35 protein-coding genes (1 of these 35 running past the window's edge) are annotated in these 57,671 nt (G+C 31.9%); 14 read left to right on the forward strand and 21 right to left on the reverse strand.

From position 1 onward, the window contains the following. The 8 genes from M3P09_RS15195 to M3P09_RS15230 form a co-directional block, all read left to right on the forward strand. A partial coding sequence (locus tag M3P09_RS15195; protein ID WP_249973789.1) for a T9SS type B sorting domain-containing protein occupies window positions 1–829 on the forward strand: 829 nt, incomplete at its 5' end. A 12-nt stretch (window positions 830–841) separates the two neighbouring features. Next, window positions 842–1,762, forward strand: a complete 921-nt coding sequence (locus M3P09_RS15200; protein WP_249973790.1) for a PorP/SprF family type IX secretion system membrane protein — start codon at window positions 842–844, stop codon at window positions 1,760–1,762. 12 nt (window positions 1,763–1,774) lie between these two features. Then, window positions 1,775–3,730, forward strand: a complete 1,956-nt coding sequence (locus M3P09_RS15205; protein WP_249973791.1) for an OmpA family protein — start codon at window positions 1,775–1,777, stop codon at window positions 3,728–3,730. A 137-nt stretch (window positions 3,731–3,867) separates the two neighbouring features. Next, entirely contained in the window at window positions 3,868–4,440 is a 573-nt protein-coding gene (locus M3P09_RS15210; RefSeq protein WP_249973792.1) for a hypothetical protein, read from the forward strand. A 117-nt stretch (window positions 4,441–4,557) separates the two neighbouring features. Further along, window positions 4,558–5,283 carry a hypothetical protein gene (locus tag M3P09_RS15215; protein WP_249973793.1) on the forward strand — a complete coding sequence of 242 codons (726 nt, stop codon included), beginning with the start codon at window positions 4,558–4,560 and terminating at the stop codon, window positions 5,281–5,283. Between the two features lie 69 nt (window positions 5,284–5,352). Then, window positions 5,353–5,673 (forward strand): hypothetical protein, encoded by a 321-nt coding sequence (locus M3P09_RS15220; protein ID WP_249973794.1) that lies wholly within the window; start codon window positions 5,353–5,355, stop codon window positions 5,671–5,673. Window positions 5,674–5,752: 79 nt separating this feature from the next. Then, window positions 5,753–6,193: a nucleoside deaminase gene (locus M3P09_RS15225; protein WP_249973795.1), complete on the forward strand. Its 441-nt coding sequence runs from the start codon at window positions 5,753–5,755 to the stop codon at window positions 6,191–6,193. Window positions 6,194–6,413: 220 nt separating this feature from the next. Further along, window positions 6,414–8,078 carry an L-lactate permease gene (locus tag M3P09_RS15230; protein WP_249973796.1) on the forward strand — a complete coding sequence of 555 codons (1,665 nt, stop codon included), beginning with the start codon at window positions 6,414–6,416 and terminating at the stop codon, window positions 8,076–8,078. Window positions 8,079–8,582: 504 nt separating this feature from the next. On the opposite strand, the gene M3P09_RS15235 is transcribed toward M3P09_RS15230, so the two are convergent. The 10 genes from M3P09_RS15235 to M3P09_RS15280 all read right to left on the reverse strand — a co-directional run bounded on the left by M3P09_RS15235 (window position 8,583) and on the right by M3P09_RS15280 (window position 28,388). Continuing rightward, window positions 8,583–9,779 carry a DUF4998 domain-containing protein gene (locus M3P09_RS15235; RefSeq protein WP_249973797.1) on the reverse strand — a complete coding sequence of 399 codons (1,197 nt, stop codon included), beginning with the start codon at window positions 9,777–9,779 and terminating at the stop codon, window positions 8,583–8,585. 30 nt (window positions 9,780–9,809) lie between these two features. Further along, a complete protein-coding gene (locus M3P09_RS15240; protein WP_249973798.1) occupies window positions 9,810–11,039 on the reverse strand; it encodes a DUF5000 domain-containing lipoprotein in 1,230 nt (409 codons plus the stop codon). Window positions 11,040–11,066: 27 nt separating this feature from the next. Next, the gene (locus M3P09_RS15245) at window positions 11,067–12,992 is read right to left on the reverse strand and encodes a RagB/SusD family nutrient uptake outer membrane protein (RefSeq protein WP_099562966.1); all 1,926 of its coding nucleotides are present in this window, start codon (window positions 12,990–12,992) and stop codon (window positions 11,067–11,069) included. A gap of 36 nt (window positions 12,993–13,028) precedes the next feature. After that, a complete protein-coding gene (locus M3P09_RS15250; RefSeq protein ID WP_249973799.1) occupies window positions 13,029–16,499 on the reverse strand; it encodes a TonB-dependent receptor in 3,471 nt (1,156 codons plus the stop codon). Window positions 16,500–16,719: 220 nt separating this feature from the next. Next, window positions 16,720–17,922: a FecR family protein gene (locus tag M3P09_RS15255; protein WP_249973800.1), complete on the reverse strand. Its 1,203-nt coding sequence runs from the start codon at window positions 17,920–17,922 to the stop codon at window positions 16,720–16,722. A gap of 98 nt (window positions 17,923–18,020) precedes the next feature. After that, window positions 18,021–18,578 carry an RNA polymerase sigma factor gene (locus M3P09_RS15260; protein ID WP_158231408.1) on the reverse strand — a complete coding sequence of 186 codons (558 nt, stop codon included), beginning with the start codon at window positions 18,576–18,578 and terminating at the stop codon, window positions 18,021–18,023. A 750-nt stretch (window positions 18,579–19,328) separates the two neighbouring features. After that, window positions 19,329–22,145 carry a M16 family metallopeptidase gene (locus M3P09_RS15265; RefSeq protein WP_249973801.1) on the reverse strand — a complete coding sequence of 939 codons (2,817 nt, stop codon included), beginning with the start codon at window positions 22,143–22,145 and terminating at the stop codon, window positions 19,329–19,331. Between the two features lie 101 nt (window positions 22,146–22,246). Next, window positions 22,247–23,593: a RagB/SusD family nutrient uptake outer membrane protein gene (locus tag M3P09_RS15270; RefSeq protein ID WP_249973802.1), complete on the reverse strand. Its 1,347-nt coding sequence runs from the start codon at window positions 23,591–23,593 to the stop codon at window positions 22,247–22,249. An 11-nt stretch (window positions 23,594–23,604) separates the two neighbouring features. Then, window positions 23,605–27,015, reverse strand: coding sequence for a SusC/RagA family TonB-linked outer membrane protein (locus tag M3P09_RS15275; RefSeq protein WP_249973803.1), 3,411 nt, complete (start codon window positions 27,013–27,015; stop codon window positions 23,605–23,607). 215 nt (window positions 27,016–27,230) lie between these two features. Further along, window positions 27,231–28,388, reverse strand: a complete 1,158-nt coding sequence (locus M3P09_RS15280) for a FecR family protein (protein ID WP_099562971.1) — start codon at window positions 28,386–28,388, stop codon at window positions 27,231–27,233. Between the two features lie 95 nt (window positions 28,389–28,483). Between M3P09_RS15280 and M3P09_RS15285 the strand changes: the two genes are divergently transcribed. Continuing rightward, window positions 28,484–29,080 (forward strand): RNA polymerase sigma factor, encoded by a 597-nt coding sequence (locus tag M3P09_RS15285; protein ID WP_099562972.1) that lies wholly within the window; start codon window positions 28,484–28,486, stop codon window positions 29,078–29,080. Window positions 29,081–29,100: 20 nt separating this feature from the next. Here the strand turns inward: M3P09_RS15285 and M3P09_RS15290 are convergent, their stop codons facing one another. The 9 genes from M3P09_RS15290 to M3P09_RS15330 all read right to left on the reverse strand — a co-directional run bounded on the left by M3P09_RS15290 (window position 29,101) and on the right by M3P09_RS15330 (window position 43,976). After that, complete coding sequence (locus M3P09_RS15290) at window positions 29,101–30,762, reverse strand: alpha-amylase family glycosyl hydrolase (protein ID WP_249973804.1); 1,662 nt, start codon at window positions 30,760–30,762, stop codon at window positions 29,101–29,103. Window position 30,763: 1 nt separating this feature from the next. Then, window positions 30,764–32,644, reverse strand: a complete 1,881-nt coding sequence (locus M3P09_RS15295; RefSeq protein ID WP_249973805.1) for an alpha-amylase family glycosyl hydrolase — start codon at window positions 32,642–32,644, stop codon at window positions 30,764–30,766. A 7-nt stretch (window positions 32,645–32,651) separates the two neighbouring features. Next, window positions 32,652–35,087 (reverse strand): glycoside hydrolase family 31 protein, encoded by a 2,436-nt coding sequence (locus M3P09_RS15300; RefSeq protein ID WP_249973806.1) that lies wholly within the window; start codon window positions 35,085–35,087, stop codon window positions 32,652–32,654. Between the two features lie 7 nt (window positions 35,088–35,094). Next, the gene (locus M3P09_RS15305) at window positions 35,095–36,258 is read right to left on the reverse strand and encodes an alpha/beta hydrolase (protein WP_249973807.1); all 1,164 of its coding nucleotides are present in this window, start codon (window positions 36,256–36,258) and stop codon (window positions 35,095–35,097) included. Window positions 36,259–36,313: 55 nt separating this feature from the next. Then, entirely contained in the window at window positions 36,314–38,299 is a 1,986-nt protein-coding gene (locus tag M3P09_RS15310) for a glycoside hydrolase family 13 protein (RefSeq protein WP_249973808.1), read from the reverse strand. A gap of 28 nt (window positions 38,300–38,327) precedes the next feature. Next, window positions 38,328–40,634, reverse strand: coding sequence for a glycoside hydrolase family 65 protein (locus tag M3P09_RS15315; protein WP_249973809.1), 2,307 nt, complete (start codon window positions 40,632–40,634; stop codon window positions 38,328–38,330). 58 nt (window positions 40,635–40,692) lie between these two features. Then, on the reverse strand, window positions 40,693–41,373 hold the full coding sequence (gene pgmB, locus M3P09_RS15320; protein WP_249973810.1) for a beta-phosphoglucomutase: 681 nt from the start codon (window positions 41,371–41,373) through the stop codon (window positions 40,693–40,695). Window positions 41,374–41,383: 10 nt separating this feature from the next. Next, window positions 41,384–42,748 (reverse strand): MFS transporter, encoded by a 1,365-nt coding sequence (locus M3P09_RS15325; protein ID WP_099562978.1) that lies wholly within the window; start codon window positions 42,746–42,748, stop codon window positions 41,384–41,386. A 145-nt stretch (window positions 42,749–42,893) separates the two neighbouring features. Continuing rightward, a complete protein-coding gene (locus tag M3P09_RS15330; protein WP_099562979.1) occupies window positions 42,894–43,976 on the reverse strand; it encodes a LacI family DNA-binding transcriptional regulator in 1,083 nt (360 codons plus the stop codon). 248 nt (window positions 43,977–44,224) lie between these two features. Between M3P09_RS15330 and M3P09_RS15335 the strand changes: the two genes are divergently transcribed. The 5 genes from M3P09_RS15335 (at window position 44,225) to M3P09_RS15355 (ending at window position 54,369) form a co-directional block, all read left to right on the forward strand. Then, window positions 44,225–47,128 (forward strand): SusC/RagA family TonB-linked outer membrane protein, encoded by a 2,904-nt coding sequence (locus M3P09_RS15335; protein ID WP_099562980.1) that lies wholly within the window; start codon window positions 44,225–44,227, stop codon window positions 47,126–47,128. Between the two features lie 7 nt (window positions 47,129–47,135). Next, window positions 47,136–48,737: a RagB/SusD family nutrient uptake outer membrane protein gene (locus M3P09_RS15340; RefSeq protein ID WP_249973811.1), complete on the forward strand. Its 1,602-nt coding sequence runs from the start codon at window positions 47,136–47,138 to the stop codon at window positions 48,735–48,737. 20 nt (window positions 48,738–48,757) lie between these two features. Further along, the gene (locus tag M3P09_RS15345) at window positions 48,758–49,855 is read left to right on the forward strand and encodes a SusE domain-containing protein (protein ID WP_249973812.1); all 1,098 of its coding nucleotides are present in this window, start codon (window positions 48,758–48,760) and stop codon (window positions 49,853–49,855) included. Window positions 49,856–49,872: 17 nt separating this feature from the next. After that, the gene (locus M3P09_RS15350) at window positions 49,873–51,549 is read left to right on the forward strand and encodes a SusE domain-containing protein (protein WP_249973813.1); all 1,677 of its coding nucleotides are present in this window, start codon (window positions 49,873–49,875) and stop codon (window positions 51,547–51,549) included. Window positions 51,550–51,612: 63 nt separating this feature from the next. Further along, window positions 51,613–54,369: an alpha-amylase family glycosyl hydrolase gene (locus M3P09_RS15355; protein ID WP_249973814.1), complete on the forward strand. Its 2,757-nt coding sequence runs from the start codon at window positions 51,613–51,615 to the stop codon at window positions 54,367–54,369. Between the two features lie 197 nt (window positions 54,370–54,566). Here the strand turns inward: M3P09_RS15355 and M3P09_RS15360 are convergent, their stop codons facing one another. Further along, window positions 54,567–56,087, reverse strand: coding sequence for a T9SS type A sorting domain-containing protein (locus M3P09_RS15360; RefSeq protein ID WP_249973815.1), 1,521 nt, complete (start codon window positions 56,085–56,087; stop codon window positions 54,567–54,569). A gap of 445 nt (window positions 56,088–56,532) precedes the next feature. Further along, window positions 56,533–57,671, reverse strand: the final stretch of a protein-coding gene (locus M3P09_RS15365) for a VCBS repeat-containing protein (protein WP_249973816.1). It continues 2,152 nt past the right edge of the window; 1,139 of the gene's 3,291 nt are visible here — the last part of the coding sequence; its start codon lies beyond the right edge, outside the window; its stop codon occupies window positions 56,533–56,535.

Genomic DNA, 57,671 nt, shown 5'->3' on the forward strand with positions numbered 1-57,671 from the left:
TGTTACAACTACAGAATTTGAAACTGAAGTTTCAGTTTCATGTGGTGATATTCCCGATGCTCCAGAATTAGAGTTTGAAGATGCTTGTTCATCAGAAATTACTGTTGAGTTTGAAGAAACTTCTAGCAACAACGGAACTACCAACGATTATGAAATCATTCGAACTTGGACTGTGATTGATGAATGTGGTAATCCCGAAATGTATACTCAAACAGTTTTTGTTGCCGTGAATGGTGCAACAGGAGGAACTGCTGACTTATGTATTGATGAGGATTTGGATTTTGATTTATTTTCTCTTTTAAATGATGATTTTGATTTTGACGGAACATGGTCAGTTATTTCAAATAATGCAACAATAAATGGAAGTCTGTTTAACCCAACTTCTTTACTAGATTTTGACGGTAACTATACATTTGAACAACTTCAAGATACTTATACCTTCATGTATACCTCTAATACTGGTGATTGTCCAACTGAAACTGAAGTTACCGTTACTTTAAATGATTCTTGTAGAACACTACCATGTGATGATCGTGATGGAGTTATAATCTCAAAAGCTGTAACCGCAAATGGAGACCAATGGAATGAATACTTTTCTGTAACTGGAATTGAAGGCTGTGGGTTTACTGTACAAGTACAAATATTCAATCGTTGGGGAGCTTTAATATATGAAAATAATGACTATGAAAATAATTGGAACGGTTTTGCTCACAGTAGATCTGCTGGTAGCTCTGGTAAAGTCCCAACTGGAACATATTTCTATATTTTAAATCTAATAGACAGTGGAATAAGTCCTTTCTCAGGATCGATATACGTAGGAACCAAATAAAATTAACCTATCATGAAAAAATGCATTAAATTCAACATTATTGCAATAGCCTTGTTATGTAGCTCGGCTGTATTCAGTCAGCAGCTACCGCAATTTACGCAATATATGTTCAATACAATTTCAATAAACCCTGCCTATGCAGGAAGCAGAGAAACCCTGAGTCTGGTAGGTCTTCATAGAAGTCAATGGGTAGGGATAGATGGAGGACCAACCACTCAAACCTTTTCAATTCATTCCCCATTGAGAAATGAAAAAGTTGGATTAGGTTTATCATTTATTAATGATGAATTAGGATTTGAGAACTTTTCATACATCTATGGAGATTTCTCATATACAATTCAAATAAGTGAAAAAACAAAGCTCGCCTTTGGATTAAAAGGTGGATTTACATCTTATAGCATAGATCAAGAATTAAGAGATGCAGAACCAAACGATCCGGCAATATATGGTATAGAAGATCGTTGGAACCCAAATATTGGAGCAGGTTTATTTTTACATACCAACAGATGGTATGTTGGTCTATCAGCCCCAAGAATATTGAAAACAGATTATCACGAAAGTGAAGACTATGAAGATCTTGAAAGAATTAGCTATTACTTAACTGGTGGTATGGTTGTTAACCTTAGTAAAAACACAAAGCTAAAGCCTTCATTTTTAGTAAAAGCTACAAATGGCGCTCCAATATCATATGATTTAACTGCCAATTTTTTATTCAACGAAAAACTTTGGTTAGGTGCTGCTTACAGGTTTAATGAATCTGCTGGCGCGTTAGGAAGCATTGTTGATTTTCAAGTATCAAAACAACTAAGAATTGGATATGCTTACGAACATCCTATTTCTGATATCAGGCCATATTCAAATGGTACACACGAAATATTATTAATGTTCGAAGTATTTAAAGTCAAACGTATAAAATCTCCAAGATATTTCTAAAATACAACTACCATGAAGACAAGATTATTTTTAATCATATTAGTACTTACAGGCACATTTAGTTTTGCCCAAACGAAAGTAGCAGATAAGTTTTTTGAAAGCTACGCTTACATAAAAGCAAGCGAGTTATATGAAGATGCTGTAAAAAATGGTGATGATAGCGTACACGTTTTAACTCGATTAGGAGATTGTTATTATAACAATTCAAACTCCGAAAAAGCTGCCATATGGTATAAAAAAGCGCTGGATAAGGATGTTGAAGAAGTTAGTTCTGACCATTTATACAAATACATTCAAACACAACGCAGCTTAGGGAACTACCAAGAGGCTGAAGCTTGGTTAGATACATTCAAACTATATCAAAGCGGAGACTCAAGAATTGCTTCTGAAATTACAGACCTTAGTGTTTACGATGAATTATCATCCATGAGCAAAGTTTATATTAATGTTGTAAACTTAGATTTAAACACTAAATATTCTGATTTTGGAGGTTATGAATATAATGGTCGCATGTTTTTTGCATCAGCAAGAAACTCGGAAGTCACAGGAAAAAAAATTTACAACTGGAACGAGCAACCTTACTTGGATATTTTTGAAACTACCGTAAATGAAACAAATGGCGTAAAAGAATTTGGTAGCATAGTATCTATTGATGCTCAAGGTATCAATACTCCATATCATGAAGCCACAGTTGCTATTACTAATGATGGGAAAACCATTTATTTTACCCGTGATAATTTAAGCAAGAGAAATAAATTAAATTCAGACAATAAAGGAACAACCCATTTAAAAATCTACAAAGCCACTCTAGATAATGGAAACTGGAAAAATATTGAAGAACTTGAATTTAATAATGATAAGTTTTCAACTGGTCATCCGGCATTAAATCCAGATAACACAAAACTATATTTTGTATCTGACCGTGAACATGAAGATGCTCAAGGTCAAACAGATATTTATGTGGTTGACATTCTTGAAGATGGAAATAATTATAGTAAGCCTAGAAATTTAGGTCCAGCTATCAATACTCCAGGGCGTGAAATGTTTCCTTTTATAGCCAAAGATAGTACAATGTACTTTTCTTCTGATGGGTTTATTAATCTTGGTTTATTAGACATTTACAAAACAGCCTTTTTAAAAGATTTTTACGCTCCAGTAGAAAATTTAAGAGCACCTTTTAATAGTGGCTACGATGATTTTGCGTTTTACATGGATTCTGATACTAAAACTGGGTATTTCTCATCTCATCGTCCGGGAGGAAAAGGTAACGACGATATTTACAGTTTTTCAACTTATAAGTGCAAACAAATAGTAAAAGGAATTGTAAGAGATAAGGAAACTAAGGAACCAATTTCTGGAGCAACAGTTGAGCTTATAAACCAATCTGGTAAAATTATCAATCATGTTACTACCATAGGAAATGGTAAATATCATTTTGAAGTTGACTGTAAAAAAAACTATAGTGTAAGAGCGAGCAAGCCAGTTTATGAAGATGATTTACAAAGCCTTACAACAACTGCCTTTAATAACCAAATGATAACCGCAGACCTATACTTAAAAAACTTATTAGCCATTCCTTGTGAAATTGTTATTAACCCCATTTTCTTTGACTTTAATAAATCGAATATTCGTACTGACTCAAAGTATGAGCTTGAAAACATAGTAGATGCGCTTAGAGCTTATCCAGATATGAAAATCATCATTGAATCGCATACCGACAGAAGAGGTAATTTAAAATACAACGATAGGTTATCGGACAGAAGAGCAAAATCAACAAGAGACTATATTATCTCAAGAGGTATTGCTGCCAAACGTATTGTAAGCGCTACAGGTTATGGAGAGCGTAAAAAACTTATAGGTGATAATGAAATAGATAATATGCCTACTAGAGCAGAAAAAGAAGCTGCACACCAAAAGAACAGACGCTCTTATTTTAAAATTGTTGATTGTAAAAAAGACGAAAAATAAAAAATGTCTTAAACAATTGAGACAATTACATAATAACCCCTTTAACTATTTGTGTAGGTATTCAAATACAAATGTATAACGGTAAGAAAATAATCAATATGACTAAGTTGGTTTATAACAATATAAAAACCGCTTTTATGAGGAAAATTGCTTTTCTAATTTTTATGTTTCCAATGCTTAATTGTTCAAAGAAACTATATACACACAGCGATTTTTTTGATTACAATAGAACATCCGATTTTAAAGCTGATACTGACACAAAACAATTGATTTATGCGATTTTGGAAAGAGCTGTAGTGTCTAAAAAAGATATTCCTAGCTATAAATTGATTAAAGACAAGATGAACATATATATTAATAATGTTTCATATTCTAAATTTCATTATTGGTTAGATAAACCTCAAGAAAACCTGATTGACCCAAAAGATGTTCCTACTCAAATAGAAAAAGTTAGATTTTGTATTAAATCAAAATTGGAAATACAAGCAATATCTGACAAAACAGATGATTTCTTATATCTGATTATAGGTAATATTGTGATTAATAATGAAACAGCAAAGATTGGATTATCAAATAATTGGGTTGTGAGTAAAAAGAATAAAGGAAAGTATGCAATAATGAGTGGTGGTGGATATATTTTGACTTTTAAAAAAATAAATGGTAATTGGATTTTTGATAAAAATGCTCTAATTAATTCATGGCAATCATAAAAAATATTGTTACCAACACCGTAAAAACACGTGTTAATTAGTAATTAATCAAAGCTAAGTTTAGTAGACTTTTATTATACATAAGTTACCTTATTTAACCTAACATAAACTAAAAAAATGAAAAAGAATATAAAAATTATTAAATCTGACGATTTTAAATATCCTTTAAAAACAGAAGGAACAAAAAGCAAAATAAGTATTCCTAGCCTTACTACATTTGGATTTGAATATAATAATAGTATTAAATCAATTTTAAAAAATAAGAAATCTTACTATCAAGACAATAAAGAAAAGAATCTTAATTGGTGGGATACTTGTATTCGCAAAAACTTTATTAAGTTAAAAAGTGCTTATGTACATACTTTAAAAAATCACAACCAATATTTAATTAAAAATGGAGCTGAACCATCAAAAGATAGATATATTTATAGACTACAGTTTGACATTTATGCTGAGACTGTGTATAATGTTTTGATTTCGTCAAAAAATATTGCATTTCAAATATTAAACATCTACTATAATCTAAATATTGAAGAAAATAAGGTTTCTGCAAAAAGTATTAAAAAAAAAATGACTGATAGTTTTATAGAGGAACGGTTAGTTAGTTTAGAAGAACACATTAAAAGCACTTATAAAATTAGAAATAGTTTCACACATAAATTTCCTGAAAATCAGAAAGCTTATAGAGCAGATTATTCAAAAAAGGGGAATTTGGAAAAGCAGAGTACTATTATTAGAAACGAATTCAAACCACAGGAAATCATGCTTAATATTGATGAATCAATACGGTTTTTTGCAATCTTCATCAATGATTTAAAGATGAATATGAAATTAAGCAGTTAACAAAAGTTACTTTACAAAAAGTTGTAGAATATTCATGTAATTCTATATACTGAATAAAAAAAAATTAAAATGAATAATAAATTTAAACTAAAATATATTGAACAACTAGGAGAAGTAACTGAAGCTTGGATAGGAAGTGATGGTAATTATTGGGTAAGATTAGATTTTCTACTCGAATACTTTGTTTCTAATAATGTCATTTTATCCCAAAAATACAAAGGAAAACTTGATGATTTTTGCTTAGCAAAAGAATATTACGAATCCTTATTTTATAAATTTATGGCAAACACATCTAAAGGAGACAAATTCAACTTTGATGAGTATTTAGATTGGCAGATAACAAGTAAAGATGAAGTTGTAAGCGCTATCGATAATGTTTTTAAGAGTTGATTCAAATATGTGGAATAATAGTAGCTTAGAGTTAACCGATAATAAAAATTAAAAATAATCTGTATAAATTCACTTTAATATGAGAAATTTGTTTTTTGAAGAAGCTATTAATCAAGCTAAAATAGCATTGCAAGAAGGAGGAATACCAATAGGTTCGGTATTAGTATATAAAAACAAAATTTTAGGAAAAGGACATAATAAACGAATACAAGAAGGTAGCGTTGTATTACATGGAGAAATGGATGCTTTTGAAAATGCTGGAAGACAAAAAGCTAATATTTACAAAGAGAGTATATTATATACTACACTTTCACCTTGCCCAATGTGTACTGGAACTATTATTCTATATGGAATCCCAAAAGTAGTTATTGGAGAAAACAAAACATTTTTAGGAGAAGAGGATTTATTAAGATTTAAAGGGGTTGAAGTTGTTGTTTTAAACGATAAAGAATGTATAACTATGATGAAAAAATTCATCAATGAAAAACCTCAATTATGGAATGAAGATATTGGAATATAAATTTAAGTATTTAAAGATTATAGAGTAAAAACTTAAGATGTGATTGAATAATTAATTACGGCTGAATTTCCTTTCAGAAATTCAATCTTACAAATTGTCATTAGGTTACTACGTAAAATGAATCAGACACTATCGCCCATAAAATAATTCGCAAACACGTCTGCAATAAATAAAAAAAGTCGATAAAATCACAATATTTTCAAACTAAAACCAAACTAATATGTCAACATCTTTATTAGCGCTTTTAGCGTTTATACCAATTCTGTCTGCTGCCATACTTTTAATAGGGCTTAGGCTCCCTGCAAAAAAAGCCATGCCTTTGTGTTTTCTTACTACCGTTATCATTGCCTTTTTTGCTTGGGATATTTCTGCTTTGCACATTCTTGCATCAAGTTTTCAAGGGTTATTTATCACCTTTGATATCTTATTTATAATTTTTGGAGCCATTGTCCTTTTAAATATTTTAAAGTATTCAAGAGCCATTGTTGTTATCCGTCATGGATTTACAAATATTACTAAGGATAGAAGAATACAGGTAGTAATTATTACATGGTTATTTGGTTCTTTCATTGAAGGTGCCGCAGGGTTTGGAACACCTGCTGCGGTTGTAGCACCCTTATTAGTAGGTCTTGGTTTTCCTACCTTTTGCGCTGTAATACTAGGTATGATGGTACAAAGTACAGCGGTAACCTTTGGAGCTGTCGGAACACCTATTTTGGTTGGAATAAGCGGTGGCATACAAAGCCCTGAATTAACCACTGAACTTACCAGTTCAGCATTGGAGTTTTCAGATTATATTCAACTAGTAACCTCTCAGATAGTAGTATTACATGGTATCGCAGGAGTATTGATTCCAACACTTATGGTATGTATGATGACGCGCTTTTTTGGAAAAAACAAATCATGGAAAGAAGGATTAGAGGTGTTTCCTTTTACTTTATTAGGTGGGCTTGCCTTTATAGTGCCTTATGCTATAACTGGTATCTTTTTAGGTCCAGAATTTCCATCGTTGTTAGGAGCTCTTATTGGAATTCCAATAGTTGTGTTTGCTGCAAAACGTGGGTTTTTAATGCCTAAAAAAATCTGGAATTTTGAAGAAGAATCAAAATGGCCATCACATTGGATTGGAACATTAAATGTTAAATTAAACAACGGTGATGAAAAAATAAATATGTCACTTGCAAAAGCTTGGGTGCCATACGTATTACTGGCTAGCCTATTAGTTTTATCAAGATTAACACAGTTGCCAATTAAAAGTTGGTTGTTGAGTGTAAAAGTAAGTTGGGCTGATATTTTTGGAACATCCATTACAGCAGAAAGTGCTCCACTGTATTTACCAGGAGCTATTTTATTAGTTGTGGGTATTATAACAATTCTTTTACACAAAATGAAAAAGGATGCAGTAAAAATGGCTTTTCTTGAAAGTGTTAAGATGTTATGGGGTGCAGGTTTTGTATTAATATTTACGGTTCCTATGGTGCGTATTTATATTAATTCGGGAGTTAATCCTTCAGAGTTGCCGGGAATGCCAATTGCCATGGCCAAATTTGTAGCGGCTAAGGTTGGAAGTGTCTACCCTTTATTTGCACCTTCTATTGGAGCCTTAGGGGCATTTATTGCAGGCAGTAACACCATAAGTAATCTAATGTTCACCTTATTTCAATTTGGTGTTGCAACAAATTTAGAAATGCCCACTGTGGTTATTGTAGCATTGCAAGCCGTTGGGGCGGCTGCAGGAAATATGATTGCCATTCATAATGTAGTTGCGGCATGTGCTACGGTTGGTTTTTTAGGGAAGGAGGGGCTGGTTCTTAAAAAGACCATTATTCCTACCATTTATTATTTGGTCGTTGTTGGAATCATTGGACTTATACTTATTGCTTAAATTTAAAATCAACTTAGTATTAAATATGGAACTCCCAATTATTGTTAACCACACTTGGCTTAATTGTTTTTTTGCAAGTCCATAATAATATTTGCTCCCAAGTAGTCACAATTATGTTAAAAATGTTAAAGTTTTAATCAAAGGGGCTAATTCGGAGTCAGTAGATTTTTGATAACTTCGCAGCCCTTATAAATACTATATTTTTAATTTCATGGGTAGTCTCTCCGACTCCACATTAAAAAAACCTGTAAACACTTAAGTTTACAGGTTTTTTATTTTTTGATTTTTTTCTTTAAGCTAATTGGTTTTAATAAAAAAAGAGCCAATACATATAAATATATTAACTCTTTAAAAAACTAATTAAACTATAATTTAATATTTACACAAGTTATATGATAGTTTACCTAAGTCTACTCACATAAAAATGAAATACATAATCATCATAGCCATTAAAACTTATTATAGTTAAATAATGAATTAACTATAATAAGCTACATAACTAAATCACTCTGTCCAAAACGTTAATTCATCAAAGTTCGCTGTAGTTCCTCCATCTATAGAACTAATGAAAACTAAGCGAAGATATCTGTATCTCTCTGCGCTAGCAGTTATTTCTTTAGTTAAGGTCTGATCAGAATTATTATTAAACGCTCCAACTTTAACCCAACCCTTTGCAGTAGCGTCTGCTTCCCATGTAGCTATATCTGCAGCATCAATGTCTACTGTGGTTTCACCTAGAGTAATATCATTAGTTCCCCAAAACTGCATATTAGCTGGGCTTCTACTACCACAACATGCACTTCTTTCGTCCAATTTAAACTTAGCCAAACTAATAGGAGAACCCATGTCGAAACTCATAATAAAAGGATATAGGTCTTCAGGACTATCACAACTGTGCCAAAACTCGCCAGTAGCACCGTCTAACAATCTACCATAATTTGAGCCATAACACCCATCAGTTGCATCAAATGGTAGTTTAAGAGGTATAACTAATGAATTATCTACTAAAAATATTTGGTTAGGGAAATTACTTTCTGAGGTTCCGCTAAATGTTTCAAAAGCTCCTTCTTCTGGATAAAAAGAACTTTCAATTTTATAGGGGCTTCCAAAGGTAATATTAGGTAATGTAGTCTCAGAATCTTCATTAGCTATATTTATAGTTTGTTCTGTTCCAGAGCCATCGATATAAGTAAATAATGTTTCAATCGCTCCGTCAGGAACATCTCCCCATGTAATTACTATATCTGATTCAGTTTCTAATGTTTCAATAGACCTGGCTAACAATGTAGCGTTGTATTTTTCACCATAAACTCTAACTATTAGCTCTTCAGGAACAGAAGAATTTCCTTTATTATCAGATAGTACAACGCTAAATGTATAATCCTTTTCTTCTAAATCAAGTTCTACAGTAACATCTTCGCTTCCATTAGTAGTACGCTGAATATCAAATTCATGATTAACAGTACCATCATTAGATGTTATAGTTCCTTTTGTTATTTTAGGGTCGCTATTAAGATTAATTGTGACGCGAACCTTATTAAAACCATGACTTACTGTAAAACTATTTGGTTTACCGATATAAATAGTTTCTCCATCTTTAAAGAACTCTTCATAAGTATCTCGTGTACTGTCGCATGCCATAACAAGTAGAAGTATAGCCAATATGTACCAACATTTTTTTTTATAATATGTTTTCTTCATAATTAAAATTTTTAAAATTCAATATTTAAACTATTCTGGACTACCGTATACTTCAACCTCCATTAAATGAACAAACTTAGCATTTGCCCAATTTCGTTTGGTAACAAATCGAATATATCGCATAGGAGGTATTGTTAAAGGAAACTCTATAGTTTCACCTAGTGCTGCTCTTTCTCTATCTGCTGGTGTGGCCTGTCCAAAACCTGAAGGTGTTCCTGAGGGTTTAATTGATTCTGCTTCTTGTATAAGTGTCCACCCGTCTAATGAAGCACCATTATCTGCAGGAATTACATCTGTAACCCAAATATCATAAAATCTAGGGTTACCATGGTGAAAAGCCCAATCGCCTTGTCTATGCCACCAAATAAAACGACTTAGTTTTCTAGTTACATTCAAATCAATAGTAAAAATATGGTAAGACTCTGTATAAGGAGGAACAACCTCTCCTGGGCTTGTTTGCGAAGTATGCATTCCACTTCCTCCTATATTGTTGTTAAGAATGTTATTAAATACCCATCCAAATGCTCCAGTCTCAATATCCCCAGTAAGCTTAGCTTCCGTAAACTCTTGCCGATCCAATTCCACTTCTTCAATTGGAGTGATGGTTTCTATATAGCGCTCTGTAATATTATCATAACGATCTACCATTTCAATTGCAAAATCTTGAGCTTCTGGTGGAAAACTTCTAAAAGTATAAATACCGCCTGCATCGCTTTGAGTTAAAAACAATGATTGATTGTATATATAAAGATTTGATGCTGGGTCTTTAACATATAGCAATACTTCTACTTGTATATTATCAGAATTATCATAACTAAAACCAACACCACCAAATGCAGGAAGAAGATCAATAGTTTTATGCATTTTATCTATTGGAGCTTCTAGAGGGTTAATAGATGCTAAAACTGTTGAAGACTTATTATTACTTCTATCTACAACTTGAAGTTTTACCTCTTGTGTACTCGTGCTTCTTAGACCTTCTAAAGTAACCGAATTATCAAAAACAGACGTACTTGTTGTAACTTCTTTACCATTTCTTATATAGGTGGCTTGAACAAATAAAGCATCTTCAGTTGATGGTAATTTGTATTCAATTTTTGCTCCTCCATGCAAATTAGTTACAATAACTTCCGTTATTGGGTCTGGTGCAACACCATCTGTAACTAAAGGTCCTCTTTCTTCTTCATCACAAGAAAAAGAGAATATAGACACAAATAGTATGACAAATATTTTAAAAAATATGATTCTATTTTTTTTCATAATATTAATATTTTTATTGTTTTACGATTACCAGCCAGGGTTCTGAATTAATTTATTATTACTAATAATATCCGTTTCAGAAATTGGCCATAAATAATCTCTAGATGAAAATTTTAAGGTTCCTACGGATATGACATTATAATATTCACTAGTAGTTTTCCCTAAAATATTCCAGCCTTGAACATCTTTATTTAAAAATTCACTAGCACGTTTCCATCGCCTTATATCCCAAAAACGTTGTCCTTCAAATACCAACTCAATCATACGTTCTTGCTGAATAATGCTTCTTAAACCATCTTTTGTTGTTGGTTTTGAAGGATTAGTTGAAGTTGCCCAAGAATCTACAACACCATTAAGCCCTGCTCTGTCTCTAACTTTGTCAATCCAAACTTGCGCTTCGCCAATACTATTAGATTCATTTAAAGCTTCGGCATATAGTAGGTATAATCCTGATAGCCTAATTACTGGAAAACCATAAGGTCTAACGCTAAATCCGCTACCACCAGGACCAAGGTTTAAGGTATTATTGAAGTTAACAATTTTTTTTGCTAAATATCCACTAATTGAATATCTACTATTATCTAATTGACCAGATATTTCGTCTTTTTTACCTCTATAAATAAAAGGATTAGATTCCTCTATTCTAGGTTGCTGTAACCAAACTCCACCATCGAAACCTAATGACGCATGAAAACGTGGTTCCCTTTTCATGTGTAGTTTTGCTGTTTCAAAACCTTCTTGTATATAATTTGCTTCTGTAGCATCTGCAATAGCTACATCATAACGATTCGCATAGTCAAAACTTGGGTCTTCATCTATAGGAAGTCCATTTTCTGTATAAAACATTTCTGCAATAACTAAAGGAGGTGAATAATTATTTTGAATAACCTCTCTTCTTTCTGCTACTACATTAGGGTCTACAATACCTTGTGCTCTATTTTGTAAACCAGCTACTAAACTGCCTGTCGCCGCCCATATTACTTCGTCATTCCATCTTTCTGCTAAGCTATTTCTTATATCTAATTTAGTATATGTTCTTTCTGATAGGCCAGCAATTTTTCTATCGTACTTGTAAAGTGCTAGTCCTGAGTTTTCTGATATTTCAATAGCTTCTTGACAAGCTTTTGCAGCCATTTCCCATTTTTCATCACTAAATGTTTGATTAAAAAAAGGAGTCCCTTCTGCATCTGTAAATGTAGAATAATCTGTATTCCCATTAAAAAACGGGCTTGCAGCTGTTACCAAAACTCTAGCTTTTATTGCAGCAGCAATAGGCGCAGAAATTCTTCCAAATTCTTCAGAATCAAAAATATTAGCTGGCAAATTAGGAATGGCTTCATCTAAAAGCTGTACAATATAGTCTGTTACCTCATCTATAGGTTTACGAATAACCCGAACAGCATCTGTACCAGCTCCTGCATCAATATTCTTATCTGTAATTGGTATAGGACCATACATGCGCATTAAGTAAAAATGGTAATATGCTTTTAGAAATTTTGCTTCTGCTTCCCATCTAGTTTTTTCATCTATTTCAAGATCGAATGGTTTGTCTAGGTTTTCTAAAAAAATATTACAATCTCTTAGTGCAATAAATAAATTACTCCCACCAATATTACTATTTCCCCAGTAACCTAATAAAGGGTTATTTACATTTTGTCCTCCAGTAGACAGTCTATGCGAAGCCCATGGAGTAGTACCCATGGCGTTATCATTTAAGAAAATTTCATCTCCTGCAACTAAAGCAGGGTTGCTCACTGATGGCTCTTCAAATCTTGGAAGATAGCCATATAAAGTAGCTAAAAAACGTTCTGCATTATCACGAGTCTCAAAAGCATCTTCTATTACTGCAATATTATCTGGAACCACATCCAGATATTCTGAACAAGAAATTCCTATCGTTAACATTAACAAAGTCAACGTGCCTTTTATAAATCTTATTTTTATTTTTTTCATTATAAATTTTTTAAATTTTCATTATATCTGTTCATGTTAAAAACCAACCTGTACTCCAAAGTTAATAACTCGCTGTAGAGGGTAATTAAGACCATTACCTCCAAGTTCTGGGTCCCATAATTTGAATTTGCTCCAAACTGCCAAATTACTACCTGTAACATATAGTCTAAATCTTTGTAGCCCTTCCATAGATCCTAATTTTTTATTCTCATCTAAAAGATTAAAACCAATTTCTAATTGTTTTAATCTAAGAAACGATCCATCTCTTAACCAAAAGGTGCTTGTTTGGTGGTTATTCTCGATTACAGTAGTGGAAAGCCTTGGGTACAATGCATAAATATCTCTGTTTTCTTCAGACCAATGACTGTCTGCATAGGCTTGTAATAGGCCATTTTCTCCAAGCACTCCATTTCCACCAAATTGAAAACGATCAGAAGTAAAACTGTTTAAAAAGGGGCCTGTATTATTAGGACTAATAAAGAATGATCGTTCGCCTACGCCTTGAAAAAAGGCATTTAAATCCCAGCGTTTATAACCTACTGAGACTCCAAAACCATAAGTAATCTTAGGCACTTGAGGCTTCCCTATTGGAGCTCTATCTAAATCACTTATTTTTCCATCATTATTTAAGTCTTTATATTTAATATCTCCACCTCCATAATCTATACCTGGAGTACCAAACTGTACTGGGGAATTAATAGCTTCTATATCATCTACAAAAAGACGTTCAGCAATAAAACCCTGAGATATATTGGTATGGTTTCCGATATTTGAACGCCATGGTGCTCCAATAGCTGCATAATTTGCTTCTTCAAAAACTTTAAATTCATTATCTGCAAAAACAAAAGTAGCTCTTCCTTGTACCCAAAAATCTTTACTAAAAGAATGGTTTACATCTAGCGATCCATCTATACCATAAGATTTTACTTCGCCAACATTTGTTTGTAATTGTGCCTGTAACCCTAAAGTAGAAGGAATGTCCTGTCTTGTTTGAAGAATACTGCTTCTGTAATCTTGAAAAATATCAGTTCTTAATTGAATTGCATCATTAAACAAATTTAACTCTAAACCAATATTTACTTTTTCGGAGGTCTCCCAAGTTACTTGCGGATTTGCATATCTATTAATTCTAACGCCTCCAATAGGGTTATCGAAGTTTTCTCCAAAACGGTAACCATTACCTCCATTAATATCTACATTTGAAAGGTAAAAGAAACGGTCTGTTCTAGAATTTCCAATCTGATCATTACCAACAAAACCATAAGATACTCTTAGTTTAAGCTTGCTAATAACTTCTGATTTGAAAAACTTTTCGTTAGATACTAACCAAGCAGCTCCAAAAGAAGGAAAAAAACCAAAACGATTCTTTTTTGCAAAACGTTCTGAACCATTATAACCAAAATTTGCCTCTACAAAAAAACGGGTATCATAATCATAATTAAAACGACCAGCTAATGTTAAGTTTCTACTAGGTAGCGAAAGTTCTACATTACCAGCATTACCATCTAAAAAGTCTCGTGCTGTACCAACTAATAGTCCAGTAACTGTATGCTTTTCGTTAAAAGTTTTAGCATAATCTACAGCTGCTTCCATATAGATTACAGAATTATTGGTTCTCTCACCATTCTCTAACTCTAAAGCTTCATTACCTTCCTCATTTGCTCTTGCTAAACGGTAGTCTCCACTTGAAGGGTCATAAGAAGACACTCTATAAAAATAAGGTGTATAAGAACGTCTGTTTTCAAAGGATGAGGTTGTATTTATATTTCCTAAAAAACGCCCTCTAAGCCCTGGTGTAATAGAGCTTAAATCTTGTTTTAGTTCTAATTGAACTAAAGATAATTGTCTTCTATAGTCTCTATAACCTCTTTGCAAATCTGCATAAGGGTTAAACCATGCTGCATTATTTGAACTAGCAAAAAGGCGAGGACCAGTGTCATTACCAAATGGAATATGAGGAAGTCCAATTAAAGTTTCATCAGGTTCAAAAACAGCAGGAAAACGCACTGGGCTGGTTCGAACTGCTGCATTATAAATACTACTACCTCCTGATAAAGGGCCTCTGAGATCATCTATAGTTGAATGCAATCGTACAATCATCTCTGTGTTTTCATGCAAATCAATATTAATATTTGATCTTAAAAGGTATTGGTTAAACTTTATATTATTATTAAAATTATTTGCACCATCACTTTTTAAAGCTCCATTATCGGTATTATAAGAACCTGCTACATAATAGCGTACTTTATCTCCACCACCTCTTATGTTAAGGTTAAATCTAGAGGACAAAGAAAAATCATTAAACAAAGTATCATACCAGTCAACTGTTGGAAAAACATTAGGGTTTAACCCTCGCTCAACCCCATCAATCTCTCTTTCTGTAAAGGTTGCAAATTCTCCTCTAGTTCTACCCGCTTCGTTTTGTAAACGCATATGTGTTAAAGGGTCTGCCAAATCAATTAATGATACGGGTTGGCTATACGATGTTTCGTATCTCATATTTATTACTGGCTTTCCTTGAATACCAGATTTAGTGGTTACTAAAATAATTCCATTAGCACCTCTGGCTCCATAAATAGCAGTTGTTGTTGGATCTTTTAGCACCGAAAAACTGTCTATATCATCTGGTTGTAATCTCGCCAAATCGTCTACGGTTAACTCAACTCCATCAATTAAAATTAATGGACCATTTTGCCCATTAAATGAAGCAACTCCTCGCACAAAAAACTCTGCATTATTTGCGCCTGGTTCTCCACTGTTTTGAAAAGAGATTAGACCAGAAACTCTACCTGCTAAAGATGTAGTAAGATTACTTGAAGGTATTTTTAATTCGCTTGGTTTAACTGTACTTATGGCTCCCACAACTGCATCCTTCTTTTTAGTACCAAAGCCTACTATAACAACTTCTCCTAAACCAGCAGCATCTTCTACCAATTTAGCATTTATTGTTGTTTTAGATCCTACAATTACCTCTTGTGTTTTATAACCTACATAGGAAATAACTATGATAGCTTTATTATTAATAACTTTAAGTGTGTAATTACCATCAAAATCAGATTGAGTACCATTGGATGTTCCCTTTTCAAGAATATTAGCACCAGGAAGAGGTATTCCAAATTCATCAGTAATTGTACCTTTAACTGTTGATGTTTGAATTGAAAAGTCTACCTTTTTGACACTTAATGGCTGTGCCTTAAGCTCTTTTAAACGATGTTTGAGAATAATATGTTTATTACTTAATGTAAAAGAAATATTTGTGTCTGATAGTAGTGATTTTAGAATATCAGAAATACGTTTATTTTTAACATCTACAGAAACTATCTTATCTACATTAATTTTTTTATGATTAAATAAGAATTTGAATTCTGATAAAGATTCAATTTTTTTAAAAACGTCTTCTAAACTTACATTATCTAATTTTAATGAAACTTTAGTGTTTTGAGAATACGAGTTATTTGCTTGTATTTGGAACAAAGAAACTATTAGAAAAAGTGTTGTTAGTTTCATTTTTAAATCGAATTTAAATAACCTTTTACATAGTAAAAGCTTACTCAAGTTGAATTTTTTCATACTTTTGTTTTGGTTTGTGATTTAACATGTTTTTAAGTCACTAAGAGTTAATCGGAAAATGTTCGCGCATTTTCCGGTTTTTTTTACAAAGTGATTTTGGTTCAATTAAATTTGTGTGAATAGTTGTTTTGCTACATACGCTTTAGTTTTATTTAGATTAATTAGTTATTGTTATTAAATTATTGGTTCTTCTATAATTAAAATAAGTGTCTCCTTTAAAAGCATCTAAAATGTTTTCAATAGTTTCATCCTTATCAAAAGAGGCTGTATATATTTGATCATCTAAAAATGAATACTGGTTATCAATAATAATATCGAAATGACGCTCTAGTTTTTTTCTAATATTCCTATATGAAGCTTTTCTAAATATCAACATGCCGTCTTTCCATGCTGTATATATTTGAGTATCGACTTCTTTTACAGATATTTCTCTATTTGCTTTATTCCAGCTAGCTAAATAATTAGGTAATAACATAGTGGATTCGTTTACACCTACATTAGTTTTGCCTTTTTCGTATAGTTTAACAGAGCCTTCAATTAAAACAGTACTAATATTATAATCTTCAGGGTAAAAAGACATATTAAACTCTGTGCCTAAAACTTCTACATTGAGATCGTTTGCAGTAACAATAAAAGCATGAGCATTATCTCTTGCAACATCAAAATAGGCTTCACCTTCTAGAAATACTTGACGATTCTTACCTTTTAAAAATTTTACAGGATATTTTAATGAAGTACCTGCATTTAATTTAACATTAGTTCCATCAGATAAAACTAAATCAAAACGTTTTCCATTAGGAACGGTTAATGTATTATAAACAAGTTCTTCATTTATAATATCATTTGAGTAAGTTATTTGACTACCACTTTGAGATCCAATAATGGCCCCTGTTTTATCTTTAATTTTTTTATCTCCATCATCCGAAATTATTTCAACCTCTCCATTATCTAAAGTAAGTGTTACATCATTAGTTATCGTTTCTTCTATTTCAATGAAATTAATTTGGTATACATAAAACAGGCAAAAAGCTAGAGCAATAGATGCAGCAATTTTAAAAAAATTGCTGTGTTTGATATGTTTTACAATAGGAAAATAATTATTTTTTTTACCTGTTTGATCTTTATAATCAATTTGAGTTATAATTTGGTTAAAAAGAAGTTTTGATTCAGAATTGGATGTTTTATTAATTAATTCTTGATAAGTAGTTGTGCTTTCCAACAAATCATCTAATAATTCTTTGACTTCACTTTCAGATTCAGGATTTCTAACAAATTCCATGAGGGTGATAAACTCCTCTTTTGTTAGTGAACCTTCAATGAATTTTTGAAAAAGTCCTTCTATATATTTTGTTGTATCCATTATCTGTTTAAAAACTAGGGTTAATAGTATTACACTTGTAATGTGTAAAAGTCCCAAGTTGAAAAGAGACTTTTTAAAAAAAATAAAGTATTATACAGTTATTGTATGATATGAGGGTGAAGTTGCTCTCTAATAAGTTGTAATGTTTTCCACAAATGGTTTTTTACTGTCTTCTTTGAAATACCTAGTAAATCTGCAATTTCTTGATTGCTCTTACCTTCCTCCCTAGATAGTATAAATACAGCTCTTTTCTGTTTGGGAAGTCCCAATAAAATGTCATCTAAAATCTCACTATACTCACCATAAAGCAATGTATCTTCAGTACAATTAGAAGACATAATCATATTTTCCCATAATTCTTGTTTTAAAGAATCCTTATTAGCAATTGCTCTTAAATGATTATAAGTTAAATTTCTTGCTATGGTGTAAATAAACGAATTAAATGATTTAGAAGTATCAATACTGCTTTTAGAATTCCATAGTGTTATAAATACATTTTGAAGAATTTCATCTGTACTATACTTAGATTTTGTAATAAGGTAAATAAAAGCATATAATTTTCTTTGATAAGCATTAAAAACAACTTCAAAAGCGTCCTTATCTCCATTCTTGAGAGATAAAAGCGTTGATTCTTCATTTGTCTTTAATAGTTTCAATACAATGCTTATTTTAAATCTATATTAGCTTTATTTGAATTAGTTTTTTATTTATTTTTTCATCAAAAAAAGCTTCTTAACTTATTCCATGGTAGTATCTGTTAAAGAAAAAAAAGACACTTGCTTTCTTACAAATAGAGTTAATATATAATAGGAATGACACAAAAGTAGATTGATTAAAAAAAAAAAAACAGTGATTAAACCACTTTATTTGATACTATTTTTGCTTTAATACCCAAAAAAGGTACTTAAATGATTCAAATACGCTTAGGTTATTGTTATTCGCTTTTCAAATAGCTTATTAATTGACAATGATTTCTTTTTGTTACCTCGTCATCATCTTCATTACATAATTGGAGTAAAAACAAATAATGTTGTTAGTATTAATACTGAGGTTGAGCTTTCAATTTTCATGATTATTTTAAATTTTGTTTTATAAACAAACAACTATTTTTATTATTAAAAAAACACTAAGTAATAAGTGTATTGATTGTGCAATAACTGTAATGATTTACAAACTTTTTGATGGCAACAGCCCGCGTAAAGGATTAAGGCATTTTTGATAAGTTATAAGTAGAATGTTTTTAATCGACTTATAATTGAAAATCAAGAAAAAACTAAGTGTGTAGAAAACTCTTTGGTTACTTGTTTAGACGAGAGTTCGATTCTCTTCGGTTACGCAATAAAAAAACCTGTAAACACTAAAGTTTACAGGTTTTATATTTTTGAAATTCTTTTTAATAAAATTAACTATTGTTTAGAAAAACTTTCTGGCATTAAAATAAATTCTGCATAATTTGCTTTATTAAAATAAACATTTGCAGATTCTTGAAACATTTTAGAATCTATTTTATTAATAGCTGTTTCATAATCTAAAATAGATTCTGGTTTTAAACCATATTTATTTGTTTCTTTAAGTTTAAATATCCAATACCCGTTATATTCCATAGCATCCTTGGTATTAGCTAATTCTGCTTCTTTAATTTTATTTAAATCTTCAGATGAAGCACCATGAATTTTAATTTTTTCGATTTCTTCTAATACCTTTTTGATTAACTTATCTACATTATTTGGATCACATGTAAATCTTACATTCATTCTATACCAATTATATGGAATATCTGAAGCATAGCCTGATACTTGTACACCGTATACACCTGCCATTTTTTCTCGCATTTCTTCAGTTAATTTAATTTTGAGTAGTTTCCCAAGCAGGCTTAATTTTTTCTTCTCTTCTAAAGAAAATTCAAACCCTCCAACAAAACGAATATCAACTTTACTTTTATCATCTACACCTTTTATTATTGTATCTTTAATAACACCTTCAGTATATCTTAATCCAATATCCCTCCAAGAACTTATTTTGTTTAAATTTGATGGTAAACTTCCTAAATATTGGGCTACATATGCTTTAAGGTTTTCAATCTCAAAGCTACCAACAAAAATAAAAGTAAACCCATTTGCTGACGAGAAACGTTCTTTATAGAAATTGTAAGCTTTATCAATATTTAATTCATTTTCAATTTGCTGCTCTGTTAATGGAATAGCTCTAAGATGATTTTGAGTCATAGACTCACTGATTTTTTTTTCAAAAAAACTTCCAGGACTATTATCTTGATCTTTAAATATAGATTTTAAACTTTCTTTATTGGCATTAAAAACATCCACATCCTTATTGGGTTTTGTGAAATATAAATTTACCATTTGTAACATCCTTTCTAAATCTTTAGATGAACTACTGCCAGAAAACAAATCATCGTAAAAGTTGATACGAGGTGTTACACTAACGGTTCTTCCCATGTTTAATTTTTTTAGATCAGTTTTTGAGATCCCATTAACACCACTAGAGCCTATAATATTTCCAGCATTTCTAGCTGAAACATACAACGAATCTGGAGCTACTGAGCTTCCTCCAGGTCTATAACCACTCATTGAAATCAAGTCGTTTTGAAATTTGGTTGGTTTAGCAATTACTGTAATACCATTTGCTAGTTGCCAAGTAGTAGCATCTATTTTTTCGTTATACGCTTCACTTATAATTTTTCCTGGCTTTGGCTTATTAGACATTAATTGAATATCACCAAGCCTATCTTTGTATGGCTCAATATCTTTAAAAGTTACATTTTTAAGTGTTTTCTCAATTTTACTTTTGTCTGGTAATTCTAAATCTGCTTTTTCTACCGCATTTAAAACTACTGCCATATTATCTTCTCTGACCCATTGTTTATTTATATTATTAACTTGGTCAAGTGTAATAGTAGGTAGAGTTTCTTTATAAAATTTGTGTATAAACGTATCGCTTGGAATAGGTTCACTATCTGTAAAATGATCTATGTACTGTTCGATATAATACTTTGTAGATAACTTTCCTGTCTCTTTTCTGCGTATATCTGCATTATTTAATAATAATTGTTTGTATCGCTTAAGTTCTGGATTTGTAAAACCATATTTTTTTGCTCGTTCACTTTCTGTAAATAATGCATCAATGCCTTCAATAATTTTGTTTTCTTTAAGATTAGCCCTTAAATAATAACTATCCATATTTCCCAAAAAATTACCAATACCAGCGGATGCTGATAAAAAAGGAGCGTCTGGCTCTAGCACAACTTCACTTAACCTTTGACGCAGCATACCTGTATATAAACTTTTTAGAAGTTCTTGTCTAAAATCCTTCAAAGTCTGAACTTCTGTTTCTTCTTTTTTGATGTATATAGATACTCTAACACCTGTAGTTTCCTTATCTGTAATTACTGTAACTACGGGTTCTTTATTATTTGGAATTTTATAGTACTCTCTTTCTTTTGCGTTTTTAACTGGTTTAATACCACTAAATAATTCTTTAACTTTTTTTTCAGTGTCAAGAACATCAAAATCACCAACTAATACTAGAGCCATTAAATCTGGGCGGTACCAATCTCTGTAAAACCGTTTCATGGCATCGTAATCAGAATTCATAATGACATCTAATGTACCTATTGGTGACCTTTTAGCATATCTAGAATTGTTTGTAATCAAAGGGATGGATTTATAGTACATACGCATACCTGCCCCACTTCTTGCTCTAAGTTCTTCAGCAACAATACCTCTTTCGTTATCAATCTCTTCATTTTCAAAAGTGATACCATCGGCCCAATCTCTTAAAACTTTTAAACTAGTGTTAAATGTTTCTTCATCTGTAGGTACTGATAATTTATATACGGTTTCATCAAAACTGGTATGCGCGTTTAAGTCTGCTCCAAATTCAACCCCTAAACTTTGTAAGTAATCAATAAGTTTATTTTTTTCAAAACTTCTTGTCCCGTTAAACGCCATATGCTCAACAAAGTGTGCTAACCCTAGTTGATCTTCGTCTTCTAGAATAGAGCCTGCATTAATTACCAACCTTAATTCTGCTTTATTTTTTGGTTTAGCGTTGTGCTTTATATAATAAGTTAAACCATTACTTAATTTGCCTATTTTAACTGAAGAATCTGTTGGTATTTGTTTATTTAAATTCTCGACTTGTGCTAAAAGCTTGAAATTAAAAAGGATTAAAATTGATACTGTTATTATTTTTATGTTTTTCATGATTGATAATGATATAATGATTCTAAAAAAATAGAGCTCTAAACGTATGAAGATAGATTTAAAGCCCTATTAAAATTGACTAACTCAAAATAAAAAAAGGCTTATTCATAACCTGGGTTTTGATCTGCCAAGGTTATTTTTGCATTTCCATTAATTTCTTCTTCAGGAATTGGTAAAATATATTGATTTGAACTTGTAATTGAAGGTTTTAATGTCATCGCTTTATCAAAACGAATAGCTGCAAACCATTCACTTCCGTTTTCAAAAGCCAATTCTCTTGCTATTTCATTAAAAATATCATCTTTAAGTTCATCTATATTAGTAGCTGGCGTATCACCGATACCGGCACGATTTCTTATAATGTTTAAAGGCTCACTAGCATCTTGTAATGTAGCACCACTAAAAGCTAATCCTTCTGCTTTTATTAAATACATTTCTGCTAAACGTAAAAAGTAAGTTGGTCTAAACGTATCAACATGATTCGTTTTTAGCACTTTTGTACCGCTATATGTAAAAGGTTGTCTTGGATCGCTACCCATTAAAGCAGCAAACCAAGTACTGTTTGCTGTTCTCCCAAAATAAAAACGTTTACGATTATTATCTTCTGAATCTGAATTTTCATCACGATAAGTCATTAAAATCATTTCAGACGAATTTAATCCTTTACTAAAAGTTGTTTCAAAGTCAGGTTCTAAACTTGTTGTTCCGTCATTAATAACTTCGTTTGCTAACGTAGCAGCTTCTACATATTTCCCTTGAAAAAGTAACACTTTGGCTTTTAAAGCTTTGGCTGCAGTTTTTGATGCACGATATGTAATTGAAAAATCTGGAGCATCAGCAATTGCTGCATCCAAATCTGATAAAATTTGAGTATAACATTCTGCTACTGTACTTCTTCCTTTATCTCTGGTAACAAAGTTGGTAGGTTCTGTACGCAACACAATACCTAAGCTACTGTTAGCATCAAAAAATTGTCCAAAATATCTTAAAGCATCAAAAGTTGTCATAGCTCTTAAAAAACGAGCTTCTCCAATAATTTCTTTTTTAGATGTTTCAGAAATTAGTTCACTTGAAAGTTGAGTTGTTTGCTCTATTGCATTATTGGCTACATCCATAACTTTATAAAACATAAGCCAGTAATCTCTAACAAAGATATTATCAAACTCTAGACTATTGTTTGAAAACTGTGCATTAATTGACCCAAAACCAGAACTTTTCATTGAGCCCACCATAGCACTAGGAATTAACTCTGAAAACATATAATATTTATCATTAATTCTAGATGTAATTGTCGTATAAGCGCCGTTTAATAGTGCTCTGGCATCAGCTTCACTTTTAACTACATTTTCTGCGACTAAATTATTTGGCGGATCATTTTCTAATACATCTACTAATTCGCATGAGTAAATAAAAAATAATGTGATTATATAAACTGTTATTCTTTTCATAATTGTTTGTTTTAAAATCCTATTCTTACACCTGTAGTAAATATTTTTGCTATAGGAAATCGATTATTATCTCTTCCTGCGCTAATGTCATTATTGAATAAATTAGAAGCTTCAGGGTCAGCTCCTGGATAATTTGTTATTGTAAACAAATTTTGAGCTGAAATAAAAACAGAAATATGATTGAAAAATTTAAGTTGTTTTAAGGCTTCTTTCGAAAACGTATAACTAAAGTTTAGTGTTTTTAATCTTAAATATGAGGCATCATAAACATAATGCGATGATGTTCTGTCATTATTATTTGGATCAAAATAAACCAACCTAGGTATATCTGTATTAGGGTTATCTGGAGCCCAGGCATTTAAAACACTTGTTACTTTGTTCTCTCCTATAAAAGTGCTTGCAAAATTTGTTCCTCTTGCTAAACCAAAAGCTTCTATATCGTTACCCACCGAAAAAGTAAAAAATGTAGATAATGAAAATCCTTTGTATTGAAAAGTACTATTAAAACCTCCAAAAAAATCTGGTTGCGTGTCTCCAATAACCTCTTGGTCTAAGTTTGTAATTCTTCCATCAGGAATACCATCTGGACCTGTCAAATCTTTAAATCTTAAATCCCCTGGTGATGTTTGACTATTTTGATATGTTCCTGTTGGTGATGCCGTATTTAAGGCATCAATATCTTCTTGATTTTGAAAAAGTCCTTCAGCTACATAACCATAAATCAAACCTATTGGGCTTCCTTCTTTAAGCCTTCCTCCACCTGGAAATCCAGTTAAAAACCCATTATCATCTCTAAAATCATCTGAAATTTTAGTCAGCTTGTTTTCGTTTTTACTTACGTTTAACGATAGATTCCAAATAAAATCGTTGCTTCTAAAAACGTCTCCTTTTAATTCTAGTTCAAGTCCTGTGTTTTTAGTATCACCTATATTAGCAATAATTCTATTATACCCAGTACTTCCTGGCGTTATCGCTGTAAATAAAGCATCTTTTGTTTCTTTAGAATAATATCCAAATCCGCCATTAAATCTACCTTTAAAAAATGAAAAATCTAAGCCAAAATCAATTTGCTCGGTAGTTTCCCATTTTAAACTAGAATTACCTAATTGAGAAATTATTACAGATGGGTCTGGTCCATAATCTTCAGCTTCAAAAAGTGTTCGCCAAGCATAGTCTCCAAAATCTTGTTGACCTGTTGTCCCAAAGCTTGCTCTAAGTTTTAATTCATCAATAAATTTACTATCACTTAAAAAGTCTTCATTAGAAATTCTCCAAGCTACTGCAGCAGCAGGGAAAAAGGCATATTGATTATCTGGAGCAAACTTTGATGATCCATCTACACGTGCAGATAAGGTTAATAAATACCTATTATCAAAATCATAATTAATTCGACCAAAATAAGAAGCTAACCCAGATCCACTTTCAAAAGAAGACGCATCAGTAAACACTGTTGCGTTCGTAATATTAGTCAATACTTCATTAAAAAAACCTTCTCCCCAACCTTTTACAACAGATCTTTTATTTTTTTCAAAAGAAGCTCCTAAAACAGCACTAATGCTATGTTCTTCAATTAACTTATTGTAAGTTAATGTCCCCTGCAACAAGGTATTTGTACTTCTGCTTCTACTTTCTTGCGCATAACCATCTCCATTACCTTGTGTTCTACTCCACCCACCTGTAAATGTAAAAAGCGGGTAAAAGCTTTGCTGATTACCTTCATTATAGTTTATTGAAAATAATGTTTTTAAATTCAACCCTTCTGCTAATTTTAATTGGGTATATAAAGAGCCTAACAATAAGAATGTTTTATTATTATTAGTAGCTTTAGATTGTGCTACAGGGTTTTCCTGTGTAAACTGTGTTGAGAAAGAATAATTACCATCTTCATCAAAAACAGGGATATCTGGTCTAAAATTATAAGTAAGTTGAGTGAGACCACCATCTACAGCATCTTGATCTGATGATGAAATATTAATTTTAGAACCAAACGTCCAATTATCTTTTATTTTAGTATCAAGATTGAGGTTAAAAGAGTATCTATCAAAACCAGTATTTTTATATACCCCTTCTTGTGTATTAACACCTAGAGAAGTAGAATATCTAGTGTTTTCTGAACCTCCAAGTACATTTAGATAATAACTTGTAGAGATTGGAGAACCCGGACTCACCTCGTCTTCCCATTTAGTATCAGCATTTCCAAAATAAGAACCATCTAAAACTGAGCGAGCAAAGGCATCGTCCCTTGTTCCATTTCCTACAGCTGTTGTCCATACATCTTTAAATTGTGCTGCATTCAATACTTCTAAGGTTTGCGCATTTTGGGTTGTAACCGAAACATTAGCTTCAAACTTAGTTTCCCCAGAGTAGGCACCCTGTTTGGTCTTTATAATGATAACACCATTAGCTGCACGAGAACCATAAATGGCAGCTGCTGATGCGTCTTTTAAAATACTTATTGATTCAATGTCCGATGAATTAATATTACCTATTGGAGTACTAATACCTTCTTTATTAAGTTCATCTCCTAGTCTATTTCCTTCTGGTCCGCCTATAGGTATATTGCTATTTGGTACTACTGGAATACCATCAATAACATATAATGGTTGATTAGAACCAAGTAACGACGTATTTCCTCTAATTCTAATTCGAGTTGAAGCTCCAGGCTGTCCAGAAGAACTGGTTACATAAACACCTGCTACCTGTCCTTGCAAGGCATTGTCTAAATTGACGGTTGGCGCTTGATTGGTTATGTTTTTCACATTAACTGTACCAACTGAACCTGTTAGATTTTGTCGTTTTACTCTACCATATCCAATAATTACTGTTTCATCAAGACCTGTAACAGCTTCTTCTAATTGAATATTAATATTTTTTCTATCAAGAATATCAACATTTTTGGTTTCATATCCAATGAATGAGATTGTTAGCGTTTTTGCATCGTCTACTAAAGCAATTCTATAATTTCCGTCAAAATCTGCACTAACTCCTTTATTAGTGCCTTTTAGTACTATAGTTGCTCCAGGTAAAGGCTCTCCATTTGCATTGGTTATTTTACCGCTTACATACTCTTGAAATAATTTGCCAACAGATTTTTTTAGCGTTTCTAAAAACAAATATGTTTTATTTTTTGGAAACAAAACAATTTGCTTGTTGGTTACTTTAAAGTCGATATCTTCACTTTTAAAAAGCTTTTTCAATATCTTAGATAGCTTTTCTTTTTTAGATGAAATGCTTACAATTTTATGTTTCTTAAAAACATCTTTTTCGTATAAGAATTTAAAATCTGTTTTTTGTTCAATTTCACTCAAAACATCCTCAATCTTCATTTCTTTACAATCTAAAGTAATCTTTACATTTTGAGAATAGGTATTAGCATGAATTTGAAATAATGTTAAAAAAAGCAAAATATATGTGAGCTTCATTTTTAAACTAATTTTAGAGAGATATAGCGTTTCGCTTAACCTAATAATGAATTTTTTCATACTTTTGGTTTGATTTAATGTGTTAGACATTAATCGCATTTAATAAATCGGAGAATGTTGCTGCATTTTCCGGTTTTTTTAATCTTTTTAAAAAGCGATTATTTTAATATTTTGGTTTGATTTGTTAGTTAGTTTTTCTTCATGTTTTATAGTTTTTATGGATTAATTATAATTTTATCTTGTTCAAATCTATATGTGAATTTTCCTGAATAACTTAAGCTTTCCATTACTTGTGTAATATCTTCGATATCAAATTTTGCAGTAAAAAATCTATTTTCTAACGCCTTGTTATTATTTATAAACCTAACATTATATTGCCGTTCAAGTTTTTTTAATATACTTCCAAATTCTACTTCATAAAGGATAAGTCTGCCACTTATCCAAGCTAAATGGGTTTCTATGTTGGTTTCAGAAATTTGTATTGTTTTATCTATTTTATTCCATGCAGCTTTATACCCTGGTTTTAATAATTTTCCTTGTTTTGATTTATATGTATCACCTGTTTTACAAATGTTTACAGAACCTTCAACTAATACCGTATTAATGTTTTTATCTTCAGGGTACGACGATATATTAAACTTTGTACCTACTACTTGTACATCTATATCATTGGCATTAACGATAAAAGGATGAACAGAATCTTTTGCCACATTAAAGAACGCTTCTCCATTTAAAAATACTTGTCGGTTTTTCCCATTTATAAAATTAACTGGATATTTTAATGATGACCCTGCATTTAAGTTAACCGTAGTCCCATCAGACAATTGCACTTCAAACCTTTTACCATAAGGAACTGTTAGTGTATTATAAATTAATAAGTCACTTTTAACTTTATTACTATATGTCAATTGCATACCAGATTGAAGACCAATAAGATTACCATTTGCACCAACAACTTTGGTAGATTCATTTAAATTAATAACTTTAATTTTACCATCATTTAATTTAAGTGTTATACTTTCCTTTGGAATAATAAGTTTGTTTTTATTTTGAAAAAAAACTTGTATTCCTCCATAGCCAATTGATAAAAATATAAGTGCCACGGCAGCATATTTAAAAAAACTTCTTTTCCTTTTTGCAAAACGATAAGTAGTTTTATCTTTATTAATAATACTCAATAAATGCGCTTTGATTTGAGCAGAATTGTATTCCTTCATATTATAGTTAATAGCATAATTGGCTTTTACATAATCACTAAAGAGCTTAGTGTTTTTAGGGTTGTCAAGCCATGATGCGAGTTTATCTAACTCACTCAATGTAGCTTGATTGGTAAGATACTTTACTATTATATTTTCAGTCTCTTGGGGAATCATTTTAATAATATAACTTTATATTATAACGAAGCAATTTTCTATAACCCTAACTTTTTCTCAACATTTTTATTAATTTGCAAAAGAAATTATATGAAATGTTAGATTTTTCAACAGATAATACAGCCCTAATTAAAGAATTAAAAAGCGGTAATACAGATGCTTACACTTTTTTAGTAGAGCAATACAACCAGAAATTATGTGTTTATGCTTTTAGTTTATCACACGATCATAACCTTGCTGAGGATATTGTACAAAATGTTTTTATTCGCGTTTGGCAGCAACGCAATAAGTTTAAAAACGATTTTGTTATACAAAGCTTCCTTTATAAATTAGTATATAATGAATTTATTGATCAATACCGTAAGATGAAATCAACTATGGCAATTGAAAAAAAATATATTGATGCTTTAGATTTTATTTTAGAAGAAGACGATAAAACTGGTATCGAAAAATTAATAACTCTAGTAAAAAAAGAAATAGAAAATTTGCCACCCAAATGTAAACGGACTTTCTTATTAAGTAAACAAGAGGGGTTAACCAATATTGAAATTGCAGAATACCTTAATGTATCTATTAAAACTGTTGAAGCTCAAATAACCAAAGCGTTTTCAATTATACGTAAAAAAGTGGGTAATAAAACCAATGGTATTTTGTTTTTACTTTTTGGAAAACGCAAAATAGTTACTATTTAGCAAATATATTAGTCACTAATTTATTGTTTTTCCAACAGTACTAACTCATATTCTGTATTAAAAACCACTTTGCCTTTTTTTACAATAACCGTTTTACCACTATAAGCATCATTTAAAATTTCATCATCTTTAAATACTTTAGAAACATCTAATACTTTTTCTCCTTTTGGTAAATCTAAACCTATCACCACCAAATCATTATAATTGGCTTTTGAAAAACGTCTGCTAAATAGATAAGGTTCTTTTGAAATCATTTGGTGAACTCCCGCTCCTATAGCAGGATGATTTGCTCTAAACTGTCCTAACTTTTGCCAATGCTTAAAAATGTTTTTGGTTTGTGTATCATTAGTAATAGCATTCCAGTTCATAAAAGAACGTAATGTAGCATCACCTTCTGTACCTTCTATAATTAATGATCGTGCAGATTCATCGCCATAATATATTTGAGAAGTTCCTAGAGCAAGCAATAGTTTTGTTGCTGTTTCGAAGGGCTTTTCGCGAGCAGCATCAAAAGGTTGTCCATCATCATGCGATGATAAATAATTTAAAGTTCCATAACCTTTTAAATCATTACCAAGGTATTTTGAATAATTGGCAAATAACGTTTCATAATCTTGCTGTGCCGCATTCCATTTGAATTGAAAATTTATAAGGCTTTGAAAAGCGTTATCAAAATAATTTACTTTTTTATCTCCAAAATCGAAGTATTTTCCTGTGTTTATGCCATAATTATAAACTTCTCCTACTAAATAGAATTTATTGTCGTCTAAAACTTTATCTGGGTTATTTTTTTTGTATGCTGCAAAAGCATAATCGCATTCAGCTTTAAATTCTTGCCATACATATTCTTCGGTGTGCTTTACGGTATCTACTCGGTAGCCATCAATACCAAACTCAGTGATATAATCTGTTAACCATTTGATGATATAAAAACGAGGAGCTTTAGGGTAACCTGTTCTTTTAAAAAATGCATCAAGTTCCCTTACTTCTTGTTCATACCTTCCTTCTTCTTTCCATTTTTCGACTAATTGTATTGGTAATTCTACATCCTCATTACTTTCGGTTTTTATATCTGGAAGGTTTTTTACTAAGGTGCAGGTTATTGTATTTTCGTAATTGTTGTATTCACATTTTGGATCCGTGCGCACCCAATCACTCGGCCATACTGGGTCCTTTTCTGTTACTGGTCCTGTATGATTTATAACGGCATCTAATAAAATTCTTATGTTATTTTTATGTGCTACTTGTATTAATTTTTTCAAATCTGCTTTAGTACCAAAATTAGGGTCAATAGCGGTCCAATCTCTAGTCCAATAGCCATGAAAACCATAAGTAACACCTGTACCTTCATCTGTTCCTCCATGAATTTGCTCTACAATAGGCGTCATCCAAATAGCATTAATTCCTAAATTAGTGAAATATCCTTCTTCAATTTTTTGAATAATCCCTTTTAAATCACCCCCTTCAAAACCACGGAGCTTACCTGTTTCAAGGCTTCTATTAAAATTAATATCGTTTGAAACATCTCCATTGTTAAAACGATCAGTCAACAAAAAATAAACGTTAGCGGCCTCCCAAACAAATGGTGTTTTAGTTTCTTCTACATTTAACTTTTGATTGTTTTTTTTTCCGCAACCAATAAATATTAAACCTAATAAAATTCCAATTACTAATTGCCTCATGCTATTGCAGTTTTAAGATGAATGATTCTAAAGAATTTATTTTAACACTAATTTCTCCAACACCATTTTCAATAATCAAATCTGTTGAAAATTGCTTGTATAATTGATCTTCAACTTTATACTTGCTTTTATCCAAATTCCATGTATCAATAATGTTTTTTGGAATTTTTAAATTGAATTCATAGTCATTATCAGAATCAAAATTTGAAATAATGACAAGTTTTTCCATATCACTCCAACGTACAAAAGATAATACTTTATCATTATAACCTTCGGTGTGCTTTCGATTATATAAATGAATATCTTGATACGCACCTGTAAGTGCAGAGCTATTAATTGTAAAATTTAATAATCGTTTATAAAAATCACGTAACATTTTCTCTTCATCACTTAATTGTCCGCCATCAAATTGCTTATTATTTACCCAGCGCTGGTGTGCTGGAACACCCACATAATCAAAAATTGAAGTACGTGTAGGGTCTCCAAAGCCTGTTTCCTCCGAACCATCTTCTCCAACTTCTTGTGCAAAATACATCATAGTTGGCGATGTACTTATTGTAGCAGAAACTACCATAGCTGGCTTTCCTTTTTTTGCATCGCCTGCAAAACCTGAACTTGCTATACGTTGCTCATCATGGTTTTCTAAGAAGTGAAGCATTTGATGCTCAATATCTTTTAAATCTTCTTGAATTGGAGGTATATTATCAGTTTTTCCATATCCTTGCATTATATGCTTAATGGTATCATATAATTGAACTTTATCATATAAATAATCCATTTTTCCTTTTTTAATATAATCTCTATACAACCTAGGATTATAAACTTCGGCTAATAAAAAAGCTTCAGGGTTTTTCATTTTAATTGACGAATTCATATAACTCCAAAACTCAACAGGAACCATTTCTGCCATATCATAACGGAATCCATCTACTCCTATTTCAATCCAATACAATGCGATATCTTTAAATTTTTCCCACGAACTTGGAACTGTCTTATCTTTCCAAAATTCAAAGTGCTTTTTATAACTTTCATTTTCAAACCCATTTGGAAGTGTATCGAAATCTTTTCTCCCATCTGGACTAATGCCATAATTAATTTTTACAGTTTCGTACCAATCTCCCATATTTGGTTGAGATAATCGAGACCCATTACCCGTCCATTTAGCAGGGAACTCTTCAAAATTTCCATCTGCTAAAGGGTGATTTTCTTTACCTAAAGGCGAATAATCGTGTTCCCATATAGGCACTTTAAAAGCTTCTTTCGGATTATAATAAAAATTATTATTGACATGATAAACAACTGATTTATCGTCGGTAGCACCAAAATCCTTAACTCCTTTTGGGTTGGTTAACCCTTGATAATTTCTAGCAATATGATTGGGAACAATATCAATGATAACTTTTAATCCAGTCTCATGAGAACGCTCAATAAGTGCTTTAAATTCTTCTAATCTGTTTTCTGGATTTTTGGCTAAATCTGGATTGACATTATAATAATCCTTAACAGCATAGGGTGAACCTGCTCTACCTTTTACAACATCTGGATCATCATTAGAGATTCCATATTTTGTGTAATCTGTAATTACATCGTGGTGCGGCACACCTGTATACCAAATGTGCGTTACACCTAATTCTTTAATTTCTTTTAAAGCTTTTGATGTAAAATCATTAAACTTTCCAACTCCATTTTCTTCAATTGTTCCCCACGCTTTATTTGTTGTATTTGTGTTTCCAAACAAGCGCGTAAACACCTGATAAACAACTTTTTTACTCTTTAACTCTTTTTTATTTGATATTGATTCAGGAGTCGAATTTGCTTCCTTTTTACATCCAAAGGATATCAAAAAAATAAGAATTATTATGTATATATATTGCTTATTCATAAAGCTATTATTTAAATTTAATTTTGATCTTCTTATATTTTGAAGTATTCCAAACTAATGGAATGGTTAAGCTATTATTTTTGGCATTCCATGTACATTTTACCCTTTTGCCATCAATTTTTATTCGCTTTGGTTCATTTTTGATATTATGAATAATCAAATCTATTTGCTTAGATTTTGATTCAGAATCAGAACCAATTTCTGCTTCGAAATCAATCTCTAACCAGCGTCTCTTAATTTTTGCTTCAAACTCTAAAACTTCATACTGCCCCGTTTCATAAGCATTAGCTGTTTCTCCATCATCATTATAAAATTTTCGCTCGCTAGCTTTAACAGAATTATGATGATAATAATGTATCTCTAATGCATTCGCATCATAACCTTCTGTACTTTGCATAGGTTTTGCTATGGGAATAAAAGCTCCCGCTCGAATGTAGGTTGGAATTGAATTTTCTTTTAACCCTATAGTTTTTGTTTGTCCGCCATCAATAGTTTCATCAGTATAGAAATCAAACCAAATATTATTCTTAGCAAAATATACATCTTGATTTTTTATACCAGCTTTTAAAACAGGTGACACCAAAATATCATGTCCCCATAAATAGCTTTTTGAGTAATTAAATAGCTTTTCATTATTTGGCTCTTCAAAAAATAAAGGTCGCATTAGAGGATTTCCAAACTGATTATTCTCGTAAACTAATTGATAGTTATAAGGCAGCAACTTATAACGTAGTTCTATAGCTTTTTTTGCTAAAGCTTTAGCTTTTTCACTTCTAAAAACAGGTTCGCTTGGTACATCTTCTTGAGCGTGAGGTCTAAAAATGGGTTGAAAAACACCGTATTGCAACCACCTAACATATAACTCATCGTCTAAATTTGCACCGGCAAATCCTCCTAAATCAGAGTGCATATATGCTAGACCTTGCATCCCCATTTGTATTGCAATTTCTGGTTGACTTTGTAAACCGCCCCAAGTTCTATTTACATCACCTGACCAAGGAATAAGACCATAGCGTTGCGAGCCTGAATATCCTGCTCGCATTAAAATAAATGGTCGTGTGTTAGGAAAATCTCTTTTATAACCCTCATGTATTAATCGTGCCCAATCGTGACCGTAAATGTTATGAACTTCATCGGCAGTTCCTTTGGCATGAATCAAATCTGAAGGGTGTACTTCTGGCTCACCCAAATCTCCCCAAACACCAGCAACTCCTTTATTTGCTAAATCTTTGTATATATTCCAAAACCATTGTTCTGCTTTTGGTTTATAAATATCGATTAAACCAGTATTCCCAAAATAGAAATCATATTTATAAGGGTTTCCCAGAGAGTCTTTTGCTAAAACGTCCTCTTTTACAGCATCTTCCCATCGCTTTGAAGTAGTTAAAATAAATGGCTCTGTAATGGTTATCGTTTTAACGCCTTTATTTTTTAAACGTGATACCATGCCTTCAAAATCGGGAAACGAATCGCGAAAAACCTCTAAATTACCCATGGTTCCTGTCATTTCTTTACCAAACCAGTATAGGTCTAAAATAATGGCATCTACAGGTATATTTTCTTTTTTAAACTCATTAATAGTTCCCTCAACTTCCTGCTGCGAGTGATATCCAAATCTACTTGAAAAATTACCTAAAGCCCAACGAGGAAGCATAGGTTGCTTACCTGTTAAATTTGTATAATTATCAATAATATCAAGCCAAGAATTACCAACAATAACTTGATAAGTTTTTCTACCTGAAATGGTTTCGTAAGTTAACGTATTATCTTTTTTACTATCTAAATCTAAAAATCCAATTGGTGCATTATCAAAATGTACCATGTATTTATTTGAAGACATAACAATAGGAAGTGTAAAATTCATTAATTCACTTCGTGTTTCGTAGCCATAATGTGCTTTATTATAAAGTTGTAATCGGTTACCACGACGATTCATCCCTAAAGCACGAGCTCCTCCACCGTATAAAACTTCATCTTCTTTTAAATTGAATTGAATGGTTTCTAAACTATCATTCTTTATGTAACCTCCTTTTTCAGAAATGATTGGTTCTCCTTTATAAGAATAGGATATTTGAAAGGGTTCTTTTTGAATATTAACTTGGATTCCATCAGTTTTTATCAAAGCAAAACCATCTTTATCAACTAATGACTTAATTATCTTATTTTGAGTTGTTATTAACTTATGTGCAGTAAATAAATATTCCTTTTCATTTGTGTATGTAACAATAGCATGAGATTTATAAGTATACTTCTCACCTAGTGGAATAAATGATGTTTCTATAATTTGAGTATTAAAAAACTGAATAATATATCTTCCATCGCTTACTTCAATTTCAATAGTATTATCTTTTTCGGCAATACTTTTAAAAATGCGATTTGGGTTTTGCCCAAAAGACAAAGCTGTTAATAATAGAAAAAATAAGAATAACTTCAAATGCTTCATTCTATGCTTATTGATTAATAAACAACCAAGAAATTGCTTGTTTAAATTCGGTTTTCCAAAATGATTCGCTGTGAATTCCATTTGGCTCAATCTTTTTATGAATATTTGAAAACCCATTTAATTCCATTAGTTCAACCATTCTATTCATATTATTAACCATCTCTTCTCCTTCTTGATCTCCTATCAAATAATAAAACTTAGTGTTATTAGGGTGCTCTTCTGTAAACTTAAAACCATTTTCAGCATACCAAAATGATGGAGAAAATACACCAGCTTGCCCAAATACATCTGGTCTTTTAACTGCAGCATAATGTGCAAATAAACCTCCTAAAGACGACCCCATAATACCTGTGTTATTATGATCTGGTTTGGTTCTGTATGTTTTATCAATTTCTGGTTTTAGGTTATTTACTAAAAAATCCAAATACAGCTTTCCTTCACCTTTACCATACTTCTCATGATCCCAAGCCGAATATTCATTTAAGCGTTTATTTCCCCCATGGTCTATAGCCACAACAATAAGTTCAAAACCCATTTCATTATACATTGCATTTAATGTTTCGTCAACTTCCCACTCACCTGTATAAGAGGTTTTAACATCAAATACGTTTTGCCCATCTTGAAAATATAAAACTTGATAGTGTTTATTAGAGGTTTCATAATTAGGCGGCAAATAGACACTTACTTTCCGTTTTCGATTTAACTGTGGAATTTCAAAATCTTCGGCAAACACATGTACATTTTTAGACGCTGTCGATACTTGATTATTTTCAACTAAATTATACCAGTTTGCAATATTTACTTCAACTTTTTCGTCTTGTCCTGTAAAAGCATATGTTCGGTTTTCAATTGGATTTCCATTTTCTAAACACTCAACAGTTTCCCAATTTCCTTGTGTGAATTTAAAATTAATAGTCTCTCGGTATTTAGGAATGGTAATGCTATAATTATTATTTTTCTTTTTTAATTTGAATTGTTCTCTGCCACCAGACCAACCTTCAAAATCTCCAGAAATATAAATCTCTTTGTTATAATCATGATTATTTGGAAACTGGTTAATAACAAATGTAACTACCTCATTGCCTAGCAATTTATTATCATCTTGCTTCTTCTTATCTAAACAAGAAATTAATAGAATACCTAATATTAAGATAACTAAGTGCTTTTTCATTGTAGCGTTTATAATGATAGTTTTTGAGAAATCAGAGAATAATTTTTAAATGAAGTTATTGCTTCGTTGTTAAGATGGTACTTCCTTTTTCTTTTAAAATTAGCTTGTCGTTCCATTCAATCACATTCCCAGTTATGATATTATTTAATGATTTTGCATTTAAGCCTAATTCATCAAATCGTTTTAAATCTAATTCAACCTCGATTTCATTTTTATTTAAAATATGGACAACTGTTTCATCTTCCAAAACTCTAAACAATACATAAACTCCATTTTCAGGAGCAAAATGAATTGTTTTTCCATTATGAATTGCTTTACTATTTTTACGATAATTGAGTAACTTTTTTAAATACTCCTGCATATTTTTTTGAGCATCGGTTAAGCCTTCTCCTGTAAATGCATTTACAGTATCTCCTTGCCAACCTCCAGGAAAATCTGTACGGATTAAACCATGGTCTCCAGGTTTATCAAAATCGTCCATTAAAATTTCTGTTCCGTAATATATTTGCGGAATTCTTGGCAAAGTCAATAAGTAACTTAGAGCCATTTTGGTGTTTGTAACATCTCCCTTAAGTTGTGTAAAAATGCGACTCATATCATGATTATCTGGAAAAATCATAATATCTTGTGGGCTTGCATAATGAAAATCATTTGCTAAACCTTCGTATATTTTCACTAACCCTTTATTCCATGATTCCTCTTCATTTAAAGCTTTAACAATATTAGATTGCATAGCAAAATCCATAGTAGATTTCAAGTTAGAATCGTAACCGTCTTTATTATTTGCACCTTCTTGCCAATAACCAATTAATAGTGGATTATAACTCCATTCTTCACCAACAATACTAAAATTAGGGTATTCATTCATTATAGCTCCTGCCCAAGCACTCATAAAATCTTTATCAGGATACGGGTAAGTATCTTGTCGAATACCTGCTAAACCGATGGTTTCAACCCACCAAATACTATTTTGAATAATATATTTAGCCATAAATGGGTTACGCTGATTTAAGTCTGGCATTTGGTGTGTAAACCAGCCATCTCTATTACCATCAACATCTGCTTTAGCTGCATAAATATCTTGATTACTTGTGCGTCTGTGGTTAGAATAGGTAGCCAAATCCCATTTCCATTTATCTTTGTTTTTTTCGTAATCTTCTTGATGATTTACCCAATCTTTAAACGGCAAATCTTTCATCCACCAATGTTCTATACCACAATGATTGGCGACTTGATCCATTACTAGTTTAATGTTTCTCGCTTTTGCTTTATCGGCTAGTTCTCGGTACTCTGATAATGTTCCAAAACGTGGGTCTATTTCATAAAAATCGGTCATGGCATAACCATGATATGATGACCTGGGCATGTTGTTAGTTAACAATGGGCAAGACCAAATGGCTGTAAAACCCATATCTTGAATATAATCTAAATGATTAATAATCCCTTTTATATCGCCACCATGTCTTGCATAATCATCTTTTCGATTAATCGTTGCTTCCTTTAACAGGCTTACTTTTTGTCCTGCTTCATTTATACCTGTCTTTTTTAAGAAAATATCATTTGAAGTGTCTCCATTTGCAAATCGATCTGGCGTAATTAAATATAACACATCAGAACTATTAAAACCTATATAATCTTCAGCTTGCTTTTCTCTAGACTTAATTTCATAAGTATGTATTAATTCTTCATTATTTTCAATCTTAAAAACAATATTGAATTTTCCTAATTTTACAGCTTTATCAACATTCAAATCAATAAATAAATAATTTGGGCTATCTGCCTTATGTACTTTTTTGATTGAAACACCTTCGTATGAAATTTCAAGTTTTGCTTTTGATATATTAGGGTGATTAATAAGCAATTGCAATTCAGAAGTTTTAAAACCAGCCCACCAATTTGGTGGTTCAACACGTTCAATATCGTTACGTTCAATTACAGATGTATGAGTTTCCATTTTATCTATAACTATATCATTTTGTTTTTTGCACGATATACTAAAAACAACTACGAATAAAAGATATATTTTGATTGATTTATACATGCTATCGATTTTAAATAGTTAATCTAATCTATACAGTTACTAAATTATTGGGCTCAATTGTTACCAATTCATTGTTTACCAAAATTTGTAGAGCAGTTTCATTCTCTAATTCAAAATTAGTTTCATTCTGACACACATTTACTTTTATAATAGCTCCTCTAAAATTAACTTTAAAAGAATAAGCATCCCATTGTTCAGGGATTTTTGGGGTAAAGGATAATATATTATCCTTAACTCGCATCCCGCCAAAACCTTCAACAATACTCATCCATGTTCCTGCCATTGATGTTATGTGTAATCCTTCATGTACTTCATGATTATAATCATCTAAATCTAAACGAGATGTACGCAAATAAAACTCATATGCTTGTTCCATTCTGCCTAATTTAGCGGCTTGAATACTATGCACACAAGGGGACAATGAGCTTTCGTGCACTGTAAAAGGTTCATAAAAATCAAAATGTTTTTCTAATTCGTCCTTTGTAAATTCATCTTCAAAGAAATACAACCCTTGCAAAACATCGGCTTGTTTTATATAAGGTGAACGCAAAATTTTGTCCCAAGACCATTTTTGGTTAATTGGTCTTTGTGATTTATCTAGCTTAGATACAGGAATTAATTCTTTATCTAAAAAACCATCTTGTTGAAGAAATACTTGATGTTTTTCTGAATAAGGGAAATACATATTATCAGCAACCGCTTTCCAAAGCGCCATCTCTGTTTTAGAAAGTTTAACTTTTTTGGCAATTCTTAAAAAGTCTGAATGATAATCTGCGTCTACTTTTTCAATCGTTTCTATAGTGTAATTAATACACCATTGTGCTAAATAGTTAGTATACCAATTATTATTTACATTATTCTCGTATTCGTTTGGTCCGGTAACTCCAAGAATAACATATTTATTTTTTTCTTTAGAAAAGTTAGCGCGTTGTTGCCAAAAACGAGCAATACCAATTAGCACTTCTAAACCTTTTTCTGGAATATAACTATAATCCCCAGTATAACGATAGTAATTAAATATGGCAAATGCGATGGCCCCGTTACGATGGATTTCTTCAAATGTAATTTCCCATTCGTTATGGCATTCTTCTCCATTCATTGTAACCATAGGGTATAGTGCTGCGCCATTATTTAATCCAATGTTTTTAGCATTCTCTATGGCTTTTTCTAAATGATTATAACGATATTCCAACAAGCTTCTAGCTACTTGCTGATCTTTTGTTGCCATGTAAAAAGGAATACAGTAGGCCTCAGTATCCCAATAGGTGCTACCTCCGTATTTTTCGCCTGTAAATCCTTTTGGGCCAATATTTAATCTAGAATCTTTACCTAAATAGGTTTGATTTAATTGAAAAATATTAAAACGAATACCTTGTTGCGCTTTTACATCTCCAGTAATATTAATATCTGCACTTTCCCAAATATTTGCCCAAGCTTCTTTTTGTTTTAGTAACAAACCTTCAAATCCAATTTTTTTAGCTTTTTCTAAAATTTGCTTTGATACAGAAGCTAATTCACTTTTATCATAATTTCTGTCTGCAACATAACCTCCAAATTTTTGAATAGAATAAGTTTCACCTTTGTCAACTTCGAAATTATAATTAAATGATATTTGATTAGAATCTGTTTTTATAGTGGACTCTATTGAAGTTTCTTTATTGTTTATAAAGATTTTAGATTCCATAAAGGTACAGGTATAAAAATCTGTTTTCATGGTTTTAGCTTCAATAAATGCCTGATGATTTTTATGATTTACTTTTAAAGTGTCCCAGAATTTATCATCCCAATTGGTATCTTCATTAGTAATACTAGCATCTAAATAGGGTTGAAATTGAACTTTAGCATTACCATTTAAAGGCTTAATACTATATTCTATTGCTCCTAATTCTTCTATATCTAAACTTAAAAAACGCTTAGTTTCAACTTCAACTTGAATATTATTGTTCAGTGTAGCTATAAAACATCGAGACAACCAACCTTCTTGCATGTTGAGTTCTCTTTTAAAGTTCTCAACTTTTTTACATGAAAACAGGTCTAGTTGCTCATCATTTATAGAAACATTTATGCCTATCCAATTTGGTGCATTAAGCACTTTAGCAAAATATTCTGGATATCCGTTTTTCCACCAACCTACTCTAGTTTTGTCTGGATAATATACTCCAGCTATATAACTGCCTTGAAATGTTGGTCCAGAATAATGTTCTTCAAAATTAGCACGTTGCCCCATAGCACCGTTACCAATGCTAAATAAACTTTCGGAAGATTTTACTCGATTTGCATCAAAGCCTTCTTCTATTAAGGACCAATTATCTGGTTTTATATAATCTTGATTCATTTTTATTTATTATTAAAATAAGAGTCTTCATTTTAATTCTCTCTTCAACGTAATACTCTTATATTTTCTCTAATTCTTTCTTTTTTACTTTACTTATTTTCTCAATAAATTCTGAGCTTATCTGAGTAAAATCTTTAAAAACAAAGTCAGCTTCGTTTAAAACAGAAACTTCACCAATTCCTATTGAAATCATATTTGCTTTATTTGCAGCCTGTATACCTGCAACAGAGTCCTCAAAAACAACGCAATCTTCTACTGGTATATTTACCCTATTTGCGGCTTTTAAAAAGACCTCAGGATCTGGTTTTGCGTTAGTAACATCATTGCCATCAACAATAGCATTAAATTGATGTAAAAGGTTTACTTTTTTAAGTATTTGTTTAGAGTTTTTACTTGCAGAACCTAAAGCTATAGGTTGATTTTGTTGAGATAAATAGTTTAATATTTTTGTGACATCTGGAAGAATTTCGCTTTCATCCATATTAGAAATGTAGCTCAAATATTCCTCATTTTTTTTAGACATAAGTTTTAAAAATTCCTCATTAGAAAGTGTTTTGTTTCCCCACTCAAGAATCTTTTTTAATGAGCTTTCTCTACTTACCCCTTTTAATTGTTCGTTTTGTATATGCGTAAAATCTATACCTATACTATTAGCTAAAGCTTTCCAAGCTAAATAATGATATTTTGCAGTGTCAACAATAACACCATCTAAATCGAATATAAATCCTTTTTTATTCATTGATTGTTGTTTATCCTTGATATGAAACGGCATTTTTATTTGTAATTAATAAATTACATAATCCCGCAATAATTAAACTTATTCCGGCAACTGTCATAGCATTAATGGCTTCTTTGCCTAATAACCCAGAGATGTAGTTTATCCCTCCTACAGCAGCAATAATTTGAGGAATAACTATAAACATATTAAAAATGCCCATGAACACGCCCATTTTTTTAGGGTCTACAGAACTAGATAGCATAGCATAAGGCATTGAAAGAATACTTCCCCATGCAAAACCTATAAGTACAAAACAATATTTTAAATTTTCAGGAGATGTGTAGTACATATATATAAAACCTATGCCACCAATTATCAAAGAAAACATGTGTACAAATTTTCTATTTACTCGTCTTTTTGATGTGTAAAGCACCAATAAAAGTGCAAATACCATAGAAGATAATCCATAAACACCCATGGCAGATCCCACTAAATTTGATGACTTTTGAAATGCTGTGTTAGCAGTATTAAAGGCTTCAGCCTGAACTGCATTAGTCATATCATATGCAGATTGTATAGGTGCTGGTGTACTAAATACGTGCTCGGTTAAAGCAGGGTTTGCTAAACTCCACATGGTAAAAAATGCAAACCAGCTAAAAAATTGAATAACACCTAGCTTTTTCATTGTTAAAGGCATGTTTCCAATATTGTTAAGTATATCTGGAATGAATTGATTTTTTTTTGCCTTCTCTTTTTCAAATTCCTCCATGTCTTCAGGAGGATATTCAGAAGTTGTAAAAACCGTATATAATATGCTTATTAAAAATACAAGCGCACCTATTGCAAAAGCAACTTTTACTGAATTTGGAATCACCCCAGAAGCTGCAGAATCGCTTACGCCTAATTGAGAAACCATCCAAGGTAAATTACTTGCTACCCATGTTCCAATTCCAATAATTAAAGTTTGAACTACAAAACCATAAGTACGTTGCGACTCAGTAAGTTTGTCAGCAACCAATGCTCTAAAAGGCTCCATTGAAATATTTATAGAAGCATCAAGTATCCATAAAAATCCTGCAGCTACCCATAATGCTGGAGAATATGGCACAAAAAATAGGGCTACTGAACTTAAAACAGCTCCAATTAAAAAGTATGGCCGACGTCTTCCCCATCTTGGACTCCAAGTTCTATCACTTAAATAACCAATGATAGGCTGAACTAACAGACCTGTTAATGGTGCGGCAATCCACATGATTGGTATATCATGAATATCGGCTCCTAATGTTTGAAATATTCGAGACATGAACCCGCCTTGTAAGGCAAATCCAAATTGTATCCCCAAAAAACCGAAACTCATGTTCCAAATTTCCCAGAAACTTAATCTACGCTTTTCCATTAATAGTATGTTTAAATTAATACTATTTCGATAAGCGATAACTTATCAAAACTTATTGTGAGAAGTGAAAATATAAGTTTTGATTTCGAACCAAAGATATAAAAGAATTTTATTTTTCCTAATAAAACTTTTGCTTCAATAATATTTAACGAAACTGTTTAGTTGATTCTCTTTCAATTATTTCGGTTTCAATAACCACTTTTATAAAGTCTGATTTTCTCTCATCATTAGTGAAATACTGGTCATCTTCAGTATCTGCCGCCACTAATCTGTCTATTAGTAAATTCGCGGCTTGCTCTCCTATTTTTTGACCATGTTGGCTAACTGTAGTTAAACTTGGTGTTGCATGTTTCGATAGAACTCCATCAGTAAAACCAATAACTTGAATATTATCTGGAATACTTAAACCTAACTTTCTTGCAACCTTCATTGCAGTAACTGCATAAAGCTCGTTAACTGCAAAAACACCATCAATACTACCATTAATTTTGAAGAATTGTTCTATTTCAAGTTCTAAATCTTCTAAATGATTTTCAACATCTAAACTATCGTCTATTTTCAATATTAAATTAGGGTCAGCAATTATTTTATGGCTTTCTAAAGCTTCTATATAACCTTGAGTTCTCAGTCTTCCAACGCTTACATAATCCATAGTAGTTATAAGTGCAATATTTTTACAATTGTTCTCAATAAGTTTATTCACTGCCTTAACAGACCCATTAAAATCGTCAACAATTACCTTATCACAATCCACTTCATTTACAACCCTATCAAACATTACAATAGGCATTCCTTGATTTATAGTAGCATTAAAATGATGGTAGTCTTGTTTCAACAAGGTTTCTTTAGATATAGACAAAATAAACCCATCAATACTACCATTAGCAAGCATTTCCATATTGATGATTTCTTTTGTAAACGATTCGTTAGATAACCCAACAATAACATTATAACCACGCCTGTTTGCTACTAATTCAATGCCTCTAATTACTGTAGAGAAAAAATGGTGCACTATTTCTGGAATTAATATACCAATGGTTTTAGTTTTTCTGTTTTTTAAACTAAGTGCAATATTATTGGGCTTATAGTTATAAAGCTTAGCAAATGCTTGTATTTTTTGCGTAGTATCTTCGCTAATTTCCTTGCTATTACTAAGCGCTTTTGAAACTGTTGAAATAGAAACATCTAATTCTCGCGCTATTTGTTTCAAAGTTATTTTTCTTTTCATTGGGCAATTTATTTAATAGCAATTATTGCTTTATAAAAAATCTGTTATAAAGATATTATTTTTAAGATGTAATTATGTATGTTTTCCTCAATAAAAACAGCAAATCATGAAAAGTTTTCAACACGAAAACGTTTTCGCTAAGAATTTCGTAATTCAAAATTATTTCTTTACACAGAGTTTACATAGTTTTAACCTGAGAAGTGAAAATATATACTGACTAATTTAAAAATTAACTCTAAAGAATTTATATGAAAACAACAATTAATAGTTTATTGTTTTTGCTGTTTATTTTGCCAACATTTATGTTTGGGCAAAATACACTTACAGGAACAGTAACAGAACAATCAACTTCTATTCCGCTTCCAGGGGTAAATGTCGTTATAAAAGACTCGGCAACTGGAACAGCAACAGATTTTGATGGTAATTATCAAATTGAGGTTAACAACGGAGATATTATTGTATTCTCATATATAGGTTATCAGCCAATTGAAATTACTTATTCAGGGCAAGCTTCATTAAATGTTCAATTAATTGAAGATACAGCCCAACTGAACGAAATTGTTATCATTGGTTATGGGTCTACAACTAAAAAAGATGCCACAGGTTCTGTAGAAGCAATTACCTCTGAAGATTTTACAAAAGGAAACATTGTTACTACCGAGAATCTATTGAGTGGACGTGTATCTGGTGTTAGTATTACAACTGATGGTGCTCCTGGTACTGGCTCTCAAATCACTATTAGAGGTGGTTCTTCCATAAATGCATCAAATAACCCACTTATTATTATTGATGGGTTACCAATTGACAACAATGGCTTAAATGGTTCTAGAGGTATTTTAGCGAGTATCAATCCTAACGATATTGATTCATTTTCTGTTTTAAAAGATGCATCTGCAACCGCAATTTATGGTTCTAGAGCATCAAACGGAGTCATTATTATTGTTACTAAAAAAGGTAAATCTACATTTAGTGCTACTTACGACACTCAATATAGCTTTGGTGAAATAACAGATAGAATAAATGTTTTTTCTGCTAATGCTTACAGGCAGTTAGTAGCTTCGCAACCAATTAACGGGACAACGTTAGACGAAAGCTTGTTAGGCAGTGCAAACACCAATTGGCAAGATGAAATTTTTAGAAATACAGTTTCATCTCAACATAATTTAACTATGCAAGGATCTCTTTTTAAAGTATTGCCTGCTAGGTTTTCTTTTGGAATTACTGACCAAGAAGGAGCAATTATAACATCAGAATTTGAAAGACGAAGTTTAGGCTTAGCATTAAACCCAAAGTTCTTTGATGATCATTTAAAAGTTAGTTTAAACGCTAACCTTGCTTTTGAAGATAACAGATTTGGTAATAATGTTGGAGGTGCTTTACGTTACGATCCAACACAACCAGTATATGATCCATCATCACCTTTTGGCGGTTTTTACCAGCATAGAAATGGAACAATTGTTTCTAACGGCACTACAAACCCTGTTGCATCACTATTACAAGCAAATAATACAGGGGATTCTAATAGAACTTACGGTAATTTAAATTTTGACTATAAATTTCATTTTTTACCAGAATTAAGAGCTGTATTAAATATTGGATATGATGAGACTGAAGCTAAAACCATAAATGTAACATCTACCTTGGTTCCTACAAACGACCCTGTTAAAGGAAATAATTCTAGGGGGTATCAAAAAAGAACGAATAAATTACTTGATGGTTATTTAACTTATAATAAAGAATTTGATAAATTCCGTACTGAATTTACTGCTGGTTATTCTTATCAAAAATTCACCAATAACGGAGGTAATACAGGCAATAGTAGAGATCCATTAAGTTTTTCGTCAACTTTTGCAGACCCAGATGTGGTTTTAATTGGATTATTTGGTAGAGCTAATGTTACTTTTCTAGATAAATACTTGTTAACATTAACTTATAGACGAGACGGAACATCGCGCTTCAGTAAAGAAAATCAATGGGGTGATTTTCCTGCCGCTGCATTGGCTTGGAACATAAGTGATGAAGATTTCTTAAAAGATTCAAAACTAATTTCTAATTTAAAGTTAAGAGCTAGTTATGGTATTACTGGACAACAAGAGCTACAAGAAAAAGACATATTTTTGAACAGATATAGAGGGGGCGATGTCAATTCACAATATCAATTTGGGAATACAGTAATTCAGTCTTTAATAGCATCAGAAATAAACCCAGATATAAAATGGGAAGAAACTGCAACTTTAGAATTTGGTATAGATTATGGGTTATTTGATGAAAGGCTTTCCGGTTCGTTAAACTTTTTTCAAAAAAATTCAACTGATTTATTATTTACCGCATCTGTAGCAGATGGTACTAACTTTTCAAACAGTATTATTCAAAACATAGGTGAATTACAAATTCAAGGTATCGAGTTTTCTTTAAATGCAGATGTTGTTAAACAAGATGATTTTACTGTTGATTTTAACTTTAATGCAACTTTTCTAGATAGAGAGATTAAAGAATTAGCACTAGGACAAGATGTAAGAACTGGTGGAATTTCTGGTGGTACAGGAAACAACATTCAAATATTAAGAGAAGGTTTTTCTCCTAATTCATTTAGTGTTTTCAAACAATTATACGATAACTCAGGTAATCCTATTGAAGGTGCTTTTGTAGATTTAAATGGTGACAACGTTATTAATGATGATGACCGTTATTTAAAAGAAAACCCTGGAGCTGATGTTATTTTAGGGTTTCAATCTAACATCAATTATAAAAACTTAGATTTATCTTTTAATTTAAGAGCCAACCTAGGAAACTACGTTTACAATAACGTAAATTCTTCTAGAGCACAATACGAATTATTACAAGACAATGCTGTATTAGGAAATGTACCAACATCGGTTTTAAATACAGGATTCCAACGAACTTCTGATGTTATCATTTCTGATATATACGTTGAAGATGCATCATTCCTAAAAATGGACAATATAACGTTAGGTTATACTTTTAACAATATCTCTAAACATTTAAAAAGCTTAAGATTATGGGGAGGTATCCAAAACGTATTTACTATAACTAATTATAGTGGGTTAGATCCAGAAGTATTTAATGGAATTGATAATACAATTTACCCTAGACCAAGAACTATTTTGGCAGGCGCTAATTTTAAATTTTAAAAAAACTATGAAAACAAGATTTAAAATACACAAAACAATTGGGTTAGTAATGCTTTTCGTTTTGGCATTAACATCCTGTACGGACGATTTGAATATCGTACCAAATGACGACCAAACCACTTTAAGTGAAGATCTTTTTAACGATGAAGCTGCATATAAACAAGTACTAGCTGGTGTCTACGCCAATTTAGCTTTAACAGGTACAGATGGGGGTGGTAGCTCAAATCTTAAAAATATTGATGCAGGAACCAGTCAATTTGGACGTGTCCTTTTATATGTACAAACACTTTCTGCAGATCAAATGATTTGGTCTTATGAAAATGACCCAGGAACTAGAGAAATTCAAAGAAATTTATGGACAGCTCAAAATCCATTACTCTTAGGCATGTTTAGTAGAGCACATCTTTCTATTGCTCTAGCAAATAATTTTTTAAGAGAAACTACAGATGCAAAATTAGACTCAAGAAATGTTTCCACATCCGTAAGAAATGAGATACCAGCCTATAGAGCTGAAGCTCGATTAATGAGGGCTATGGCATATTATTACATGATGGATATTTTTGGGAAAGCAAACTTTGTTACTGAAGATGATGCACTTAATTCTCAACCTCCTGTATATGGTAGAGCTGAATTATTCTCTTTTATTGAAAGCGAGCTATTAGCAATTGATTCAGACTTAGTAAACTCAAGACAAAATGAATACGGAAGAGCTGATAAAGCTGTTGCATATATGATTTTAGCTAAAATGTACTTGAATGCACAAGTTTATGTAGGTACTGACCGTAACGCAGATTGTTTAAGCTATTGTGAAAAAATAATTGGAGGAGGTTATTCGTTAGCTACCAATTACCTTCACAACTTTATGGCAGATAACAATACAAATTCTGCTACAAATGAAATTATTTTTCCAATTATTTCAGACGGATTTACAACTCAAAACTTTGGTCCAACAACAGTTATGATTAATGGTTCTGTAGGAAGCATTGAAGTAAACGGAGCAGAAGTTGGTGTTGGTGCCGGCGGATGGGGTGGAGCTCTTAGAGTTAGAAAACAATTTGTAGAATTGTTTGACGGTTCTTTTGCTGATGACACTAGAAATACTATAATTTCAGAAGGAAGACCTATCGATATAAATGACATATCTGATAAAGATTCCGGTTATATCATTCAAAAATATTCTAATGCAACTTCAACTGGAGGTTTTGGAGTAGATCAAACTTTTGTTGACACAGACTTTCCTTTATTTAGATTAGCCGATGTGTATTTAATGTATGCTGAAGCTCATTTAAGAGGAGGTGGCGGAAGTGCTAGCACTGCACTTGGGTATGTAAATGCCTTAAGAACCAGAGCTAACAATTCTAATATGATAACAGCTGCTGGCTTAACTTTAGATTTTATTTTAGACGAAAGATCTCGTGAACTTCATTGGGAAGCTCATCGCAGACAAGATTTAATTCGTTACAACAAGTTTACTGGCGGTAATTACAATTGGGCTTGGAAAGGAAACGGAAGTAACGGTATTTCACTACCAGCACACTTTGATGTTTATCCTATTCCTACAGCAAGTATGGCGGCAAATCCTAATCTTACCCAAAACACAGGATATTAAAATTAAAACAAATTAACACGATGAAAAAAATTAAAAGAATTTCAGCAGTTAGTATTATTGGCTTAGTTTTACTATTCCTTAGTTCTTGCGAAGATACAACTGATACATTCCAAATATCTGCACCAACAGCACCTGTTTTGGCAGATTTAAACTTTACGCAAATAGAGCTTGATGCGGTTAACACATCTAATCCAGCACTTACACTAAATTGGGTAGAGTCTGATTACGGACAACAAACTGCAATAAATTACGCTGTTCAATTTGCTAACGATGATACTTTCACAAATCCAGTAACTGCAGCATCTATAACAGGTAAAAGTGATATAACACTATCTATAAGCGAAGTTAATGCAGCAGCAGGTAATGCAGGACTTAACCCTTTTGAATGGGCCACATTATATACTAGAGTTGTTGCTTCTATCGGGTCACAAAGCAGTGAGCAAATAAATTCAAATACTATTCAATTTGATGTATTTCCATACTTTAACTATGTGTTTGAGGATTTTTATTTAGTTGGAGATGCAACAGCTCCAGGCTGGAACAACAATAGCAACAACCCCGCTTTATTTAGAGACGAAAATAATAGCAACGTATATTATTACACAGGGTTTTGGGCCAATAATGGTCATTTTAAAGTTTTACAAACCAAAGGGCTATGGCAGCCACAATGGGGAACTGATGATGGTAGCACAGTAGGTAATAATCCTGGAGGTGGCGATGATCCTGAAAGATTTCCTTACGGAGGTGGCGATGGTATCCCTGAAGGGTTTTATACGTTTACAATAAACTTTGGAAATAACACTTTTACTTTTGAACCTTTTGATGCATCAGGTATTACAAGCCCTGCAACATTATCGATTCAAGGATCAAGTGTTACTAGCACAATTGCTATGACGCCATTAGCTTTTGATGGACACATATGGTTTGCATCTGGAATACATTTAACCCCAGGTGAAGTTTCATTTTTAGCAGGCTCAGATACTTGGGGTAGTTCTACTTCATTCTCTGGAGTAGCTACAAATGGTGGCGGATCAATTCCTGTAATAGTTGAAGATGATTACGATGTTTGGTTTAACGACTTAACTGGTCGTTACATTCTTATTCCGTTGAATTTATAATCATAAAAAAAATAGATATGAATTTATATATAAAAAAAATCAGCTTTCTTTTACTTTCATTAGCCTTTATTTTTACAGCTTGTGAAACTGAAGAAAGCATAACAATAACGAGTCCAGAGGCAAAGTTTGTTCTAAATACTCCAGGTATTAGTAGTGTGTTTTTAAACTTTTCATTACCAGATAATCCTGCGTTTACCATTTCTTGGAATGATGAAGTAACTGGAGGTGGCTCTTACAATGTAGAGATGTCTACAGACGAAGCATTTACAACTCCTGTTTCTTTAGGAACTACAGATAAGAGCAATTTTTCAATGACGGTAGCAGATTTTAATAATGCTATTGCAGGTACTGGTGTTAGCACATTTAAAGATATAGCTATTTACATGAGAGTCTCTGCCGGAAGTCAAATTTCAAACAACATTTTACTTTTAGTTACAACCTATCCTGTTAATGAGCAAGTAGTAAATAGTGTTTCAGATGGCGATGCCTTTGTTTTATCATTAGATAATAATGATGCTATTGCAATTACTGTAGAATGGGATGATCCTATTTTAGACTCTTCTTTAGGTGTAAACGTAGAATATTTTTTAGAAGCGGCAACAGTAGGAACTAATTTTGCAATGCCAATAGAAATGGGCTCTGTTACAAATCAAAATTCAATTTCATTAACAAATGCACAGTTAAATGCAGCAGCAATACTAAGTGGTATTCCAGTAGATTCAACTGGCGATTTAGACATAAGAGTACGTTCTGTAATTACAGATAATGCATCTGGTTCTGTACTTGAAAGAATTGGAGATACCATTACCATATCTGTAACCACTTATTTAACCGTTTTAGATTTATCTACAACTTGGGGTATTGTTGGTTCTGCTGCTAATGATTGGGGTGCTACTCCAGATTTACCTTTTTGGACAACTGATGTTGATGGTGTTCTAGTAGCCTATGTAAATTTAATTGATGGCGAAATCAAGTTTAGAGAAAATATGGATTGGGCAAACAATTATGGAGATACAGGTGTAGATGGTACATTAGATACTGGTGGAGATAACATTGCTGTTACCTCCGGTTCTTATAAAATCACAATGGATTTAAATAATCTAACTTACACGCTTGAAAACTTTTCATTAGGAATTGTAGGTGGTGCTTATAACGATTGGGGAGCAACACCAGATTTTATGCTAGAGTACGATCAATATTCTGATGTATTTAGAGGTATTGTAACCTTAATTGATGGAGAAATGAAGTTTAGAATGAACAACGATTGGGGAACCAATTGGGGTGATGATGGTGTAGACGGTACTTTAGATGAAGGTGGAGCTAACATTGTTGTAACTGCTGGTATTTATATTGCTACTGTAAACATGAATGATTTAACATACACTTTAGAACCAATAGATAATGTTTGGGGATTAGTTGGTGGTGCTTACAATGATTGGGGAGCAACGCCAGATGCCCAATTTACAAGAGATTGGTCTCGTCCTTTTAATGATATTTGGATTCTTAACGACGTAACTTTAATTGATGGCGAATATAAATTTAGAGCCAATAACGATTGGACTGTAAATTACGGAGATAATGGTGGCGATGGTGTTTTAGAAGCTGGTGGTGCAAATTTAGCTACTACCGCAGGAACTTATTCTTTTGTTTTAGATTTTTCTGACCCTGCAAACCCAACGTACACCAAAAATTAAATTTATTTTATACTTAAAAAAGGCTGATATATATCAGCCTTTTTTTTCCTAAAGAATTAAGCTATGAAAAAAATATTACTCTTCCTTTTTTTATTGGTAGTATCACTCTCATATTCGCAAAGTGTTACTACAATTCCAGTAATTCCAACTGCATCTGATGCTATAACCATTACATTTGATGCAACAGGTTCAGAATTGGATGGCTATACAGGTGATGTTTATGCTCATACTGGAGTTATTACTACAAGCTCAACAAGTAATACAGATTGGAAACATGTTATTGGTTCGTGGGGAAACAATGCCACACAACCTCTACTTACTCGTACAGGGGCAAATACTTATCAACTAGTTATTTCTCCTGATATTCCAACTTACTACAGTTCTGGTGCAGATGTTGTAACAGATATTGCTGTAGTTTTTAGAAATAGTACCGGAAATGCACAATCAAGACCCGATATTTTTATCCCTATTTACGCTGCTGGTTTAAATGTAACCATTACGAATCCCTCTAATGAGTCGGTTTATAGTTTGAATGATAATATTACCATTAGCGCAGAATCTAGTATAAATGCAGATTTAGAATTAAAAGTAAATAATGTATCTGAACAAACAGCTATAAATACTACTACAATTTCAAAATCTTATACATTTACTTCAACAGGGAGTTTTACTATTGAAGCTAGCGCTACCGAAAATAGTGAGACTAAAACAGAACAGATTGCAGTATATGTAAAAACTACAACTCAAAATGAAACTATACCTACTGGTTTAGAGAATGGTTTTAATGATAATGGAGATGGTACTGTTACATTTGTTTTGCAAGCCCCTTTAAAAACCGATGTGTTTCTAATAGGCGGATTTAACAATTGGACGTTAAACCAAAATTATCAAATGAAAAAAGATGGCGATACATTTTGGTTAACTGTTAATGGTTTAGATTTTAACACAGAATATGCCTACCAGTATTTTGTTGACTATAGCTTAAAGGTGGCAGACCCTTACTCAAAAAAAATATTAGATCCAAACAACGACCAATTTATATCGAACACTACCTACCCTGGTTTAATGACTTATCCAACAGGAGATGCTACTGGTAATGTTTCTACCTTTAAAATAAATGAAACAGCTTATACTTGGCAATCAAATGCATTTGTGAAACCAAATAAAGAAAACCTAATTATCTATGAAATGCTAATTAGAGATTTTACTGAAACAGATTCTTTTATTGACGCCATGACACACCTAGATTATCTTGAGCAATTAGGTGTAAACACTATTGAATTAATGCCAATTAGTGAGTTTGAAGGAAACGATAGTTGGGGCTACAATCCATCGTTTCATGGCGCTTTAGATAAAGCATATGGTACTCAAAATCATTTTAAATCATTTGTTGATGCTTGTCATTCGCGTGGTATTGCAGTAATTATAGATGTAGTTTACAACCATGCCTTTAGCCAAAGCCCATTAGCACAATTATATTGGGATTCTGGCAATAACAAACCAGCCGCTAATAATCCATGGTTAAATCCAGATGCAAAGCATCCTTTTAATGTAGGATACGATTTTAATCACGAAAGTGCTTATACTAAAACCTATGTAAAACAAACCTTAAAATATTGGGTTGATGAATTTAGAGTAGATGGCTTTAGATTTGATTTATCAAAAGGATTCACGCAAACTAACAATCCAAGTGATGTTGGTGCATGGGGAAATTATGATGCATCAAGAATAACTATTTTGCAAGATTATGCAGATTATATCTGGAATAATGTATCATCTGATGCCTATATGATATTAGAGCATTTTGCTGATAATTCTGAAGAAACTGTTTTAGCAAACTACGGTTTTATGCTTTGGGGAAATATTAATCATAATTTCAACCAAAATACTATGGGCTATGCAACAGAGGCAGATGTATCTTGGCTGTCTTATAGTAACAGAGGCTGGACTAATCCACATGTTGTTGGTTACATGGAAAGTCATGACGAAGAGCGTTTAATGGTAAAGAATATAGCTTACGGAAACTCAAATGGAGGTTATAATGTAAAAGACTTAAGTACTGCTTTAGATCGACAAGAAGCAGCTTCAGCTATATTTTATGGAATTCCTGGGCCAAAAATGCTTTGGCAATTTGGAGAATTAGGATACGATAAAAGTATCAATTGCGATGGTGACATTACTAATGGTTCCTGCAGGTTAGATAGAAAACCTGTGGCTTGGACACTTGGTTATGAATCTGATTCAGACAGAATGGATTTATATAATGTTACAGCAAAAATGATGCAGTTAAAAAAACAGTTTCCATCAACTTTTAATACTAATAATTTTAACTTAAGTGTTGGCGGATTAGGAAAACGTATTAATTTATATGATAATGTTGGTACCTTAGATGTCGTTATAGTTGCCAATTTTGATGTAACTACACAATCAGTCAACCCAAATTTTCCTGCAACAGGGACATGGTATGATACGTTTTCAAATACAAGTATAAATGTTACAAACCCAACTGCTGCTTTAAGTTTACAACCTGGAGAATATAGATTGTATTCTAAAACTCAAAATTTGAGTGTAAAAAATTCTGATAAAAATAATCTTGTAAAAGCTTACCCCAATCCAACTTCTGACTCTTTTCAAATAAATAAATATGTTGAAACGGTTTCAATTTTTGATTTAACAGGAAAACAAGTAAAAACCTTTAAAGGTAGTTTTAATAAAAATCACACTTTTAATATTTCAGATTTATCACCTAGCATATATCTAGCAAAGATTAATAGCAACTTAGATGAACAAACCACATTAAAAATTGTGAAACTAGATTAATTTTTTTGTTAATTATTTAAAAGGCACCTTATCATTTGTGGGATGCTTTTTTTATTGATGTTAATTAGCCTTTAAAATGTATTATTAGTACAATACTATGTTTCAAAATAAAACGCTAAAAGATACTCATCAAAATAAAAAACCTCATAAACTATGTTTATGAGGTTTAAAGTTATTAAAGTTAGTCTACCTTTTTTTTATTTTTTCACTAGTTTTATACTTTTCAAGCTATTATCAGACTTTATTTTAGCAAAATATAATCCTGCTTTTAAACTAGAACCATCAATTGTTGCTTCACTAGTATCAGGAGTAAGTGATAATACCTGCTTTCCTAGTATATCATAAACTTGAATAGATGATATTTTTTGGTTTTTAGATTTAACCACCCAACTATCCTGTGTAGGATTTGGATATGCCTTAAATGATGATAATTCAAAATCATCAACACTTAAAACGGTGGCTCCTAAGGTAATGTTATCAATGATATAAGTACCTGAAAGACCTTGAGTATCTGTTCCATTTTCATTAGGACTTGCAGCTATACCTCCCAAATCTCCAGTATCTGTAAAAATATGCAATCTTTCTCTTGAACCTAATCCTGCATTGAAATCTAATTCTACATTTTTAACATCTTGTCCTACAGTTTGAAAATTCGCTTCAAGAGATCCACCACCACCTTGGAAACTAACTCCATGTTGATGTACTTCTCCTGGTGCTGCTGTTGTTGACTGGATTGTGAATCTTAAAGTATTATTTGCATCATCACTTAGATCAATAGGTGTTGTAAATGTTACTGAGGCATTATCCCAAGCATTAACCGCACCTACTATTTGTAGTACATCATTTCCAGTACCATTTGAAATTACTGCACCGTCACCTGTTGTCCAACCATCAATAGATCCATTAAAATCAAATGGTAATTCTATTGGGTATCCAAATGATACTGTATATGTTTGCGTAGTTGTACCGTTTGCAGCAGTAACTTCAACAGTTGTATCTCCAGGTATTCCTCCAGCGGGAGTAATTATAACACTTGCTCCTGCATCGTTCGTTGTTGCAGTAACAGTAGGTACTAATGTTACTCCATTGGCTACAGCATAAGTATAGCTAATAGTACCTGAATCAAACCCAGATATTGTAACAGCATCAACTTGTAAATCACTTAATGTCGCATCTGCTCCAACAGGATCTGCTCCTAGACTAATATTGTCTATAATGTATGTCCCTGAAAGACTTGAAGTATCTGTCCCACTAACATTAGGAGTGGCCTGTATAGCTCCCAAATTTCCAACATCTGTAAAAATGTGTAATCTATCTCTTGAACCTAAACCTGAATTGAAATCTAACTCTACATTTAAAACATCAGTCCCTACAGTTTGAAAATTAGCTTCATAAGATGGTTGACCATCACTTTGGAAACTAACTCCATGTTGGTGTATTTCTCCTGGATTTGCTGTTGTTGACTGGATTGTAAATCTTAAAGTATTATTTGCATCATCACTTAAATCAATAGCTGAAGCAAATGTTACATTCGCGTTATCCCATGCTTGTCCAGCTCCACCTATAATTTCAAGTACATCACTTCCTGTACCATTTGAAACAGTTGCGTTATCTCCTACCCATCCGTCAAGAGTTCCTTCAAAATCAAAAGGCAATGCTTGGGAAAATCCAAAAGATGCAGTTAAGAGCATTAATAATAAAGTAATTTTTTTCATCATAAATTAGTTTTTAGATTAGTTAATTTTTAATCAAAATCAGTATTCAATTAGTACATTCGAAATGGAATAACAGAAATCTATTTTTCGATATTTATAAATATAAAGGGGAATTATTATAGAATTACTATAATATAGCACTACAAAAAACATACAATAAAGCAAATAGATGTTTTTAATATGATTTTAATAAAAACTCTAGTAGTCACAAGGTTTTTGACAGCACATCATTTTAATTAAAATCGATATGCTGCTGATTTTTATAGCTTTGTATGGGTAATGTATAGGTAATGATGATACAAAAAAAACAATCTACTATTGTTAGAAGCTAAAATGGCATCATAAAACACTAGTTAACTGATCATTACATAGACAAATGATCTATTATTCATATAATTTTATGCCATAATATTAAAAAAATAGAAATAAAATAATCTCGAAGAAATCTCTAATTACTAAGGTTAAATATAGAAAAAGGAGAATTATTATTCGCAACAATAATTAGGCTCTTATTAGGCTGAGTAATGCTACTAATGTTTCGGCTATCTTGAGGAACATAAAAACCACTTTCTAATGGTGATAGTTTTTTAAATTTGTTTTTACCATCTCCTAATAAAACATTTCCTATACCGGCATCATAACGTGTTGTTTCTACTTCTACGCCATAATGATTACCAACAGTGATAATATCTTTAAAACCATCTTTATTGAAATCTAATACGAGAGCCGACTTAATTGGAGATATTTGTGCTTGTATTGGTAAACTATTCTTTACAAGCTTACCGTTTTCGTTTATTAGAATAATACTTTCAAAACTATTTATTTCATAAACAACTGCCTCTTCTACTTTATCTTCTGGTAAAATATCCACTAATTTTGAAGATGCAAAGCTATGAAAATCTTTAAATTTATCAGCAACGTAGGGCATTTGCTGGCTTGTACATTCTCTGCCACGTAATGGTACATAATCATCCTTATAGAACTTTGCTAAAATAATATCGTTAGTTCCGTTATTATCAAAATCGTTAGCATACACCTTAAATGGATGTTCTTTTGAGGCTTTAAATTTATTGTTTTTTCCAAGATTACCAATAATATAATCATCATCACCATCATTATCTAAATCACTAGCGGTAACGGACCACCAAATGCCTCTGGTCCCATTTAATTCATATTCTTCAGAACTATTTACAAAGGTTCCAGAGTCATTTTCCAAAATAGTAATTTCCATCCACTCCCCTACTATCATTAAATCATCATCTCCATCTTTATCAATATCCGTAAAAACAGCATCTGTAACCATACCAATATTTTTCAATGCACTAGCTACTTTATCAGGTGCTAATGAAAATCTCCCGTTATTATTCATCAGAATAAAACTGCTAGCTGGAAAGCCATATTTTCCAGAGATAAGTCTTGTACCAACAAATAAATCTAGATCTCCGTCCTTATCAATATCAGAAGCTTTAATACTTTGTGAACTTTCATAAATATTAGGTAAAGCATCATTGCTTTTAACAAACTCTCCTATACCATTGTTTAAGTACAACCTATCCTTTAAAAGTTTATTGCCTCTTTTATATTCAC

The organism is Jejuia spongiicola, from assembly GCF_023502325.1.
In the GTDB taxonomy this organism is placed as follows: Bacteria; Bacteroidota; Bacteroidia; order Flavobacteriales; family Flavobacteriaceae; genus Wocania_A; species Wocania_A spongiicola.

What these genes read in the sequence shown, in the direction of transcription:
- M3P09_RS15200 (WP_249973790.1), top strand. Translation starts at nt 842, where the DNA reads ATGAAAAAATGCATTAAATTCAACATTATTGCAATAGCCTTGTTATGT.
- M3P09_RS15205 (WP_249973791.1), top strand. Translation starts at nt 1,775, where the DNA reads ATGAAGACAAGATTATTTTTAATCATATTAGTACTTACAGGCACATTT.
- M3P09_RS15210 (WP_249973792.1), top strand. Translation starts at nt 3,868, where the DNA reads ATGAGGAAAATTGCTTTTCTAATTTTTATGTTTCCAATGCTTAATTGT.
- M3P09_RS15215 (WP_249973793.1), top strand. Translation starts at nt 4,558, where the DNA reads ATGAAAAAGAATATAAAAATTATTAAATCTGACGATTTTAAATATCCT.
- M3P09_RS15220 (WP_249973794.1), top strand. Translation starts at nt 5,353, where the DNA reads ATGAATAATAAATTTAAACTAAAATATATTGAACAACTAGGAGAAGTA.
- M3P09_RS15225 (WP_249973795.1), top strand. Translation starts at nt 5,753, where the DNA reads ATGAGAAATTTGTTTTTTGAAGAAGCTATTAATCAAGCTAAAATAGCA.
- M3P09_RS15230 (WP_249973796.1), top strand. Translation starts at nt 6,414, where the DNA reads ATGTCAACATCTTTATTAGCGCTTTTAGCGTTTATACCAATTCTGTCT.
- M3P09_RS15235 (WP_249973797.1), bottom strand. Translation starts at nt 9,779, where the DNA reads ATGAAGAAAACATATTATAAAAAAAAATGTTGGTACATATTGGCTATA.
- M3P09_RS15240 (WP_249973798.1), bottom strand. Translation starts at nt 11,039, where the DNA reads ATGAAAAAAAATAGAATCATATTTTTTAAAATATTTGTCATACTATTT.
- M3P09_RS15245 (WP_099562966.1), bottom strand. Translation starts at nt 12,992, where the DNA reads ATGAAAAAAATAAAAATAAGATTTATAAAAGGCACGTTGACTTTGTTA.
- M3P09_RS15250 (WP_249973799.1), bottom strand. Translation starts at nt 16,499, where the DNA reads ATGAAACTAACAACACTTTTTCTAATAGTTTCTTTGTTCCAAATACAA.
- M3P09_RS15255 (WP_249973800.1), bottom strand. Translation starts at nt 17,922, where the DNA reads ATGGATACAACAAAATATATAGAAGGACTTTTTCAAAAATTCATTGAA.
- M3P09_RS15265 (WP_249973801.1), bottom strand. Translation starts at nt 22,145, where the DNA reads ATGAAAAACATAAAAATAATAACAGTATCAATTTTAATCCTTTTTAAT.
- M3P09_RS15270 (WP_249973802.1), bottom strand. Translation starts at nt 23,593, where the DNA reads ATGAAAAGAATAACAGTTTATATAATCACATTATTTTTTATTTACTCA.
- M3P09_RS15275 (WP_249973803.1), bottom strand. Translation starts at nt 27,015, where the DNA reads ATGAAGCTCACATATATTTTGCTTTTTTTAACATTATTTCAAATTCAT.
- M3P09_RS15280 (WP_099562971.1), bottom strand. Translation starts at nt 28,388, where the DNA reads ATGATTCCCCAAGAGACTGAAAATATAATAGTAAAGTATCTTACCAAT.
- M3P09_RS15285 (WP_099562972.1), top strand. Translation starts at nt 28,484, where the DNA reads ATGTTAGATTTTTCAACAGATAATACAGCCCTAATTAAAGAATTAAAA.
- M3P09_RS15290 (WP_249973804.1), bottom strand. Translation starts at nt 30,762, where the DNA reads ATGAGGCAATTAGTAATTGGAATTTTATTAGGTTTAATATTTATTGGT.
- M3P09_RS15295 (WP_249973805.1), bottom strand. Translation starts at nt 32,644, where the DNA reads ATGAATAAGCAATATATATACATAATAATTCTTATTTTTTTGATATCC.
- M3P09_RS15300 (WP_249973806.1), bottom strand. Translation starts at nt 35,087, where the DNA reads ATGAAGCATTTGAAGTTATTCTTATTTTTTCTATTATTAACAGCTTTG.
- M3P09_RS15305 (WP_249973807.1), bottom strand. Translation starts at nt 36,258, where the DNA reads ATGAAAAAGCACTTAGTTATCTTAATATTAGGTATTCTATTAATTTCT.
- M3P09_RS15310 (WP_249973808.1), bottom strand. Translation starts at nt 38,299, where the DNA reads ATGTATAAATCAATCAAAATATATCTTTTATTCGTAGTTGTTTTTAGT.
- M3P09_RS15315 (WP_249973809.1), bottom strand. Translation starts at nt 40,634, where the DNA reads ATGAATCAAGATTATATAAAACCAGATAATTGGTCCTTAATAGAAGAA.
- pgmB (WP_249973810.1), bottom strand. Translation starts at nt 41,373, where the DNA reads ATGAATAAAAAAGGATTTATATTCGATTTAGATGGTGTTATTGTTGAC.
- M3P09_RS15325 (WP_099562978.1), bottom strand. Translation starts at nt 42,748, where the DNA reads ATGGAAAAGCGTAGATTAAGTTTCTGGGAAATTTGGAACATGAGTTTC.
- M3P09_RS15330 (WP_099562979.1), bottom strand. Translation starts at nt 43,976, where the DNA reads ATGAAAAGAAAAATAACTTTGAAACAAATAGCGCGAGAATTAGATGTT.
- M3P09_RS15335 (WP_099562980.1), top strand. Translation starts at nt 44,225, where the DNA reads ATGAAAACAACAATTAATAGTTTATTGTTTTTGCTGTTTATTTTGCCA.
- M3P09_RS15340 (WP_249973811.1), top strand. Translation starts at nt 47,136, where the DNA reads ATGAAAACAAGATTTAAAATACACAAAACAATTGGGTTAGTAATGCTT.
- M3P09_RS15345 (WP_249973812.1), top strand. Translation starts at nt 48,758, where the DNA reads ATGAAAAAAATTAAAAGAATTTCAGCAGTTAGTATTATTGGCTTAGTT.
- M3P09_RS15350 (WP_249973813.1), top strand. Translation starts at nt 49,873, where the DNA reads ATGAATTTATATATAAAAAAAATCAGCTTTCTTTTACTTTCATTAGCC.
- M3P09_RS15355 (WP_249973814.1), top strand. Translation starts at nt 51,613, where the DNA reads ATGAAAAAAATATTACTCTTCCTTTTTTTATTGGTAGTATCACTCTCA.
- M3P09_RS15360 (WP_249973815.1), bottom strand. Translation starts at nt 56,087, where the DNA reads ATGATGAAAAAAATTACTTTATTATTAATGCTCTTAACTGCATCTTTT.